A 45,350-nucleotide genomic window follows, 5' to 3' on the forward strand; every position below is an offset into this window, starting at 1 on the left:
TCTGCAGCGTCCGAACGCCGCGCTTCAATACGTTAAGGTTAGCGGCGAGCCCGGTCAGCGCAGACTTGCCTGTCACTGCAAGCTCTTGCCCCGCGCTTCCGGCGGCCAATTCATTCGCAGCTTTGGCGATTCGATTGAAATACGCGACTTTGTTAACGAGCAGCAGAACGATGGGAAGGCCTATAACGACAAAAACGATGATATAGATCGTCGTGGATAACGGCTCTAATTCATACAACGTAAGGCTGCCCGCTGCGCCAAGGGCAAAAACAACCAGCAACAGAGTGACAAGCCGCGTGCCTGTGCTCTTAATAAGAAAGGCATCACTCAAACTGCTAATGGCATGAACGAAGTACGCCTTAATGCGTCTCCCCGCCTTAATCGATAACCCTTGTCGCCATTCTCGCTTGAAGTTCTCCCAATTAAGCCTCTCCGCGGCCAGCAACTGCCCTTGCACAACCGTAACGGACCAGCAAGCGGCAGCGATAACCGTTATGATCAACTGCTTCATCCCGTAGCTCCAGGGCCGGTCGAATACAGCATGGAATTGGTACGAGACAGAAAGCATCAGACCTACGGAGCTGAGGCCTGTTGCCAAGAGCAACAGCCCTTTGACATCAATAGGCAGCTTGTTGTAATAAAGCGTCCAGTTTCCTTGCTCTACTGGCAAAGCTCTAACTTTTTTGTACCGGTAGAAGCATACGAGGAGCGCGGCAATGCTAGCCATTGCATAGACTAACCATACAATCTGCTCCTGCCTATACCGATCAGCTTTGAGAACGACGGGACTGGTATTTGACACTGCGATAAGCCCATCATAAGGATCCAAAGATGGATTGATAAGGTCATGGCCCTGAATCCAGTAATGAACGGAATGGTCGGCAGGTATCGTATAGCTGGCCGTGAACACCTTGTTTTCAGCGTTCATCTCGCGGCTGGCCGATCGCTCTTGCAATACGCCAAGGCTCGTAAAGACTTTGCCGTTCACACTGTTCTTAAAGTAATATTCGAACTGCTTCTTGTAGTTGAGATATTCGCCTCGGTAATTTTCCCGCTCCTCGTAATAGCCTTCGATTCTTTGCACCTTGTTCTCCATAATCAAGGTTTTGGCATACTCTTCGTCTTTGAACACCTTGGTCGTTTCCTCTATCCGTTGATCCCGCTCCGCCGTGTAGAATTCCATAGCTTCCTGGTTGTCGGCAGCTACCGCCTCTTCTATACGTTGCTCGTATTCGAACTTAAGATTAGCCATCGTATCGGTCAACGTACCAAGTCCGTTGCGATACTCATTGATCTCATCCTCACTTACCGCAATAGAAGCCTTCGCATCTTCCGGCGAGATCGCATTCAACTCGAAAAGGTTCAAATAATTCGCGAATTGCTCTAACTGGACTCGGAACTCGGGCGTGTGGTAGTAATCGCGATGCAAATAATTGCTGCCCATGGCGATCATCGTCACCGGTCCGCTTAGGCCGAAAACGAACAATAGCGCGAAGACAAATACGATTAGTCTATTTCTCCATCTTGTATCCAATTCCCCACACCACCTTCAAATATCTCGGATTTTTGGGATCGATCTCGATCTTTTCGCGGATTTTGCGTATATGGACGGCAACGGTATTTTCAGCGTTGTAGCCCTGCTCTTTCCATACACGCTCGTATATTTCGTTAATGGAGAACACCCGCCCGGCATTCGTCATTAGCAGGTCCACAATCTTATATTCAATGGGCGTAAGCTTGACCGGCTCTCCATTGACCGTCACTTCCTTAGCCGACTTGTCCAGGCCAAGCCCGTTCAAGTCTATCGCTTTACGCAGGCCCTCGTAAGAACCTAAATTCACATACCTTCGCAACAGCGACTTTACGCGGGCTACAAGCTCCATCGGATTAAACGGCTTTGTGACGTAGTCGTCCGCCCCGACGTGAAGACCAAGTATTTTGTCGACGTCCTCGCTCTTGGCGCTTAAGATGAGAATCGGAATGTTCTTTTTCTCGCGAATTTTGTATGTAGCGGCTATACCGTCAAGCCTGGGCATCATCACATCCAGAATGATGAGATGGATGGGCTGGCTATTAACGATGTCCAGCGCTTCCAATCCGTCCTTTGCCTTCAGCACCGCCACGCCTTCGTTCTTCAAATATATTTCGATCGCATCGCGTATTTCCTGATCATCGTCCACGACTAACACAACGTACTGTTCCATGCTTTCCCCCGCTTTCACCGCAGCTATTCCTTTTCCCATATTTTAATAGTAAACGACAATTCTTAATATCCTTTCACGATAATTATGAAGAACTTCTTAATTTATCGGCGATGTCCCCTTGACCATGCGAAGCATAAAAAAACCGCCTCAATAGGAGACGGTTTTCTTCTCTTTCGCTTTGCCGGGAGCGGAGGCCGCACCGGCTAATGCGAGCGAAGCATGCACGGTCAGTCTTTTGACACTTGTTCGCAGTTCTTCCGTCGGCTCCTTCAGCAGAAGGCAACCCCGGCTTAACTCGATTAACGCCGTTTTCGCCGCTTCTTCCGCAAGCCGTTGATTTTGCAATATATAATAAGCAATTTGATAGGCGTACAGCTCCTGCTCTCTTAACAGGTCAATCTTCTGACGGACCGCAATCGCCAATTTCTTCACACATCCTCGCCTTGCCGTGTCGGCACTTCAGCTTTCTCACCCTTTCGTTATTGTAAATGGAAAATCTTAATTTTTCTTAAACATTTTGTTTAAGATCTCCTTAATAAAGCAAAAAGACGCCAATCGAATGACTCGTTTCGATGGACGCCTTCATCTATTGGAACTCGCTATTCCGTCTGCGCCGCATGTTCGCCTTTCTGCCTGAACTCCGATGGCGTCTCCCCGTATTTCTTGCGGAATAGCTGGGAGAAGTGACGAATGTCCTGATAACCGATGCGCTCCGCCACGTCGGCCAGCTTCAGCTTGGGATTAAGCAGCATCTGCTTCGCTTGCTCCATGCGCAATCCGATCACGTATTCCTTGAAACCGAGACCCGTCTTCTGCTTGAACAGCTGGCTGAAGTACACGGGATTGAGATAGACGATGGAGGCTACCTTCTCCAGCGACAGATCGGCATGGTAATGAGTGCGAATATATTGCTGAGCTACCTCGATGGCTTGATCGCCCCCGCTGGCATAATGCTCGTATACCTGCGTCGAGGAAGCCTGCCTCATCCGATGCACCTCGGCCGGAATCGCGTTCACATCCGCGATTAATTCCGTATGCATGATCTGGAACGGAACTCTTAAGTACTTGATCAGATGCGAGCGCAAGTCTTCAAGCAGGGCGGCAAGCGATTGCCCCTCTCTGAGCGTAATAAGCCCAAGCAAGCTTTTGTTGTCATGAATGGTAACGAAACCCGTACCATGGCGGCCAATCAGCTCGCCAAGCACGTTCTCGATAATGAAATGCTCTAGATGGACAACCTTCTCGCTATCCATCTTCACCATAATGAGATGGAAGCGAGGATGGCTCTCCATGAACGGGCCTACATCGATCCGTCCAATATCGAGCCCCGATGCCCAGCGCTGGAATACGGCCTCGCGCAAATATTTACGGTTCGCCTTCAGAAGCTCGGCCTCTTGGGATAGTTCCTGCTCGCGCGTAATTTCCTCGCCCAGCTTCTCGATCATCTCGATCACGATTTCTTTGCCGATCGGCTTGAGCAAATAGTTCTTAGCGCCGAGCTGGACCGCTTCCTGCGCATAAGCGAATTCCGAATGGGCCGAGATGACGACCCACTTCATATGCGAATAACTGTCCGCCGTCAGCTTCATCAGCTCCAGCCCCGACATGCCCGGCATCAAAATATCGGTCAGCACAATATCGATCCGGTCGCTGCGCAGCCGCATTACCGCTTCTTCCGGATTGCTTGCCAGAAATATGCGGTAGTCGGAAAAATGGTTCTCAAGCGTCCGCTTGATCCCCTCCCGTATTACCTTCTCATCGTCAACGATTAGTATGTTCATGTATGCATCCTCCTTCCTGAAAGACCGGAAGCGGCATGACGATTACGACCGTCGTCCCTTCCCCCTGTACGCTCTCGATGCGCAATCCGTAACTCTCGCCAAACATAATGACGAGTCTATGATGGACGTTCGGCAGTCCGATTCCTCGTCTTGCCGGTGCCGTTCCCGGTTCACTCTGCGCGTTTCTTCCGAACACCGGCTCTTTAATTAACCGTCTTATATGTTCAAGCGTCTCCTCGCTCATTCCTATTCCGTTGTCGGCTACGACGATGCGCAGCTCTCTCGCCTCCTCGTCCGCCTCCGCGTATACCCGCAGAATGCCCGGACGATCCAAATCCATCGGTTCAAGACCGCTCTTCACCGCATTCTCGATAATCGGCTGCAGCGTCATCTTCGGCATCGGCGCGTCGAGCCACCGATCCTCGACATCGATCCCCGTCGTCACTCTACCCTCGAGCCGATTCTCGATAATCGTCATATAATGACGCATCTGGTCAAGCTCCTGCCGAAGCGTCGTCTTCGACGCTTCCTCCCAGTGGCTGCTGTAGCGGAACATCTGGGACAGAGACAGGATAACGCGTCCCAGACGGTCGTTCTCCCGTTCATCCAACATCCAATAAATCATATCCAGCGTGTTATATAGAAAATGCGGATTCACCTGCGATTGCAGCGCCTGCAGCTCCGCATTCTTCTCGCTAATGGACGAAAGCGTAATACGGTCGATCAATTCGTCCATTCGCAGCACCATCCGATTAAAGGACGATACGAGACTGTTAATCTCCTCGTACGAATTGACGTTGACCGCGCCGCGGAAATTACCCATCTCCACCTGCTTCATCTCGCGAATGAGCAGCTTGAGCGGCTTTGCGATATTGCGCGAGATCAGGCTTGCCAGCACGGTGGAAAGCACGATGACGGCGGCAATGACGATCAGCAAATATAGCCTAGTCTGCGCAAGCTCCGCGCTAATATCCGCCTTCGGAGTCAGTCCGAATACGGTCCAGTTAGCCATCGCCGCATTCGCCGATACAATAAGCTGATCGGTCCGATTGTCGACGATAATCTCGTTTCCGCTCGGCCTAGGAAGCCCTTCAAAGGACGGATACTCCTTCTCCATATTGTGGGCTGTGGGAATGCCGGGATCGGTCGTCGCAATGACGCGATTATCGGGATCCACGATATAGACTCTACTGTTCGGACTGATCGTGACGTTCGACAAGGCCGACAGAATCGGCTTCGGGTCGGTCTCGATCAGAACGACGCCAATCGGCTTGTAATTGTTGAAATCGTAAAGCTGGCGTCCGAATACAAATACGGTATCCTGCTGCAAAATACTGTTGATTAAAGATCCTTCCGACAGCCCTAGCCATACCATCCTCCCGTTCGATTCGACGAGCTTCCGGTACCATTCGGCCGAGCTGTAGTTGCGATCGACGATGCCGGCAAAGCGCCGCTCATAGCTGTATACCTTGCCTCTTGTCGATATAATATGAATGCCGATAATATCATCCCGCGAGTAATACGTTGCTCCGAGAAGGTTCGTAATCGCCCGCTCGCTTATGAAGCCGACCTCTCCATCAACCTCTTCGCGATCCTTCTCCATCACAAGCCGCAGCAGCTCGGAGTTGCTGCTCAGCGACTTCGTGACACTATCGTAGCCCTCCAGCAGCAGATCGAAGAGCCCCGCCGTCTGGGAAATGTTTTTTTCGGCGAGGTCGCTGATTTTGGAATGTATGATTTGAGTTGTCTTCTGATAATAGAGCACGCACACGAGAATGAGGAGCGTCATCGTCGAAATCAGAAATAACAGAAACAGCCGGCTTCGAATCGAATGCCGGTTCCACCTTCGCAACACGTCCGCTCCCCCTTCACCCTAATTTATGTCCACCGTATTGTAGCACAAAAGCCGCACAGCTTGTGCAGCTTAGGCGCCTGTTCGTAAACGGCAAAAAAACGGCAAAGGGAATTAACCCTTCACCGCGCCCGCCACCATGCCCTTCGTGATTTTGTCGGCAAGGAGGAAGTAGATAATAATAACCGGCAACGCGCCCAGTACGAGGAACGCTCCGATTGCACCGTAATTGACGGAGTACTGGCTGACGAAGCTGTTTACGCCGAACGGCAGCGTCTTGAGCGCTTCGGACGAGATGAAGGTCGATGCCAAGATGTACTCGTTCCAGATGTTGATGAACGTAAGAATACATACCGTCATCATCGGCGGGACCGATACCGGCAGGATGATATTCCAGAAGATACGGAACACGCCCGCTCCGTCCACGACGGCCGATTCCTCGATCTCATGAGGGATTGTTCTCATGAAGCCGCTTAGGATGAACACCGCAATCGGCGTCTGGAATGCGATGTACGGCAGAATAATAGACGCATGCGTATTCAGAATGTTGATGTTTTTGAAAATCAACATCAGCGGAAGCAGCGTCGCCTGCATCGGAATCATCATCCCGATCAGGAAGACCAGCATAACGGCCGGCCCGTACTTCCAGCGGAAGCGGCTGATCGCGAACGATACGAGCGAGGCTAACAGCAATACCCCCACCATCGTAATCGTCGTGACGAACAAGCTGTTGTACAAATATTTGAAGTAATTGCCCGACTCGACCGCGTTGGTGAAGTTCACCCACTGCGGCGATGCCGGAAGGGCGAAGAACCTGCCCGCTAATATTTCTTCATTGCTTTTAAGCGAATATATGGCTAGCCAGAGGAGCGGATACAGCTGGGTTACGAGCAGAACGCCGAACAAAATATACGATGCTATTTTGCCGATTCCCCATCGCCCTTTCCCTCTCACTCTCGCCTGCGGCTTAATTGCGCCGGCCCCGATTGACTGACTCATGGTTGTTCCCCCCTTGCGTTACGTGTATTTCCGTTCTACGCGGCCAAAAATGAAGTTGATAATGAACGTTGCGACCAAGCAGACAAGCACCAGGAATGCTGCAATAGCGCTTCCGTAACCGTACTTCATCGACAAGAACGACATATTGTACATATGCGTCGAGATCAGGTCGGTCGCATGTGCAGGACCGCCGCCCGTCATAACCATCGTCAAGTCGAACGCTTGTAGGGAACCTATAAATGCAAGAACGATCGATATCTTAAAGATCGGAATATTCATTGGGAAGGTGATGTACCAGTCGGCCTTAAGCCCGTCGGCGCCATCGATCTTAGCCGCCTCGTACACATCGGCAGGAATGTTCTGAATACCGGTGAACTGGATGAGCAAGTGGTAGCCGAAATATTGCCACAGCGCTACGAAGTACAAGCTGTACATGGCGATGCTTGGATCGGTAAGCCACGCTTGCGTCCAAGAGCCGAGTCCAATCGCTTCAAGAACCTGATTGAGCATGCCGCCCATTGAAGCCGGGTTATAGATGGTTTTCCATAGTTGTCCGATAATGACGACCGACAAAATAATCGGCAAAAAATAACTCGATACAAGGAAGTTCGGTTTTTTCACATAACGATTGAGCAGAATTGCGATAAACAGCACGACAGGGATTTCCGCCATGGAGAACACGGCGAACATCAAGGTGCGCCGAACAGAAGGCCAGAACACCGCATCGTCAAAAAACATCGTTTTAAAGTTGGCCAAGCCAACGAATGTCGACTCCCCGATCCCGTTCCATTCCAGCAAGCCGCTGTACATCGAAACGATTATAGGTACGAAGACCAGCAGAACGTAAAGCAGCAAACATGGCAATACGAACAGCGCTATTGTAAATTTAGATACCTTTAGTACGTTCATCTCGCGCTCCTCCTTATGAAAGAATTGCAGTAAAACAATCAACAGTTATGGTTCGCTCACTGGCGAAATGTCTATACACGATAACGGAGGGGGTCTTAAGCAAGAACCCCTCCGCTCCGCGTTATCTTTATTTATTCGTTGCTTCTAATTTCTAACTTCTTACTTATTGCTGTCGTAAGCCGATTGATGCTCTTTGGATACTTTTGCGGACTCCATTTTCTGTACGAACAGGTTTTGGATGCTCGTCAAGTGACCTTGAGCCGTACCAGGGTTCATCGTGTTGTCGAACGCAAGGTCTCCGCCTTTAACGTCTTTGAACATGCCCAGCACTTCCATCGCCATATCGGAGTAGCCGGCAGCTTTGAAGTCGCCTTCTACTTTCTGCGCAAGACCTACCGCGCCTTTAACCTCGAAAGCTTCTTTCGGGAAGTTCAGCATGAAGTAGTTCAAGAAATCTTTCGTTTCTTCCAGGTGCTTGCTGTCTGCGGAAATCGCGAACGCGCTGCCCGGTGCAAGCATGAACTCGTTAACGTCGCCCTTGCCGTTTACGGTAGGGAATTTGAATACGCCCACTTTGCCGTTAACGGACGAAGTTTCGATACCGCCGGTTGCCCAGCTGCCCATGTAGTACATCGCTGCTTTGCCTGTTTTGAACAGGTTCTCGCCGGCGTTGTAGTCGAACGATGTAGCGCCCTCTTGGAATGCGCCAGCTTGGATCAAGCTTTGGAAAGCGTCAACCGCTTCCGTGAATGCCGGATCTTCGAACGTTTTCTTGCCGTCGATGACTTCTTGCAGGAAGCCAGGGCCGTTCGTGCGTAGCAATACGTTCATGAACAAGAACGAACCTGTCCACGTATCCTTTTCGCCGATTGCCATCGGTTGAATGCCTTTCGCTTTCAAGTCTTTGACCACTTGAACCATTTCTTCGAACGTCGTCGGCACTTTCACGCCGGCTTGGTCGAACAATTCTTTATTGTAGTACACGAGCCCGATGTTGTTGCCGTCCGGCAAAGCGTACAGATTGTCGTCGAACGAGTAGAAATCAAGAATACCTTCTTGGAACGTGTCTTTCAGACCGTTCTCTGCAACCATATCGTTCAGCGGGGCGAACAGCTTCGCGTCTACGAAAGGTTTCATTTGTGCAGCTGGGTTAACGATCGTGATGTCCGGAACCTCACGCGAAGCGGCTTGCGTTTTCAGCTTCACTTTTTGTTGGTCCGTATTCAGCGAGTCGAGCTCGATCTTCACGCCCGGATGATCTTTTTCGTATTGGGCTACGATTTTTTTAATCATGCCGTTTTTCGGATCCGTCGGGTCCGGATAAATGTTTTGGAACGTGATCGTAATGTCTTCTTTTTTGCCGCCGCCGTTGTCCGTGCCAGCGTTCGTGCCAGTGTTCGTGCCTTCGTTGTTGCCGTTGTTAGCTCCGCATGCCGCAAGGCTTAGCGCCAGCGTACCTGCCATAACAACCTTCAATATGCCATTCATTTTGTTCATTTGTGTATCCCCCTTATTTGTGGATGTGTTCATTATGCTCCGATTTGCAACCCCTTACAATGCGCGAACTTAGGATAAGAGGTGTGTTTTCTTTAGGTAGTCTCCGTTCTCCCGCGATTCGTCCGTAGTATTTGTTGTTAAGCTCATGCCGTATGCGGAAAAAAGGACGGACGTCCGAATGGAGTTCGGACGTCCGTCTTGTTCGCCTATATAGGTTTGTTCCATTATGACTGCCGCTGATCGTTTGGGTTGTCCGAAGACGCAGGCCGCGCAGACTTCAATCTGCCCGCCTTGCCCAGCGCCTCGCGCAGCAGAAACTCAATATGGCCGTTCACGCTGCGGAATTCGTCCGCAGCCCATAGCTCGAGCGCGCGATGGAGTTCGGGATCTAATCGAAGCGCGAATGCTTTCTTTTCTTTTCCCATAGGATTAGCCCGTTAGCTGTAGAGCGAGCCCGTATTAATTACCGGGGTAGCCGAACGATCCGATACGATCACTACCATCAGATTGTTGACCATTGCCGCGCGCCGCTCCGTATCAAGCTCGATTCCGTTCTCCTCCAGCTGCTTAAGGGCCATGTCCACCATGCCGACCGCACCTTCGACGATCTTCTGCCTCGCCGATACAATAGCCATTGCCTGCTGCCGCTGCAGCATGGCGCTTGCAATCTCTGGGGCATAGGCGAGATGCGTAAGCCTCGTCTCCAGCACTTGTACGCCTGCAACGACTAGTCTCGTTTGTAGCTCCTTGAGCAGCTCGGCCGCTACTTCATCCGCATTGCCGCGGAGCGACAGGATGTCATCCGTGCCGAATGTGTCATACGGATATTGCGCCGCAATATGCCGTACGGCCGTCTCGCTCTGAATCTCGACGAAACGCTCGTAATTATCGACATCGAACGTCGCGCTAGCCGTATCCTGTACTTTGAAGACGACGACCGCGCCGATCTCCACCGGATTGCCCTCGGCATCGTTTACCTTGAGCGTCTGGCTATTGAAGTTTCGCACCTTGAGCGATACGTTTCTCTTGTTCGTGAGCGGTGCCACCATCCATAATCCGCTCTCCGCGACCGTTCCCATATACGTTCCGAAGAAAGTAACGACCTTAGCCTCGTTCGGCTGCACGATCATTAAAGATGTCAAACAAATTATCGCAAGAAGAATAAGAAATATCCCGATGCCGATCCATATTGGTGACTGTTCGCTGCCCGATGCTTCATTGGCGATGAGTATAACACCGCCAACCATAGCAATAATCGAAACCAACAATGCCATATACCCGCTTACGTGCCACGCCTTTTTCTCTTTCATCAGCGACACTCCTTGTTTTCATATTGTTTTGATATTTATATGATATCACTTTTTACAAAAAGATACAATGATATTTGTAAGCTTCCGTACTCCAAAGTTGCTTAAGCCTTGAAATCCCGCTTATTACTCACCTATCCGTCACCTTGTAAGCATATAGGATGATTTCCACCACTTAACTTGGCGCCACCTTCCCCGTACGACGCTCAACTTGCCAACTTTGCCTCTTATAAGCGGTGAAATCCAACTTATAGCTATCTCAATGGCTGCGTACCCAGCTTATTAGATGGATTTCACCACTCACCTAAATCGTTCTCAGCCTTGCTTCGGATTATCGCCACCAAACCAAACAAGCCTACGTATCTAGCCTTATTTGCCTTGCAGCTTCCTCATACGCGAATCACAAATATAATAAGTTGTATTATTAGCCAAAAAAACGGTTGACCCTGACACCAATGTCAGCGTTTATACTTACAGTAAGCCGATCCAAGCGAGTGTCCAACTCGGGCATGAGCTATGGAACTTCATAACCCCGGGGGCTTTTGATGATGAAAATTGGTCAACTATCGCGAGAGACGGGAGTCAGCATCCGTTCCTTGCGCTACTACGAGCAAAAAGGGCTGATTACGCCCATCCGCCAAACAAACGGATATCGCGAATACTCGCCGCTTACGGTGCAGACCGTCGAGACGATCAAGCTTTATTTGAATATGGGCTTATCGACGGAGCAAATCGCCAGCTTCCTAACATGCGTCCTTCAGAACAAGGAGGCATTCTGCTCGCAGGTGATGCCGATCTACCGGCGGAAGCTGGAGGAGATCGAGCGGCAAATCGTAGAACTTAATCAAATGAAAACGAATCTGATCGATCGCATCGGTTCGCTGCAAGAAGAAATAACATCATAACGTTCTTCTAATGAAAGGAAAGTGAAACAATGACGCTAATGAATGCCGAGAACGAAAGCGCTTTTCGCGCAACCATTAATGAAGGAATCTCCCTCGTTGACTACGCTGCGCCTTGGTGCCCGCCCTGCAAACCTTTACTTCCTATACTGGAGGAGTTGGGCGAGGCTTATGTCGATTCCATTCGCGTTATTAAAGTCAATTGCGATGATCTTCCCGGCGCCGCTTCGGAAGCAGGGGTAATGAGCTTGCCGACCGTTATCCTTTACAAAGACGGCGTACCGATGGAGAAGCTGATCGGACTGCGTCCGAAGTCAGCCTATCAAGCGATCATCGACAAGCATCTATAAGAAAACATTCAAATATAGCGGCGAATTAACGCCGAACAGGCAAGCACTCCCTTGAGGGAATGCTTGCCTGCAACATTTTTCGGGCCGGTCAATCGACATCGACGTTCATCCATTTGTCGCCCTCATGTATCAACACATAGATCATGGGATTAGGCTCACCTTCTTTTCCCCATTTGCGGCGATCAGCTTGAATTCGTACCCCAGTACCATATCCCCTATACGGTCAAATATTTGCGAACCACTTCATCATTCAGCGCATCCAGCCCGCCCTCCCAAGCGATAGCGCCCTTCTCCAAAATATAGAAGTAATCGCCGATGCTCTTCACGAACTCCAGGCTTTGCTCGACGAGCAGCACCGCCGTCTTGCCGTCCGACTTGATCGATCGGATGACATCCCTGATGTCATCGACAATCGACGGCTGGATGCCCTCGCATGGCTCATCCAGCAGCAGCACTTCCGGCTTCGAAGCCAGCGCCCTTGCGAACGCAAGTTGCTGCTGCTGCCCGCCGCTTAGATCGCCGCCGCGGCGCGTGTACATTTCTGGCAACACGGGAAACTTCGCAATGGCCTCCTCCGGAATCGAGGTCGCCTTCGTCTTCGATGCTTCCAGCCCAAGCAGCAAGTTCTCGTACACCGACAGCTGCCCGAAAATTTCACGTCCCTGCGGGACGTAGCCAATACCGCTCTTCGCCCGCTGTCCCGGCGCACGCTTCGTCAGATCCGTGCCGTTATAGGCAACGGAGCCGCCCCGCGCTTTCAATAGCCCCATAATGCTCTTCATTAACGTCGTCTTGCCGACGCCGTTGCGACCGAGCAGGCAGACGACCTGCCCCGGCTTCACCGTAAGCGTCACATTGCGCAAAATAATGCTTTCGCCATAACCCGCTTCAAGCTGTTGAACGGCTAACATCGGCATCCCGCCTTTTCCCCAGATACACTTCCGCTACGCGGTCGTCGCCCTGTACCTCATCCATCGAGCCTTCCTTAAGCAGCTTGCCCTCGTGCATAACCGTCACCCTGCTGGCGAAGTTGCGGACAAACTCCATGTCATGCTCCACGACCACGATAGACCGCAATTGCGCAATCTCGTGCAGCAGCTCGCCGGTCTTATCCGTTTCCTTGTCCGTCATTCCGGCAACCGGCTCGTCGAGCAGCAATATTTCCGGTTCTTGAAGGAGCATCATGCCGATCTCCAGCCACTGCTTCTCGCCATGCGACAAGCCTCCGGCGCGCCATGACGCCTTGCTCCGCAGCCCGATCATCCCCAATTGATAATCGATTCTAGACCGCTCGTCGTCGCCCAGCTTGGCGAACATCGTCGCGAACACCGTGCGCTTCTGTCGCATCGCGATCTCCAGATTCTCATGCACCGTCATCGAAGGGAAGATAGACGGGGCTTGAAACTTGCGCCCGATGCCGAGCTCGGCGATCTGATGCTCCTTCTTCCTCGTAATGTCGACCTTGCCATCGAACGTCACCTTGCCGCTAGACGGGCGAACTTTGCCGCAGATGACATCCAGCATCGTCGTCTTGCCGGCGCCATTGGGCCCGATCAAGAAACGAAGCTCGCCCTTCTCCAGCTTTAAGTTCATCCCTTGAATTGCCTTGAAGCCGTCAAACTCCACCGTCACGTCGTCACACTGCAGGATTACGGATTCCTTCATGGTCCTCCTCCTTTCTTTTCTTGCGAAATTTAATTTGACCGATTAAGCCGGCGATGCCCTTCGGCATGAAAACGACGACGATAACGAACAATCCGCCCATGAAGAACAGCCAGCCTTCCGGATATGCCGTACTGAACTCGCTCTTCGCCCAGTTCATCGCGATCGCGCCGAGCGCAGCCCCGATCAACGTACCGCGGCCGCCGATTGCGACCCATAGCACCATTTCAATCGACGGGACAATGCCCAGCATCGAAGGAGAAATAATACCGACATGAAGCACGAACAACATCCCCGCAATACCCGCAATGGCTGCCGATATCGTGAAAATAACCATCTGATAGATCGCCGGATTATAGCCGATGAACCGCACGCGGTTCTCGCCGTCCCGAATCGCGCGCAGCACCTTGCCGAAGCGGCTCCCGACAATGTAACGGCATAGAATGAATACGGCGATCAGCACCGCCGCCGTAATCCAATACAGCACGCGTTTCGTATCGGCCGAGCCAAGCGAAGCGCCAAGAATCGTCGAATAGCCGGTAATGCCGTTCGTACCGCCCGTGAAAGCTTGTTGCCCAACGAGCAGCGTCGTTGTAATAATAACGAGCGCTTGCGTTAGAATCGTGAAGTATACGCCCTTAATCCGGTTGCGGAACGTCACGTAGCCAAGCACCAGCGCGAGCACCGAAGGGATGAGTATGCCCATCGCGACCGCGAAGCCGAAGTTCTCGAACGGCTTCCAGAAGTAAGGCAGCTCCTTCAGGCCGCTCCAGCCCATGAAATCGGGCGGCATGCCTCCGCTGGCCTCAAGCTTCAAGTACATTGCCATCGCATAAGCGCCTAAGCCGAAAAAAATACCGTGACCAAGACTTAAGATGCCCGTATAGCCCCATATGAGATCAAGGCCAAGCGCCACAATCGCAAAGGCCAGAAATTTCGCCAGTAAGTTAAGTCGAAAATCGCTTGCGAACATCGGAGCAGAGAACAATGCCGCTGCCGCTGCCGCATATCCGACCAATAACCAAATGCGCTGAGGTGTCCATTTTTGCTGCAGCATATGGTTTCCGCCTTTCTATCACTTTTTAATCGAGCGAGCGCGAGCGCATAGCGACGAACCCCATCGGCTTCCATTGCAAGAAGGCTACGATGCAGACGAACACGAGCACCTTGCCAAGCGATGCGTTGGTCCAATATTCGAACAACGTATTGAACATCCCGATCCCCATTGCGCCGAGCACCGTGCCGACCAGCTTGCCGACGCCGCCAAGAACGACGACCATAAAAGCATCGACGATATAATACGTGCCAAGAGAAGGGCCAATCGAACCCATGAGCGTAAGCGCGCAGCCAGCAATGCCGGCGATGCCCGAGCCGATCGCGAATGTCATTGCATCAACGCGGCGGGTCGATACGCCAAGGCAAGCGGCCATATCGCGGTTCTGCATGACCGCCCGCATTCTTCTTCCTTCATGGCTGCGGTAGATGTAAAAGTACATCGCGACGAGGCAGGCAATAACGAGCGCAATAATGAACAGCCTCTTATACGGCAGCAGCGTGCCGTCCATTATCATCAAACCGCCATCGAGCCAGGATGGACTCGTCACGGCGACATTCGGCGCGCCGAAGATCGAGCGAGCGAGCTGCTGCAATACGAGGCCCACGCCCCATGTAGCAAGCAAGCTGTCGAGCGGTCTGCCGTATAGGAAGCGGATAAGCGACATTTCGAGAATAAGTCCGACTACAAACGCGATCGCGAAGCTTGCCGGAATGGCAAGAACAAAGTACCAATCAAACATCGAAGCCGGCAAATACGCTTTGAATATGTTTTGAGTCAAATACGTGGAATAAGCGCCGATCATAATAAGCTCGCCATGCGCCATATTAATGACCTTCATAAGACCGAACGTAATCGCGAGCCCGAGAGCGACCAGCAGCAGAATCGAGCTAATGCTTAGCCCATTGAATAACTGCAGAAGATACACATCCATAATACCGCCCCTTGGTTGTCATCTGGATAAGAAAAAACAGTAGGGAAGCATTCGAAGCTTCCGAATACTCCCCCATGTATTGCTGCGTCTAAGCGTCGGCTTTACTTATTTCCTATTCGGTAGGTTGAATGCTGGCGGCCCAATCGTAGCCCTTCAGATAAGGATCCGGTTTGACCGCTTCTCCCGAGTTCCATAGCTCCTTGAACTGCCCGTCGGACTGAACCTCGCCTATCCGCACCGTTTTGTAAATATGCTGCGTTTCTCCGTCGATCTTCACTTTGCCCTCCGGAGCATCCCACTCGAGATCCTTCGCTGCTTCCTTTACTTTCGCTACGTCCGTCGAGCCGGCTTTCTCTACGGCTGCCGCCCATAGGTATACGGCCGTGTAGCCCGCTTCGATCGGATCCGCCGTAACGCGCTCGTCGCCGTATTTCTTTTTGTAGTTTTCAACGAACGTTTTGTTCGTTGGCGTATCCGTCGTTTGGTAGTAGTTCCACGCGGCCAGATGGCCTTCCAGCACATCGACGCCGATCCCGCGGATTTCTTCCTCCGCAACCGATACGGACAACGTTGTAATGTCCTTCGACGTAATGCCGGCATCCTTAAGCTGCTTGAAGAATGCTACGTTGCTGTCGCCGTTAAGCGTGTTATACACGACGTCCGGCTTCGCTTCCTTAATCTTGCTGATGATCGTTGCGTAATCCGTGTGGCCGAGCGGCGTGTATTCTTCGCCGACAAGCTCTCCGCCCTCCGCCTTCAATTGCTCTTTAATAATGAGGTTCGCCGTGCGGGGAAATACGTAGTCCGAGCCGAGCAAGTAGAACTTCTTGCCGCGGTTCTCAAGCAGCCACGTTACCGAAGGCACGATCTGCTGGTTTGTCGTAGCCCCCGTATAGAAGATGTTCGGGGAAGCCTCGAGACCTTCGTACTGGACCGGATACCATAGCAGCCCGTTCAGTTCCTCGAATACCGGCTTCATCGCCTTTCGGCTTGCCGATGTCCAGCCGCCGAATACCGTTGCTACTTTATCTTCCGAGATAAGCTTGCGGGCTTTCTCCGCGAAAGTCGGCCAATCCGATGCGCCGTCCTCAAGTACGGGGATGATTTTTTTCCCAAGTACCCCGCCTGCCGCATTGATTTCATCGATTGCCATCATTTCCGCATCGATAACCGAAACTTCGCTTATTGCCATCGTGCCGCTCTGGGAGTGAAGAATACCAACTTTAATGCCGTCCTCTGCCGGTGCGTCAGTCACCTTCGATGCCTCTCCATTCGTTGAAGCAGGCTCATTGTTATTGCCGCCGCATCCTGCCAGCACCAATGCGAATGCCACCAACAGCAAGCCTAATTGATAAAACAACCTCTTTTTCATCTCTCCACTCCCCAGTTCTCTTTAATTTTTCTCTATTTTCCGAACGTTCCTATGGATTTGTTTACCATCGTTCGCATCCTTATCATAATATGGCTTTTACTTTGATGTCAATATAGTTAACATCGATTTTTTTAAACAAGACCAAAACGCTTGAAAAGAGTGTGCTTCACCGCTATTCAATCGATTTCATGTAGTCTTAAATAACATATATATGACACAAGTTTGGTTCATATGTCCTATTTCCGAACGATCGTCTAATGGACAAGAACTTGCTCCTATATAGCGGCAGTACATATAGGTACCAGTTCCACACCTGTATTAATAAAATGAATTTCTATCGTTAATTTCTGCGATTACGTCCATCAGAGAAAAATAACAGGAATTGCTCCCGCTAATTTCTCGTTTCTTACTGAATCGTCTCATCCAGCGTGAAATAAAAGGAGTTTTTCCCGTTAATGCTCTGGTAAATAAACCGACGCAGCAAGCAAAGACGGCTATCATCCCCTTCTGCCGGTAATAGCTGAAGTCAAAAAAAAGCTGCCCCATGAAATCATGGGACAGCCCTGTTTGGCTTTGCTTATTCCGTTATTCCGCTGCTGGAGCTTCCGTTGCTGCAGGAGCATCCGTAGCTGCAGGGGCGTCTGTACCCGCCGGAGCATCGGTTCCCGCAGGCGGTTCAGGAAGCGTAACCTTCACTTCGTAACCGGGCAATTCATCCGTCATGAACTTGTCCATATGCGTATATGCGACAGCGTTCTTCACGGTTTCCTTCGTTGCTCCGTCCAGTTGGTCGAATGTTTTCACTTCGCGCTTCTCCACTTGAATCAGATGGTAGCCGTATTCAACCTCAATCGGCTCTCCAAGCACGCCAATCTCTTGCTTGAACGCCGCTTGCTTGAATTCTTCGACCCATTTGCCGGCAACCTCGTTCTCATACAGGCCGCCCTTCTGGTTAGAGCCCGGATCGTCGGAATATTCCTTCGCTAGCGCCGTCCAATCTCCGCCGGCTTTCAGCTTTTCCTTCACTTCATTGATCCGTTTAAGCGCTTCTTCCTTCGTGCGAAGCTCTTTCTCCTCGCCCGTCGTCTGATCCTGCGTCGTCGTAGAAACGAGGATATGACGAGCGCTGATCGTCGTGTAATTAGCCGTATTTTTCTCATACTCGGCTTTCGTCTCTTCATCGGTCACTTTGGAATTCATATGTGAGACAACGGTAGCCGTCAACATAACGTACGTGGACATATCGTCGTCGGATACTTTTTGCTCATCTACAGCGGTTTTCAGGTCTGGGTTGTCTTTCAAGGCCGTCTCATAATCCTTCATTTGAGTAGCCACATCTTCGCGAGCCTTCGTCAATGTGTCCTCGGTAGCTTGCGCGGCAATGATCTTGTACGATACGAATTGCTCAAGCAGCTGCTGCTTGAACGGTTGGTATGCATCGATAATCTGCGCGTAAGTAGGCTGCATAATCTTGAACACGGACAAGTAATTATCGAACTCTTCCGCAGTAACCTTGCCGCCATCCTTATAGGTTGCGACGACGTCACCTTTGCCTGCTCCGGCAAATTCCAAGGAATAATCGTCGTTTTTCTTGCCGCACGCCGCCATGACCGTCGTAGCAAGCACCACTGAAATAACGAGCAGCGCGCTTCTGCGCCATGCCGATTTGCGTGAACTTTGCAACATGTTGAATCCCCTTTCAAATTATGAACTTGATTGTATTGTATCAGAAAAAGAACTCAGAAAGCGAATCGCAGTCTATGGCGTCACGTTCTGCAGCTGTCCCTGCTGGTGAAGCGCATCCTTGTACGCCTGCAAATATTGTTCCAATAAATGAAGCTTCTGCTCCATCGATAAGCCTTTGCCTCGCAGCAGCACGGTCGGGTTCGCATCCTGCTCGCTACCCTGCTTGAACCGGTTCTCGAACTTATGGCAGAGCTTGTCGACTTTCGTCCGGTCGATACGCGGCTTCTCGCTCGAAGCGAACCGAAGCGTCAGGTCGTCGCCCTTCTGGCTAATTTGCTCGATGCCGTATAATCCGCCATACACCTTCAGCCTGGCGACGGCCAACAAGTTCTGAACGGCCTGCGGCAAGTCGCCGAAGCGGTCTACAAGCTCCGCATCGAGATCATCCGATTCCTCGAAGGAACGAAGGGTCGCCACTTTCTTGTAGATCTCGATCTTCTGAATGCTGTCGTATATATAATCCGAAGGCAAGTAAGCGTCGATGCTGACGTCGATCAACGTGCTGACCTGCTTCTCTTCTACGATCTCTACGCCTTCCATCTCCGCCTTCCGCTTGGCGATCTCATCGGCCAACATCTGCGAATACATATCGAAGCCGACCGAAGCGATGAAGCCATGCTGCTCCGCGCCGAGCAGATTGCCCGCACCGCGGATCGACAGGTCGCGCATCGCGATCTTGAACCCCGAACCGAGCTCGGTGAACTCCTTGATGGACTGCAGGCGCTTCTCCGCCACCTCCGTCAGCACCTTGTCGCGCTGATACGTAAAGTAAGCGTAAGCGATCCGGTTGGACCGGCCTACGCGTCCGCGCAGTTGGTAGAGCTGCGACAGACCCATTTTATCAGCATCGTGCACAATAAGCGTATTAACGTTCGGAATGTCAACGCCCGTCTCGATAATGCTCGTACTCACGAGAACGTCGGACTCGCCGTCGAGGAAGTCGAGAATCGTCTTCTCCAGCTCCTGCTCGGACATCTGACCGTGACCGACGGCCACTCTAGCATCCGGTACAAGCGCGTTGATCTGCTCGGCCATCTGATAGATGCCTTGCACGCGGTTATATAGATAATAGACTTGGCCGCCGCGCGCAAGCTCGCGTTCGATTGACTCCCGCACGAGGGCGGGGCTGTATTCGACGACATACGTCTGTACCGGGAATCGGTTCTCGGGCGGCGTCTCGATAACCGACAGGTCGCGCACGCCAAGCATGGACATATGCAGCGTTCTCGGTATCGGCGTCGCCGTCAGCGTCAGCACGTCAACATTCGTCTTAAGCTTCTTCAGCTTCTCCTTATGGGACACGCCGAACCGCTGCTCCTCGTCGACGATAAGCAAGCCTAGCGACTTGAAGATGACATCCTGCGACAGCAGGCGATGCGTGCCGATGACGACATCGACCCGTCCGTCCTTCAGCCCTTTCATCGTGTCGTTCTGCTCCTTGCGGGACCGGAAGCGGCTCAAAACCTGCACATTGATCGGATACCCGGAGAAGCGCTCCTTGAACGTTTCGTAGTGCTGCTGGGCCAAGATGGTCGTAGGAACGAGTACGGCGACTTGCTTGCTGTCCATCGCCGCCTTGAAGGCCGCGCGAATCGCAACCTCCGTCTTGCCATAGCCCACGTCGCCGCAGAGGAGCCGGTCCATCGGCTGGGTTTTCTCCATATCCTTCTTGATCTCTTCGATAGCCCTGAGCTGGTCCCGTGTCTCATCGTAGGGGAACATCGCCTCGAATTCCTGCTGATAGGATGTGTCTTGTCCGAAGGAATAACCCGGCGCTGCCTGACGCTGCGCATATAGCTTGATCAGATCATCGGCAATATCCTGTACCGACGCCCTAGCCTTATTCTTCGCGCGCGTCCACTCGCTGCCGCCTAGCTTATTAACCTTCGGTTCCCGCTCCTCCGAGCCGACATACTTCTGGATCATGTCCACTTGCTCGATCGGAACGGACAGCTTGTCGCCCCCGGCATACAGAATATGGAGGTAGTCCTTATGAATGCCGGCGATCTCAAGCGTGCCGATGCCTACGTACTTGCCGATGCCATGGTTATGATGGACCACGTAATCGCCGACTTTAAGCTCCGTATAGCTCTTGATCCGCTCGGCGTTGTCGACCTTCTTGTCGATGCGTCGCGCCTTGCGCTGCTTCTGCGAGAACATCTCGCCTTCGGTAATGACGACCAGATGAGAGGAAGGCAGCTCGAAGCCCGATTGCAGGTTGCCCTCGATCAGCGTAGGCGGCTCAATGTTGTAGTCCTGCAGCACGCGGCGCATGCGATCCATGCGCTCGGCGCCTCCGGCAAGCATAATAACGTTGGCGCCCGTCTTCATCCAGCGATCCATCTCCGCCTTCAGCACGTTCATCTGGCCATGGAAGTTCTGCATCGAGCGGCTGGTCATGTTCAGAATGTTCTGCGGCTGCGTATGCGGAATTTGGCGCAGGAACAGCGATAAGAACAACGTCGGGAACGGTCGGGTATGCAGAATCTCCTCCGTCGCCCGCGCAAGCTCGAGGCCCGGCAGCGATTTGCCGTTCTGCAGCAGATGCAGCGACCATTCCGCTTCATCCCGCTCCAGCTGCTTCGCCGTCTCTATCAACCGCGTCGGCTCGTCTAGCAAAAGCACTGTGTCGCTTGGCATATAGTCAAGAATCGTCTGGCGTTCCGGGTACAATAGCGATATATATTTATAAATTTCAGGGAAATACACATGCTCGCGCAGTCGCTCCAGCTCTCCGCCAATCTCCGCACGAAGACGTTCTTTCGCCATGCGGTCGGTCATCTTGGCAAGCTGCTGCTCCAGCAGCTCTTGCGCGTGGCGCTCCGCGGCTTCCATTCGCTTATCGTCCGCCAATATTTCCTGGCATGGCGGTACGATGAACGCTTGCAGCCGGTCCTGCGAGCGCTGGTCGGCGGGGTCGAACGTACGGATCGAATCAATATCGTCGCCGAACCATTCGATCCGGTATGCCTGCGCGGTCGTCAGCGGATAGAAGTCCACAATACCGCCGCGTACGCTCATCTCGCCGCGCGACTCCACGCGGTCGGCCCGCGCATAACCTAAAGACGTCATCTGACGCAGGAATGCTTCGAGCAGGAGCGAATCTCCCACCTTCACCTCTATTTGGGCCTCTGCCATTACGTTGCTGATCGGCAGGTAGCGACGAACGCCGGAGAACGGCACGACAACAATCCCGCGATAGCCTTTGGACAGCTTGATCAGCACATCCATGCGCTGCGCCAGCGTCTCGGGACTCGAGATCGCCGCTTCGGCAGCCATTAGCTCATTCGCGGGATATAACAATACTTGTTCTTGCGAGAGACATTCTTGCAAGTCCTCCGCGATTTTCTGAGCGGAGAACATATTATGCGTCACGACGAGCATCGGACGGCCCACATCTTCCTGCAGCGCTGCAATGAGCACCTGACGGGAAGATCCGGCCAGCCCCGAAATCATCTGCTCGCGCATGCCTTTGCGAATACCGGAAATAATCGACTGTACATCCGAATCCGCGGCAAAAGCTTTAATCAGCGCTTTCAACGTTTGCGGCACCCCGTTTCTATACACGATCGGCTGGCAATGAACAGACGAATGAACGAAATCTCGCTCGTCTGACTCCTGATTGCCTCCGATTGCATCAACACAAGCAGTCTTGCATGGAATGAGAGCTTATTTATAGTAGACGGCTGTTATTCATCCCAGCAGCAATCTCCACAAACGCTCAACATTCGTTCAACCCTAAATGACCTCGCCGTCGTATAGGCGGCGAAGTGATTGTTGTGAATATTCAACAGCTAACGTTAAGCCGAGAAATATAGGCTAAGTATAGGAGCAAGTCCCTTATACCTCCTTATATTTCAAAAAAGCCTTAACCGCTGTCAAGGCTCTTGTCTAACTCACTGCATCAAAACCTAAAAGCAACCGTACATCCGCTATTGCAGCGGACTCGATACAAGAGCAAGCTCGGGATTAGCGTCAAGCGCTTCGCGACAGTAATCGCATACGACCTTAACCGTTACATCCCCGCTTGGGTCATACGCTATTATATCGCTGCGCTCCTCGGGGGTCAAGAAATGGAAACCAAGCTGATGCTCCGTTATTTCCTCTGTCGTTATGGAGCCGATGGACGTTTTGCAATGCCGGCAAATGTAGTTTACAGCCATATGTATGCCTCCTGAAGAGTCGTTATTACCCTTCAGTATGCCCAGCGGCTGCAGATTCTAACAGGCTAGCGGTTAAACTTTGCCATCGTTTCCTCGAAAGGGGCTTTAAGCCCGAACTCTACAGCGTCGCAAGTCTGCTCGATCATCGCCGTCAGCTTGTCCTGGTCGCTCTTCGGGAAGTTCGACAGCACATAGTCGGCAATGTTCATGCCCGGCTGCGGACGAGATACGCCCATCCGGATGCGGTTGAACGATTGCGTGCCCAAGTGCTGAATGAGCGACTTGATGCCATTATGGCCGCCTGCGCTTCCTTGATAGCGAAGCCGGATCTTGCCGATCTCCGTATCGAGGTCATCATATAGAATCAACCCTTCAGCCCGATCAGCCTTGAAATAGTCGAGGAACGCCCGTACCGACTCCCCTGACAGATTCATATAGGTCATCGGTTTAATAAGCACGACCTTCGTGCCCTGTACATTGCCTTCTCCGATTAGCGCCCTGCATTTGTTCGTCGTGACCGAGATTCCCCAGCGTCTGGCAAGTTCATCGATCGCCATGAAACCGACGTTATGGCGCGTCCCTTGATACTGCGTGCCGGGATTGCCTAATCCTACGATCCACTTCATCGTTAGCTGTACTCCTTTATCCATAACCATAATAGCTGCAAAAGTAGATGCTGCTCTTTTAAACGAATCATAAGTTTATTTTCGAGTTTACGCAAGCTAAAAAACTGCCCTGAGCATCAATCTCAGGACAGCTTCCGGAAACTCTATATACTTAGATCGTCTTCAAATCCTCCAGCTGCGCTTCCTTCGATCTTGATTCCGCTTCGGCCAGCTCGACCGCCGCATCCTCTCTCTCTTCCTCGCTCAGCTCTTTCTGCGGCGCGAGAACCGTCACAACGACCATCTCCGGCTCCGTCTTCGCCTCGACGCCTTGCGGCAGCTGCAGATCGCGGACGAGCAAGCTCTCCCCTACGCCAAGCGTCGCAATATCGACCGTGATCGACTCAGGGATATCACCCGGCAAGCATTGCACCTCAAGCTCATGGAGAATCACTTGCAAAATGCCGCCTTCGCGAACGCCTTCCGAATCGCCGCCCGCTTCGATTCGCACATTAGCTCTTACATTCTCATTCATATTGACCTGATGGAAGTCAACGTGAAGCAATTGACGACTCAGCGAATCTCTCTGCACGTCCGAAATCATAACGGAATGCTTGCCCTGCGTCCCGATCTCGATCTCCAGCACCGCGTTCGGGTGAGATCGAAGCAAGCCTTGCAGCTCCTTCTCATCGATTGCAACAAGCGCTGAAGCGTTCAACAGCTTGCCGTACACGATGCCGGGAACTTTGCCTTGCTGCCGAAGTTCACGCAATTCGCCCTTCGTCGAAACGTTCCTTTGGTCCGCTTTCATTGCTATCGCCATATGGGTATCCTCCTAAAATGGATATTCCATATAGCTTTACCCAATCAGGCAACATCTTAATCATGAATCTCTCATTCATTTAGCAATCTCTTTATGGCGCTTCTACTTCTGCGAACGTTCCTTCTTCGCTTTCGCGCGCGAGCGGATCTTCTCCGCATATCCCGGTTTGTTCACCTGGCGCTCCCTGGCGATAGACAAATCGCCCGCGGGGACGTCATGCGTAATAGTCGAGCCGGCGACGACATAAGCGCCCTCGCCAATCTTCACGGGTGCGATCAGGTTCACGTTGCTGCCGACGAACGCATTGTCGCCGATTTCCGTGATCGCCTTGTTGAAGCCGTCATAGTTGACCGTAATCGCGCCGCAGCCGATATTGACGTCCTTGCCGACCTTCGCGTCGCCGACGTAGCTAAGATGCGATACTTTGCTTCCATCGTCCAGCGTTGCGTTCTTAAGCTCGACGAAATCGCCGATCTTGCAGCCGCGTCCAAGCTTGGAACCGGGACGCAAGTTCGCGTAAGGACCAACCGTGCTCTCCTCGCCTACAACGGAATCGGCGACAACCGAATATTTTACCGCTGCCCCGCGTCCGAGCTCGCTATCCGTAATGTCCGCTTGCGGCCCAATGACGCAGTCCTCGCCGATGACGGTATTGCCGCGCAGCACCGTTCCCGGATATAGAACCGTATCCGCCCCGATCTGGACACCCGCTTCGATATACGTCGAAGCCGGATCGATAATCGTTACGCCGCCGATCAGATGGCCGCGGTTAATTCGGGCCCGCATATAGCCCTCCGCCTCGGCAAGAGCCACGCGATCGTTCACGCCGATTGCCTCCGCCAAGTCGGACGTGCAATAGCCCTGCACCGATTGTCCCGCATCGCGGAAGATGCCGATCACATCGGTTAAGTAATATTCGCCCTGCGCGTTGTTGCTCGTCACTTTGGCAAGCGCATCGAACAGCTTGCGGTTATCGAAGCAATACGTCCCCGTATTGATTTCCTTTACCGCCGCCTCTGCCGGAGAGCAGTCCTTCTGCTCCACGATTCGCTGCACGCCTCCGTCTTCCCCGCGAATAATACGTCCGTAGCCTGCCGGTTCGCCGAAGGAAGCCGTCAGCACCGTAGCCGCTGCGCCTGACGACGTATGCAGCTCCAGCATTGATGTAATCGTTGACGCCTTCACGAGCGGCGTATCGCCGCAAATGACGATCGTCGTCCCTTCCTCGCCGCCAAGCAGCGCTTCAGCCTGACGGACCGCATGTCCCGTGCCCAGCTGCTGCTCCTGCAGTACGTATTCCGCCGCATCGCCCAGATACGACTTCACGCTCTCCGCGCCATGACCGACAATAACGACCGTACGCTCGCTGGAAGCTTCCTTTACCACATCCACGACATGCCCTACCATCGGCTTGCCGCATACCGGATGGAGCACCTTATATAATTTCGATTTCATACGTTTGCCCTGACCAGCAGCAAGCACAATCGCCATAATCTTCAACTGAATAACCTCCCAAGCCTCATTAAACAAACTTCTTTTATGACTATATCCCATTATACGGACATCGACAACTATGGTTAAGCCAAAAAAGAGAAGAGAGCCCTATGGCCCTCTTCTCTAAACCATCTTATTAATCGTGAAGCCCTTGGTTAAGCGCCTTCTTCAATTTCAATAACAACTTCCTCTGCTGCGCGCTCGTATTCGGCCAAAACAGCAGCTTGGATTTTCTCCCGGGTGGTTGAAGAGATCGGATGAGCGATATCCCGAAACTCTCCGTCCGGAGTACGTTTGCTAGGCATTGCGACGAACATACCATTGTTGCCGTCAATCACGCGGATATCGTGAACGACGAATTCATTGTCAATGGTAATGGAAGCGATTGCCTTCATACGCCCTTCGGAATTTACACGGCGGAGTCTGACATCAGTAATTTGCACTTGTGTTCACCACCTTTGCCTATCAGAGACTTGGGTGTATATTTCCACGTTTTTGTGCAAAATCCTTCTAGTTTTTTGGTAAAATCATGCTATTTTTAAAATATTTTTTTGCGAACGCATGTTTTTCGTTGTCATTCGACATATGTCGATGCAATGACCTCGATTTCGACAAGAACATCCTTCGGAAGCCGCGCCACTTCTACGGTCGAGCGCGCTGGCTTATGGTCGCCGAAGTACGATCCGTAGATGCCGTTAACCGATGCGAAGTCGTTCATGTCCTTCATGAAAACGGTCGCTTTCACTACGTCGTTGAAAGTGGATCCGGCAGCCGCGAGCACCGCTTCGAGATTGCGGAAAACTTGGTGCGCCTGTTCCTCAATGCCGCCCTCGATCAATTGACCGGATGCATCCAGCGGGATTTGTCCGGAAGTAAATAATAGTCCCCCCAATTTAATCGCTTGCGAATAAGGTCCAATCGCCGCAGGAGCTTTGTCTGTAGCTACCACTTGCGGTACTTGTTTGGCAGTCACGCTTGTCACAGCCTTTCCGATATCGATATCGTCCGTTATTTGAAATAGTTGCCGGGAAGAACAGTCGTCTGCTTCGTCTTCATATCCACAGCCGTCAGCTTCGCCAGGGACACGTAATCCTCCAGCAGCCGCTCCTCCAGCTCCACCTCGCCCGATTCAACGAATACGCCTACCCCGGCTACCGTTGCCTTGAACTCGTAGAGCAGGTCCATCATGCCTTGGATCGTGCCTCCGGCCTTCATGAAGTCGTCAATGATAAGCACGCGCGATTGCTCCTTCAGAGCCCTGCGGGCAAGGGACATCGTCTGTATGCGCTTCGTCGAACCCGATACATAGTTGATGCTGACCGCAGAGCCTTCCGTTACCTTATTATCGCGCCTAACGATGACGACTGGGATATTGAGGCACGAAGCTGTCGCGTAAGCGAGCGGAATGCCCTTCGTCTCAACGGTCATAATGACATCGATCCGGCGGTCCGCGAAAGCCGTAGCGAACATTCTGCCGACGTCTGCGAGCATCTCCGGTTGTCCGAGCATGTCGGTCATATACAAATAGCCGCCGGGCAATACCCTCTCGGGCTGTTCCAACTGACGGCATATACCATTCATAATCGATAACGCTGTATCTTGATTCATTTTCGGCGTATACTTCACGCCTCCTGCCGCCCCGGCATGCGTATGAAGCTCGCCGAAACCTTCCTCTTCGAATACCTCTTTAATAATGGCTAAGTCTTCACTGATCGATGACTTCGCAGACTGATAACGATCGGCGAACGCTGTCAACGAAATTAACGTGTGGGGACGACTTAGCAGGTATTGGGTCATTTCTACCAATCTTGCGCTACGTTTCAACTTCTTCAAAGGCATCTCCCCCCACTAAATCCGAATAATATAATGTCAATATAACATTTTTATACGGATTTAATCAAGAAGAACGTCAACCCTATGTAAGCATTCTTACCACATAGACTTCTTTGCAAAATCCGCGCAAGCCGTTATAGATACGAGGAAGCTTGGCCTCCTTCGATACAAGTCCGAACACGGTCGGTCCGCTTCCCGACATCAGCACGCCGTCCGCACCCAGACGGATCATGCTTTCTTTAATTTGCTGCACCTCCGGATGGACTTCAAGCGTCACATCCTCCAAGACGTTGCCAAGCCCTTCGCAGATGTCGTTGAACGAACCCCTTGCAAGCGCATCCCTCATATTCGGTATCGATGGATGATGCTTCAGCTCGTTCGCTCTCAGCCTGCCGTAGACATCGGCCGTCGAGACGTTAATCGGCGGCTTAGCCAGTACGACCCAGCATTGCGGCGGATTATCGATATGCTCCAACAGTTCGCCTCGTCCGCGGGCGATCGCCGTTCCGCCTGTGACGCAGTAAGGCACGTCCGAGCCAAGCTCCGCCCCTAACACGCGAAGCTCCTCCTCCGGTATGCCGAGCTTCCAGAGCCTGTTCAGCCCCCTCAGCGCAGCCGCTGCATCGCTGCTGCCGCCGGCTAGCCCTGCGGCAACCGGTATTTTCTTATCCAAATGGATGTAGACGCCCTTACGTACGTCATACCGGTCTTTAATCAATCTTGCCGCCTGGAAAGCGAGGTTCTTCTCGTCAAGCGGAATATAGCCAACCTGGCTCGAGATGATGATCGTATCGCGCGGCAGCTCTTCCATTTCCAAACGATCGGCAAGGTCGACCATCGTCATAATCATCTCGACCTCATGGAAGCCGTCTTCGCGCTTGCGGAGCACGTCGAGGACTAAGTTAATTTTGGCAGAAGCCTTCTCGTATATTTTCATAAGGGTACGTTCTCCGTTCGTTCGTAAGCTTATCCCTCATTATAGCAAACGAACGCAATAAAAGCTAAGCGCTCTGAGCAGACTGCAGGCAGGCCGCAAGAGGCTTAGCTTTATTCTATCGAAACACGGTAAACCGAGTCGCTCTAAGGACGATTCGACTTGGCAGCCGCCTGCTCGGCAAGCTGAATGGCACGCTTGACCATATTGCCCGCATCCTTGGCCCGGATGCCGCCCCAGCCTTCCTGCTGAACCGTATCGTAAAAGCCCAAATCCTTGGCCAACTCGTATTTCAATTCCTCCGACATGACGCTTCGTCTTCTTCGGCTCATCGTTATCCCTCCAAGGTGTAAGGTATAAACTGCAATAACGTCCCGCGTTACGACAGTAGTATGCTTCAAAGAGGCGAAGCTCATTCGGCAGGCCGCTCAGCCGCCAAGTCGGAGAGCAAAAAAAAGACGCAGATGGTATCTGCGTCAACTAGCCGGTTAAGGCATATATAAATCTATTGTTGAAGATAAGCGATTCGGACTTGACCTAGGCCTTCATCATTGCATACGGTCACTTCAACCGACTCGGTCAGAATATCCGCATAACTGTATGAGACACGCTTGAACGCGTGTTGCTCTTCATCCAGCTTCACAATGAAAACAGAAGGGTAGATTTCTTCCAACGTACCGGTTCGTTCGATGGTCTTTCGTCGGCCACCGTTAGCTCGAAGACGGATTTTGGAGCCAACATGAGCTTCCAAACTGCGTTTTATATCCAATAGCGCATTTTTTGCCATTGTCCACTACCACCTCTTTCCTTGTCCATTATAAACAAAAAAGGAGGGTTTGTCAAACAAAGCAAAATATTATATCAGCCACATTATTTACTTGTCAACGGTGTTTTCACCCATTTTTTAAAAATCCATGCATAATTTATTTGGTTTCATCCATATTAAGAAGTTGTCGTAAAATTTGCACCGCAAAAATGCATCAAAAAATGGAGCTACGACTTCAGCGTCGCGCCTACGGAAGTAATTTTGGGTTTAGGCAAGCCCACGCGAAACCGCCCTAATGTTTCAATGCCGCCAACCCCGTCTATGCCGCTAATCGTGCCGTGTATGACATCGGACAAATTAACGGTATCGCGAATCGACGTATAGCTTGCTTTGATCGCGATATAGACCGGATCAAGCGCATGGATCAATATGCGGCCTGGCGAGCTTGCGAAGTTCGAGCCTGCCTGCAGCAACGCCTCGAAATGCGATTGGCATGCGCCTGCAATCACGATGAGGCCATCGCGGTTTTTCTCATATTCCCGCGCAACACGGACGGCATTTACGAAGTTTTGCGAGTTTTTATAACTGCCCAGGCTATATAGATCCTCTTGCAATCGATTCTTAAGCACGCCGTCATGGCCGGTTATAACGACGATATCCGGCTTCACTTGGGGAAGCAGCTGGTACAAGACGTCGGCCATCTGCGATTCATGGACATGCAGGCCATGCGACGGCACATGCATCGTATTGTAGAGCTGCATGCTTTTCTTCAAGTAATTGTTGTCCCCATCCAGGTGCAGCACCTTTCCGGGCACCTCGAAGAAAGGCTGGTTCTCCTGCGTTGCAAGCCGGATATGATCCACGGTCTCGACCGCTTGGCGCTCTCTCTGATTGTGCATGCGCTGCAGCGAATCGTTTACTTTAATGCGAACTTGCTGAACCGCTCTTGTCGATTCCGGGTCGCGAACGACCGAGAGATCGGGAATAGGCGCATCCGCAAGCAATCGGTAGTCCGTGCCTTTCAGAACGGCATGATGTGTACGAACAGCTTCAACACAGAACAGCACGTCACCGCCATACGATTTGCGGACGACCAGGTCCCCTTGCTTCATGGGTAAATCACCTCTTCGTCTATCCTATGGGCAGATAGGGCGAATGGTGAGTATTTTATGTTCGAACGGCCGCACTGAAGCTGATGCTTAGCCTCTCCATCCCGCTTCCAGCATCGCACGGCTGACGCTCGCGAATTCCTCAAGCGACAGCGTCTCGCCGCGACGTGCCGGGTCGATCCCGATGCCCGTGAGCAGCGCCGTCAGCGCCTCGCGGTTTTCCTTGCCGACGAAAGCGGTCAAGTTATTGAATAGCGTCTTGCGGCGTTGTGCGAAGCTTGCTTGTACGACGCGGAAGTAGTGATCCTCGTCCGGTACGTCAACGGCCGGCTTATCGCGCAGTGATAGCTTGATGACCGCAGAATCGACGTTCGGCTGCGGAATGAACACCGTATGCGGAACGATGCAGACGACCTGCGGCACGCAGTAGTATTGCACGGCGACGCTAAGGCTGCCGTATTCCTTGCCACCCGGCTTCGCAGCCATCCGATCGGCGACCTCCTTCTGGATCATCACGACGATATGCTCCAGCGGCAATCGCTCCTCCAGGAGCTTCATAAGGATCGGCGTCGTCACGTAGTAAGGCAAGTTGGCAACGACACTAACGCCGCTCATATCGCTGAAGCGATCCTCGAATACTTGCTTCAAGTCCAGCTTGAGCACGTCGCCGTGAATGACCTCCGTATTCGTGTCCTCCGACAATACGTCGCGCAGAATCGGAATAAGACGGTTGTCGATCTCCACCGCCGTTACTTTGCCCGCCGATGCGGCAAGACGCTGCGTAAGCGCACCGATGCCCGGACCGATCTCCAGCGCGCCCTTCGTTTCGTCGAGCTCGGCAGCCTCGACGATCTTGTTCAATATGTTTTGATCGATCAGAAAGTTCTGACCTAAGCTCTTCTTGAACGAGAAGCCGTACTTCGCTATAATTTCCTTCGTTCGCTTCGGCGTTGCCACCTCTATAGAGGCTCTGCCTGTTGCCGCCGTACCCTCATGTCCGTTCATATGTTATCCCTCCAATTGCTGTTCCATCTCGCGCATTGCAGCATCGAACTCTGCCTTCGAGATGCGAAAGCTTGTACAACGCTTATAAAATTGCTTGCCGTTCGCGTAGCCTATGCCGAGCAGCTTGCCGACGAGCAACCTGCGGTTCGACGCATCGGGGTGCACGATCAGCCCCGCATCCATTAAGTGTTCCCAAGTTACTTCTCCTGCGATATCCGCCGTTTCCGTACGAAGCTCGGAGAGAGCTTGGCGAATAGCCTCGGGGCTCGCATTCTCGATCCCAATGTCGCCCTTATAGAGAGCCTTCTCCTGCGGCAGGAACGCATGTTTGCAGCCCGGAGCATGTCGTGCCACGATCTTGCGGATTCGCTCCCCCGCATGGTCGGGATCCGTAAATATAATAACGCCGCGACGCTCGTTCGCAAGCGCAATGCGACGCAGTACCTCTTCGCCGATCGCCGAGCCGTTCGTCTCGATCGTATCGGCCTCTACTGCACGCTTAACGGCAACCGTGTCATCCTTGCCCTCAACGACAATGATCTCCTTAATCACTAAGATCATTCCCTTCCTATTTTGCTGAACTAAACCCTGCAACATTCTATTGTCTTCATACGTCAATAAAATCGCAAAAAGAAGAGGCAACGCCTCTTCTTATGATGGCATATTTAATTAAACATTACGATAAGATGATGATAAACGGTTATCCGCCAGCACGGCCGTTAGGTAGATGACGGTTTGTTCGGTCCAATGACGTACACGGTGTACCCCTTCTTGCGTCCGAACTTCTCCGCAGTCTTCTGACTGCTGAAGTACACGTCAATCTTATTGCCCTTTATCGCGCTTCCCGTATCCTCGGCCCGGCGGAATCCGATACCTTCAATGAATACCCACCAACCGATCGGGATCACCTTCGGATCAACCGCGATCGTTCTTCCTTCCGACACTGTCGTTCCGGACGCCGTAATGCCGTATTGCGGGTGATTTTCGTCCTTGCCCGTAGATTCCACGCCCGCGGAATACGCCGTCAACGTGACGTTCTTCAGCACGCTCTTCGCCTTAAGCGTTACGCCGCTTTTCGTTAACGTCTCCACGGTTGGACTGTTGCTCGATAGCACCGTTACCTTAGGCTCCGGCTTCTTCGTACCGACTGCCACGACTTGATCGACAGCGGCGGTTTCGATCATTTTGCTGACCAATTGTTTTGAAACAAGCACGCCATCCTCGTACTGCTTCTGGATATGCTCAACGATAAGGCCTTCCTTGCCGGTCTGGATCAGCTTCTCCTTGCCAACCTCCAGCGTCGGATCTTCCTTCTTCACGATAGAGAACGGCATAGCCCGCTCGCTCTCCGATACTTTCGTATCGACGCGCACAACGGTTACCGACATATCCTCTTCAACAGACGATTGAAGCGACGGTACTACTTTATCTTGACTACGAACAGAAATATTTAATTGCTCGATCGCCGCCTGCACGGTTTCTTCTGTCGTGTACACCGTTGATGTCTTGCCATCCGCCGTTACATTAACCGCAACCGCATGATTGATTTCAACGCGATCGCCATCCTTGATGGCTGCATTCAGAGGCACCGAAACCTCGTCATGCGGGCCGATTGTAATAGCTTGTTCATCCAGTAGGCGTTGCAGGACCCATTGCTTTGTTTCTACAACGGTTTCTTGTCCATTCACTACTACGGAGACGCTTTTGACAGCCGTTCCGTACAACAACACCAGTAACATGAAAGTCATAGCGATTGAGATAATAGCACTCAAAAGTATCAAACGCAAATTTTCATGCTTCCATCGCATTGCGAAAGACATGCTGGATGATCGTTTCCCATGGGTTTCCTTTACCTGGATTATGCCCACTTCATCGGTCCTCCTTCATAGCCCCGCCGCCAAGTGTTACGCATGATTACAACTGACGCGACTATAGTATATTGGCGTGCAAGCACGCAATCCAGTAATTCTATATCAATTCTCGATCCTCTCACCTCCATGATCTAACCCTATGACGACGATTTCCCGATTATTCGAAAATAAAAAGAAGCCGTCGACAGAGGATCTGTATCGTGGCTTCTCGGGTGTCTACACGAGATATCTAAAAATGGGTGCACGAGGTTGATCGCTCTCTATGAACGCTTACGAGGTTAGCTGACGGATTCGGGCAAGAGAGCTGCCCTATTCGAAAGCGCAATGCTCATGGCAATGGCTTCGAAATTCACCCCTGAAAAGATCAAAGCGCGGTCCTTCATTTACCCGCACCCTGGGTCCCCCGTTCTCCTTCCGGAGATTAAGCGCAAACTGGAAATCCAATACAAAAACGAATAACTCTGAAATGAATCATACCTTCACGGGCGGTCAGTTGTAAAGAAGCGATAAAAGACGATTTAAGCGAAAAAGCTGGTTAAAGACGGAATAGTTTAGAGTTTTCCTGCACAAAATCCAGTTTTATCGCTCAAAAGGTCATTCAATCTCTTGTTTCCTATCGTTTTTAAACAATACCAAAACATTTTTTACCGTTTTCGGTCGTAATTTCGGCTATTTCTTCCACGGATTTGCCCAATAGCTCGGCCACGGACTGGGCGACAAGCGCGACATAAGCGGACTCATTTCGCTTCCCTCGAAGCGGATGCGGGGTCAAATACGGAGCATCCGTTTCGATCAATAATCGGTCCAGCGGAACCTGCTTCAGAACCTCTTTTGGCACGCGCGCATTTTGGAACGTAACCGGTCCTCCGAACGAAATATAGAAGTCCATATCGAGGCATGCTTTGGCCGTCTCCCAGCTTCCTGAATAGCAGTGCATGACGCCTCCAACCTCTGCCGCATTCTCCTCTCGCAGTATGCGAACGATATCCTCATGGGCATCGCGATTATGGATGACAATCGGCTTGTTTACCTTCTTCGCCAACCTGATCTGCTCTCGAAATACGCGCTGCTGCACATCCTTCGGCGAGGTATCCCAGTGGTAGTCGAGTCCTATTTCGCCGATTGCGACAACTTTCGGATGCCCACATAGCCGCTCGATCCATTCTAAGTCGTTTGGCGTCATATCGATGCTGTCGACGGGATGCCAGCCGACGGCGGCGTAAATGAACTCGTATGCCTCCGCAAGCGCAATCGTGGTCGGGATCGTCTCGCGGTTGAAGCCGATATTAAGCAACAGGTCGACGCCCGCTTCCCTTGCACGTTCGATCACCTGCGTACGGTCCTCGTTAAACTTATCCGAGTCGAGATGGGTATGCGTGTCAAATAAATAGGTCATGTTGATGTTATACTCCTTCGTTCAGTTGGAATAGTTGCTGCATTTGTAGGCTCATTTGCGAAATATTATCGCGCAGCGGCTCCTCCGGGAAATACAAATGGTACTGTCCCTGATGCATTCCGGTGATCGATCTGACGATGTCGGATTTAGCCGATATTTCACTAATTTCGTCCTGATGATCCAGCAACAAAATCGGCGCTTTTTCTTTCTTTTCTCCCTCTTGCCGGTCGGGACGATAGACGTCATAAGGCAGGTCGAACGGGAAGTCCAGCTCCATATGGTACTCCGGATTCATGCCGACGGAAAGAAACAGCAAACGTATTTCTTCTAATAAATAAGGTTCCGGTTCATCGATCGTTATGTACTTGTATAGACGACGATTCAGGAAGCGGTCGCATAGGTCGGCCAGCAGCGAATCATCCTCCTCCGCCCATTGCATGAACGCCGTCTGCGCAAGCGCTTCATCCAGCTTCAAATAATCGCTCACGGACATCGTGTTATCGAGCAGTCGCTTCACCGATTCAGGCATCCATAGGAACGAATAACCTTTCTCATACAGTTCTTTCGCCCTGCGGAATATTTGCCTCAAAATAATCTCCGAGCTCCTTGTCACCGGATGGAAATAAATCTGCCAGTACATTTGGTAACGGGACATTAGATAATGCTCCACCGCGTGCATGCCGCTTTCCTTAACCACAATTTGCCCTTTGTAAGGACGCATCACTCGCAATATGCGCTCCAAATCGAAATTTCCGTAGTTTACGCCAGTGAAATAAGCGTCCCGGAGCAAATAATCCATGCGATCCGCATCCATTTGGCTTGAAATCAAGCTGACGACGATCGGCTTCGGATACTTCTTCTGAATGACGGAAGCTACGTGACCCGGAAAATCTTCAGACACTGCTCTAAGCACACGGTTGATTTCCGTATCCTCCAAAATGATTTTGCATGTCCATTCCTCATGATCGGTATCGAACACCTCTTCAAGCGAGTGGGAGAACGGGCCGTGACCGACATCATGAAGCAGCGCCGCGCATAACGATACGAGCCGCTCCTCCTTCGGCCAATCATGAAAGCTATTGCGCTCGAACTGCGAAATAATTTTTCTCGTAATTTCATAAACGCCGAGCGAATGGGAAAAACGGCTATGCTCGGCGCCATGGAACGTCAAGTAAGACGTGCCCAATTGGCGGATCCGACGCAAACGTTGAAATTCTTTTGTGTTAATAAGGTCCCAAATCGTCTGGTCCTGTACGTATATATAATGGTGTACGGGGTCTTTGAATACCTTCTCTTCCTGAAGCGGCTCTCTCACTTTTGTGTTCATCTCCCTCGTTCATAATTTCGACACATGATGTCGATTTAATGTCGAATATTGTCGTATAATAGTTTCCAAAATGTCGAAGCTGTTGTATTCTATTACAGAGTAGTATGCCCCCGTTACATAGTCAAATGCCTGTAAATACGGATATTTATAGTAAAATTATAGGTTGACTATTTTGGGAATCGTTGGTATTATAATAGACATAAAACTAAGAAACATGTCGAACGATGACGAACAATTTATTTGAGAGAGGGATTGATAGATCATGATGAAATCAACAGGTATTGTCCGTAAAGTTGACGAATTGGGACGTGTTGTTATTCCGATTGAATTGCGCCGTACGCTAGGAATCGGAGAGAAGGATGCGCTGGAGATTTACGTGGACGGAGAGCGCATCATGTTGAAGAAATACGAGCCTGCTTGTATCTTCTGCGGCAACGCAGAGAACGTATCTTACTTCAAAGGAAAAATAGTTTGCCATATTTGTTTATCTGAAATGCCTTCTCCTGTGACAAAATAAAAAAAATAGGTTATAATCATTTTATCCACTTGTTAATTCTAACCTTTTAATACTCCTTGACGCCTTCCTGCGCTTGAACCCGGCCAGGAAGGTCTTTTTTTAATTCTAAGAGTTTATAAGATTGCTCCTTATAAACCGCTTAGAATTGCCAGCGAAACGTCAGCTTTTGCCGTCAGAGGACGGATGGCAGCCGTTTACGCTTTCGTTAACAGCTCCGGCTCTAGCGATTGACCTCGTTATACACATCCCGCTTAGACAAGCCGCGATCGACGGCCGCTTTCTTGATCGCTTCCTTACGATCCATCTCTCTCTCGTAATGCGCAACATGTTCGGCAATATCGAGCTCCGACCACCATGCGGCATTCGCTTCCAGCTCACTCGCCTCAGCCTCGCTCACGCCAGCTACTACGATAACGAATTCGCCGAGCGGCGGATGCTCCTTGAACCAAGCAATGCATTCGCTCACCGTTCCGCGCACCGCTTCTTCATGACGCTTCGTCAATTCGCGGACAAGCGCAATCCGGCGATCGCCAAGGCTCGCAAGTAAGACGTCCAGCGTCTTCGTAACGCGATGCGGCGATTCATAGAGCAGCAGCGTGTCACGCTGTCCGCCTCGCTCCTGCAGCCACTTCGTTAGCGACTTGCGATCGCGCGGAGGAAATCCGGCGAAGGTGAAGCTGTCCGTCGGCAGACCGGACATAATAAGCGCCGAGAGCGCCGCATTAGCCCCTGGAATCGGAATAACCGCTATACCGTTATCGATCGCATCTCGCACGAGATCAGCCCCCGGATCCGAAATCGCAGGAAGCCCGGCATCGCTGACTAAAGCAATGGACTGCCCGCTCTGCAGCAACCGGATCAGCTCCGGCCCGCTCGCGTTTTTGTTATGCTCATGATAACTGACCGTGCGCGTGCTTATTTCGAAATGCGTCAACAGCTTGCGCGTCTGTCTCGTGTCCTCCGCCGCTATAAGCTGTACTTCCTTGAGTGTCCGGATCGCGCGATAGGTCATATCCTCCAAGTTGCCGATAGGCGTGCCTACGAGATATAGACTTCCACACTCCTGATTGGAAGTCTCTCCACCGAAGCTTTTTTGTACGTTCATACGATTTGCACCCCGTTCTCATACACCATAATCGGCGGCAGAAGCTTAATATCAGGCTTCCCATCACGCATGGCTTCTATTAATATCATGTTCGCCTCCGCATTTGCATGAGGATGAACGAATTGCACCCGCTTCGGTTCCAGCTTCCACTTCCGCATCGTCTCCACAATATCGAGCAGCCTTGATGGACGATGGACCATCGCAACCTTGCCTCCCGGACGCACTAGCCTCGCGCTCGCTTGCATCACATCGTTTAACGTGCAATGAATCTCATGCCTGGCGATCGCATAATGCTCATTCTCATTCTGATCGCCTGCCGTAACAGGCATGTACGGCGGATTAACCGTAACCGCATCATAGACGCCATTGCCAGCTTCCTTCGCGTAGAGACGCAAGTCTTGCTCGATGATCCTGATCTGATTCTGCAGCCCGTTCATCTCGATGCTCCGCCTAGCCATGTCGGCCAGACGCGGCTGAATTTCGACCGCATCGATATGGGCCTTCGTCCGTGTGCTGAGCAGCATCGGAATAACGCCGTTTCCTGTGCACAGGTCGATCATTTTGCCTCGCTTCGGAATATTGGCGAAGCGCGACAGCAGCACTGCGTCAAGCGAGAAGCTGAATACCTCCCTGCTCTGAATAATTTTCAACCCATTTTCCGTCATTAAATCATCCAGACGCTCATTAGACGCCAAGATTACAGATTCAGACACGTCATTGCCTCTCCTTTACTTTCATAAAATTTGAGAAAAACTCCAATCGAAGTACTTCGAGATGAGCGACCTACAAGTTTGCGCAGCAAACTCACTTCGGAAGCAAAGAGGTTTTTATCGCCAATCGGAATGATTGCTTTTATGCTTTATTAATATAAAGTACTATAACATTCAGATGTGGTAATAAAAATGCCGCCCTTTGCGGTAAGGACGGCTTGTCAATACGGATTGCATTATTTATTTAGAAAGGACAGACAAAACAAGCAATCTCCCTCGGTCCGCAAATGCCCGTAATACACATTGCAAATATGGAACCCTTCATGATAAAGCCGCGTTAAATTGTCATGGCCTTCTCCAACGGCGTTTCCTGCCGCTAGTAAGACATCCTCATGAGCCCGCTGCGAATCGAAGAGAGCAGGTTCACGTTCGGCGCCTACAGGCTTCAACAGTGCTTCACGCGCTGGAGCTGTTTCACGCTTGAACACCTTACGAAGCTGGTGGTTTTCCATGCTTAACCGTTTATTCTCCTCCAGCAGCTCTTTCATCTTCTGCTTCAGATCAGTCAGCTCCGCATGAAACTTGCCGAACCTCGTATCCAACTCATCGATTTGTACGAATATATCTTTCTTCTCCAAGTTCCCACACCCCAGAGCTTCCAGCATGAGCGACTCTTGGGGCTCCGCCCCAACAATCGCGATATGCCTTCTATTTAATAACGACATCGTCAAACGGCAGTTCCTTAGGTTTGCCCGGTGTATCGAACAAACTTACGAATACACTCTTCGCTTGCGCGTTTATGCCTGTTACTTTACCTTCTCCATAAGAGGTTATGACCACTTTCCCAATCGCTGGCAGCTCCTCGCGCACGCTCTCGTAATTGTCATGCTCATATTTCAAGCAGCACATAAGGCGACCGCATAATCCGGATATTTTCGTAGGGTTGAGCGACAGGTTCTGGTCTTTAGCCATCTTGATGGATACGGGCTCGAAGTCGCCAAGCCAAGAGGAGCAGCATAGAACTCGTCCACACGGACCGATGCCGCCAAGCATCTTCGCTTCGTCGCGGACGCCGATTTGTCTAAGCTCGATTCGCGTGCGAAACACGCTTGCGAGGTCCTTGACAAGTTCGCGGAAGTCCACTCTTCCTTCTGCCGTAAAGTAGAAAATGATCTTATTGCGATCGAAAGTAAACTCTACGTCAACCAGCTTCATTCGGAGCTGATGGCCTTTAATCTTATCCAGGCATGTAGCGAATGCATTCTTAGCCGCTGTACGATTCTCGTCGACGACTTTGGCATCGACCTCGTTAGCGACACGAATGACTTTCTTAAGAGGAAGGACGACATCCGATTCACCGACTTGCTTCTGTCCCACCACCACTTTACCATATTCGATCCCCCGCGCTGTTTCAACAATAACATGCTGGTCCTTGTTCACGGGATGCTCGACCGGATCAAAGTAATAGATCTTGCCCGCCTTCTTGAAGCGGACACCGACGACATTATACAAGGATTAGCCCTCCTGTAGGTTTACCAATAGTTGCTCAAATGCGAGCTGAGGCGTAACGTTCGCTCGCATACGCTTGCTCGCTTCAAGCGTATGCTCAATGCAGGACACCCAGCCTGCAAATGATCGATCAAAAGCATGCTTGCCTATCCAATCCAACTGATCTATAAAAACGATATTCCCTTGCCTTCCGGCTTGGAACTGTATCAAATCTTTAAACCATATTACAAACATCGACAGCAGCAATTGCGTATGTTCTGCCAGTTCTGTCTTAAATAATTGCTGCTGGGCAGTGATCATCGCCGCGGTGAATCGGGTCGAACTCTCCTTGCCTAATTGTATCACTAGATTTCTTATTTCTGCAAACTGATTCTGCTGGAGAAATTGCCTAGCTCCGTCCAATCCGGAGCTCATCTGAACGGCCGTCCTCGCTAGAAGAGCAGACGCGCCTTCCGCAACGAGCGCTTCCAGCATCGATTCCGGCGACATCGGGAGAAAAGGCACCCATTGCGTCCTCGAACGGATGGTAGGCAATACAGCTTGTCCATTGTCGGTTATCAAAATAGCGACAACGGGTGACACGGGCTCCTCCAGAAATTTAAGCAAGCTGTTAGCCGCTGCTTGCGTCATCTTGTCAGCCTGCTCGACCATATAGATCTTCCACTTCGTACCGCTGTTCCGATACGACATATCGCGCTGAAGCTCTCGAATCTGGTCGATCTTGATCGATTGCCCATCAGGCGCGACCGTAATCAAGTCCGTCTGATTGCCATGCTCGAACTTACGGCATTCCAGGCATACGCCGCATGCATCGTCTCCGCCTGCCGTGCAGAACAGCGCTTTGGCGAAGGCTCGAGCCATTGCCAAACGTCCCGTGCCGGACGGCCCGTGGAATAAGTACGCATGCGATATTTTGCCGCTCCCTAAGGCATGCTTTAGAATACGCAGCGCTTTCCATTGGTCGCTCAATTGTTCAAGACTCATAACCATTCCTTACCTTTCTATCAGAACAACAGGTTAATCAGCATGCCGCGAATCTCGCCGATCTTGCTCAGTAGATCAATTCGTCCCTGCTCGCTGTCGAGCAGCTCCTCCGCCATCGCGATGAGCGTATCATCGATCTCGTCGAGAAGCTTATAGCGCTTCACGCGTCCTCTGCGATCAAACCCCTTAATCTCTTTCAACACAACGCCGCGTCTGACCGTATCCTCCAAAAACTGCTTCACCATCTGGCGGTACAGCTTCAACTCGCGCACCGTCATCAGCTTAGCGAGACGCTCGCCTTGGCGATGAATGTCCTGCAGCTTCTGCTGCAACTGCTCCTGCGTGCGCTGGTCGTCCTGCTGCACCATCACATCGGCGAAGCTCTTAGACTGCGCCGGCTTGGAAGCCTGATCGCCATTCGTACGATTCTGTCCGACTGGCCGGAATCCATGATCTATCTTCATCGTTTACCACGCCCAATCAGAAATGTTCGAACCGCTCGACCGGGATCACGAATACGGCAGCGCCGCCAACCTGCACCTCAACAGGGAATGGGATATAAGAATCCGTTGAGCCGCCCATAGGCGATACCGGCGTAACCAACTGGTCGCGCACCTTGCAGTTCGAGCTAATGACCTGAAGCACCTCATGCACGCGCTCGTCTTCTATCCCGATCATGAACGTCGTATTGCCCGCTCTCAAGAATCCGCCCGTACTTGCCAGCTTTGTCGCTCTAAAGCCTTCACGTACAAGAGCATTAGACAATCGGTTACTGTCCTTATCCTGAATAACCGCAATCACTAATTTCATCCTTATTCCCCCTTGATTACTATTAGATTACGTTATTTCATTCCTGCCCAATATTCTTAATGTTTGACATCGGTTGCAAAAAATCCTTCAAAACGACGATCAACGACATCCAAAACGTCGATAAATACAGCTTCCGGCGATTGATCGGCATTCACTCGCACGATCCGTTCCGGATACTTCCGCAACAGCTGCAAGTATCCTTCGCGTACGCGTTCATGGAAGGCCTGCTTCTCGAGATCGAGCCGGTTCACTTCCCTCTCGGCCGACTGCGCAATGCGCGCTAGACCTACCTCCGGCGAAATATCCATGAATACCGTCAATTGCGGCATGAGCTCTTGAATCGCGAAGCGGTTAATGTCCCATACCTCATCCATGCCCAGCCCCCGTGCATAACCCTGATAAGCGAGACTGCTGTCAACGAAACGGTCGCAAATGACGGCCTTTCCTGCTTCAAGCGCTGGCAGTACCTTCTCCACCAAATGCTGACGACGGGATGCCGCGTAGAGCAGCGCCTCCGTTCTTGCGTCCATAGCCGTATTATTCCGGTCCAAAATAACGGTACGAATCTGCTCGGCAATCGGAATGCCGCCGGGCTCGCGCGTAATGACGACTTCCTTCCCTCTTTGGAGCATGGTATGCGCCAGTTGCTCAATCAGTGTCGTTTTGCCGGCGCCTTCGCCGCCTTCTATTGTAATGAATACACCTTGTTTCAATCTAAGGCTTCTCCTAACCATTAAGTAATATCGTCTGTATAGCTAGCGGCAGCATCGTCCGCTTCCTTCCATTCTAACAAAGCGTACCAGCCAGTACAATGAACTTTTACTTATATACCTCTATTGTATGCATACCCGGGTCAATCGCCCCTTGAAACTTGGCTCCCGTTGCCGCCAATCGAGCAATTTGTTCAATAATGCGGCTTGTCAGTTTCTCACCCGGATACACGACTGGAATGCCTGGAGGATACGGAATCACCATCTCTGCAGCCGTACAGTTCTCCGCTTCGCTTAGCGGAACACGTGATTGCTGTTGATTCTTTAATAATGTCTTTGCAAAAGAAATCGGTAACGAAATCCGCTCATCCACTCCAGATGACAGCTCCATGCCGGCGGGCTGACGCTTGTACGACCTCGCTATGGCCGTACCGGCGACATTAGCCTCGAGTGCTTTACACTGCTTAGAGATGGCTGCTATAGCCTCTTTGAGCCTGTTCGTATGATCCCCGGATATGTGAATGCCGAAAATAAGCACGACATGCCTCGGATCGGCCATCTCTGCCCAGCATCCATGCTGCTCCAACTGCTTTTGCAGCTCATAGCCTGACAAGGTGCCGCTGCGATCATACAGGACGATTCTAAGCGGATCTACGTAGCTAAGATGAACATTGTCCAGCTGCGCTTCCAACACGCTGATTGGAGCGCCGTGCTCGTTGAACCAGCGGCGGAACGATGCAGCTTGATCCAGCGCCCCATCGAATAAGGATGTGCCGAAACGATCAATCATTGCTCGGGAAATATCGAGCGACGATAAAATCGGAAACGATGGGCTGGAGCTCTGAATCATCGCCAGCGACTGCCTTAATGCTTGTCTTGGCATATGTTCTCCTTGCACATGAAGCATTGCCCCCATTGTAAAGGCGGGGAGCGTCTTATGCGTGGATTGTACAACGGCATCAGCGCCTGCAGCGATTGCCGAGGAAGGCAGATCTGGATGCAGCCCATAATGCGCTCCATGGGCCTCATCTACCAGTAACAGTTTATCGTAGCGATGTATGATGTCTGCATAAGTCCTCAAATCCACACCCATGCCGTAATAGTTCGGATTGGTGAGAAACACGGCCTTGGCTTCAGGGTACTGTTGCAGCGCCTGTTCAATATCGTTGAGCGAAGGTATGACCGCTAATGCGGAATGTCGCTCATATAGCGGCGTCAGGAAGATAGCCGACGCTCCGGCAAGCTTCAGCCCGTTAATAACCGACTTATGTACATTGCGCTGGACAATGATTTGATCACCGGGATCGCAAATGGCAAGCAGCAGCGCTATATTGCCCGATGTGCTTCCGCCTACGAGGAAGAAAGTTTCTTCAGAGCCGAAGCAACTTGCCGCCAACTGCTGCGCTTCTTTAATTGAGCCCTCGGGATGATGCAGATCATCGGTAGAGGCTAGCTCCGTCACATCCAGCTTCATTATCTGATGAAAATAGGACATGTATGATTGATCAGTCTCGGCCATTTGGCCCAGTGCAGCTATGGCATGACCGCCTCGATGACCCGGCACATGAAGACTAACCGGGTCTGTATTCGCATGCTTGATTAGCGTTTCAAATAATGGCGCAAAAAAAGGCTTCATTATAATAAGACAATCCTTTCCTACCAACTATACGGAGCAAGCTTGCTCTGTAAGCTCTATTGTAACTTAACGGGACGCAAAAAAAAGAGCAACTCTCTATAGCAAGAGGCTGCTCAAGCATTTTTCTCAATGAAAATTTGCTTCATCTGATGGATGAAGAAGGGATACTTCGCATCCTTCACATCCGTTCTTACCATTTCGTTCTCGCAATCGGTGCAAATAAATTCAGATACGATTCGGATGCCTTCGCCCTCGGCCTTATGTTGACCGCAAATAATGCAATGAAGCTCGCGATTATCGTTCATTTTAATCCCCGCTTTCTGATGCCTGCCTATATAGCTATTATTATGCCATTTAATCTATCTTTTTATACTTGTTTCATAGCCCATTTCAAATATTTATATATCGTATGCGCCCACTCCGCAGATGGTTCCGCCATAACACCCAAAAAATTGTTTATTGGCTCCTCTCCATATACGGGTGCAATTAACCGATATACATAACGAGAATGTATGATTCGCATCGAAAGGACGTTCGTATATGCGCCAATCGCTAATCGATCAACAGAACGCTACGATTTATCAGTATATGCTCATTAAACGTCAGGTAATACGACCCGAGCTCATTATGAGCCACCTTCTTATTTCCGGTATTTTGCTCGCTTTCCAAATGCTCATGTACCAAATGGACGGTCTGTTCTCTTGGCTGTTCGGCTTTGCAGTCGTTCAACTCCTGCACATCCTTATTATGCTGCTTACGTTCATCAAAGTAGAGGAGGCTGCCGATCGCAAATGGATATGGAGAATCAATCCGCCATGGATTGGATTTAAACCTGCAAGCGATATTTCGCTGCTAGTTTATAGGCGAGTTCATCGTCAAATGTTCTGGCTCGGCCTCTGCATCATCGGCCTCCTATATCCATGGATTACAGAGTCCCTCATGATTAGCATCGTGTGCTGGCATTTATGGCTGCTTATACCAAGACTTTTGATATCCTTCAGTCTCCGCAAGCAACGAAAGGACGGCGTCGTAAGAATCGAGTCCAAGGAAGCATCGTATTACCACCGTTAGCTTCTGTTGAGGGACACCGTTTCCCTCTCTCCCTCATCCCCATTTGGCGGCACCTTCATAACGTTCGTTAGATGCTCAGAACAACAAAAAACCTACCGCATCTACATGCGGTAGGTTCCTCGTGCTTGGCGACGTCCTACTCTCCCAGGACCCTGCGGTCCAAGTACCATTGGCGCTGGAGGGCTTAACGGTCGTGTTCGGTATGGGAACGCGTGGTTCCCCTCCGCCATCGCCACCAAACGGCTCAAAGCGTTTGCGCCTTGAAAACTGGATACGAAAGATTGTCTTGCCGAACTTTAGCTGTTGCTTACAGGTTGTATGGACCGTATAAGCGTTTTAGGATAAGCCCTCGACCGATTAGTATTCGTCAGCTACACACATTGCTGTGCTTCCACCCCGAACC

Annotated in this window: 47 protein-coding genes, 1 rRNA gene and 1 riboswitch (1 of these 49 only partly in view); of the genes, 4 read left to right on the plus strand and 44 right to left on the minus strand. The window is 51.3% G+C overall.

The features are described 5' to 3' along the window. The 10 genes from J2T14_RS28695 to J2T14_RS28740 all read right to left on the minus strand — a co-directional run. Positions 1 to 1,534, minus strand: partial view of a sensor histidine kinase gene (locus tag J2T14_RS28695; protein WP_307476492.1) — the 5' portion only. 692 nt of this gene lie to the left of the window's left edge; 1,534 of the gene's 2,226 nt are visible here — the first part of the coding sequence; the start codon lies at positions 1,532 to 1,534; its stop codon lies off the left edge, out of view. Beyond that, complete coding sequence (locus J2T14_RS28700) at positions 1,512 to 2,204, minus strand: response regulator transcription factor (protein WP_307476495.1); 693 nt, start codon at positions 2,202 to 2,204, stop codon at positions 1,512 to 1,514. Before J2T14_RS28700 ends, J2T14_RS28695 begins: the two co-directional genes overlap by 23 nt. A 147-nt stretch (positions 2,205 to 2,351) precedes the next feature. Beyond that, positions 2,352 to 2,636, minus strand: coding sequence for a hypothetical protein (locus J2T14_RS28705; RefSeq protein ID WP_307207985.1), 285 nt, complete (start codon positions 2,634 to 2,636; stop codon positions 2,352 to 2,354). A 167-nt stretch (positions 2,637 to 2,803) separates the two neighbouring features. Beyond that, entirely contained in the window at positions 2,804 to 3,985 is a 1,182-nt protein-coding gene (locus tag J2T14_RS28710; protein WP_307476497.1) for a response regulator, read from the minus strand. Further along, positions 3,966 to 5,840, minus strand: a complete 1,875-nt coding sequence (locus tag J2T14_RS28715; RefSeq protein ID WP_307476500.1) for a cache domain-containing sensor histidine kinase — start codon at positions 5,838 to 5,840, stop codon at positions 3,966 to 3,968. Before J2T14_RS28715 ends, J2T14_RS28710 begins: the two co-directional genes overlap by 20 nt. Positions 5,841 to 5,951: 111 nt before the next feature. Further along, complete coding sequence (locus J2T14_RS28720; RefSeq protein WP_307476502.1) at positions 5,952 to 6,836, minus strand: carbohydrate ABC transporter permease; 885 nt, start codon at positions 6,834 to 6,836, stop codon at positions 5,952 to 5,954. An 18-nt stretch (positions 6,837 to 6,854) separates the two neighbouring features. After that, entirely contained in the window at positions 6,855 to 7,745 is an 891-nt protein-coding gene (locus J2T14_RS28725; protein WP_307476504.1) for a carbohydrate ABC transporter permease, read from the minus strand. Positions 7,746 to 7,904: 159 nt separating this feature from the next. Then, positions 7,905 to 9,242: an extracellular solute-binding protein gene (locus tag J2T14_RS28730; protein WP_307476506.1), complete on the minus strand. Its 1,338-nt coding sequence runs from the start codon at positions 9,240 to 9,242 to the stop codon at positions 7,905 to 7,907. A 224-nt stretch (positions 9,243 to 9,466) separates the two neighbouring features. Next, positions 9,467 to 9,667 (minus strand): toxin-antitoxin system HicB family antitoxin, encoded by a 201-nt coding sequence (locus J2T14_RS28735; protein WP_307207993.1) that lies wholly within the window; start codon positions 9,665 to 9,667, stop codon positions 9,467 to 9,469. A gap of 12 nt (positions 9,668 to 9,679) precedes the next feature. After that, positions 9,680 to 10,552, minus strand: coding sequence for an SPFH domain-containing protein (locus J2T14_RS28740; protein WP_307476508.1), 873 nt, complete (start codon positions 10,550 to 10,552; stop codon positions 9,680 to 9,682). Between the two features lie 545 nt (positions 10,553 to 11,097). Between J2T14_RS28740 and J2T14_RS28745 the strand changes: the two genes are divergently transcribed. Both J2T14_RS28745 and J2T14_RS28750 read left to right on the plus strand, forming a co-directional pair. Further along, entirely contained in the window at positions 11,098 to 11,454 is a 357-nt protein-coding gene (locus J2T14_RS28745) for a MerR family transcriptional regulator (protein WP_307476556.1), read from the plus strand. Between the two features lie 29 nt (positions 11,455 to 11,483). Continuing rightward, entirely contained in the window at positions 11,484 to 11,801 is a 318-nt protein-coding gene (locus J2T14_RS28750) for a thioredoxin family protein (protein ID WP_307476511.1), read from the plus strand. Positions 11,802 to 12,016: 215 nt separating this feature from the next. Here J2T14_RS28750 and urtE read toward each other — a convergent pair whose 3' ends face one another. The 23 genes from urtE to J2T14_RS28865 form a co-directional block, all read right to left on the minus strand. Then, positions 12,017 to 12,712, minus strand: coding sequence for an urea ABC transporter ATP-binding subunit UrtE (urtE, locus tag J2T14_RS28755; RefSeq protein ID WP_307207997.1), 696 nt, complete (start codon positions 12,710 to 12,712; stop codon positions 12,017 to 12,019). Further along, on the minus strand, positions 12,690 to 13,466 hold the full coding sequence (gene urtD, locus J2T14_RS28760) for an urea ABC transporter ATP-binding protein UrtD (protein ID WP_307476513.1): 777 nt from the start codon (positions 13,464 to 13,466) through the stop codon (positions 12,690 to 12,692). The genes urtE and urtD overlap by 23 nt, the downstream gene beginning before the upstream one ends. Next, positions 13,438 to 14,520 (minus strand): urea ABC transporter permease subunit UrtC, encoded by a 1,083-nt coding sequence (urtC, locus tag J2T14_RS28765; RefSeq protein WP_307476515.1) that lies wholly within the window; start codon positions 14,518 to 14,520, stop codon positions 13,438 to 13,440. The genes urtD and urtC overlap by 29 nt, the downstream gene beginning before the upstream one ends. Before the next feature lie 25 nt (positions 14,521 to 14,545). Then, positions 14,546 to 15,451, minus strand: a complete 906-nt coding sequence (urtB, locus tag J2T14_RS28770; RefSeq protein WP_307476517.1) for an urea ABC transporter permease subunit UrtB — start codon at positions 15,449 to 15,451, stop codon at positions 14,546 to 14,548. Between the two features lie 112 nt (positions 15,452 to 15,563). Then, positions 15,564 to 16,823 carry an urea ABC transporter substrate-binding protein gene (gene urtA / locus J2T14_RS28775; RefSeq protein ID WP_307476519.1) on the minus strand — a complete coding sequence of 420 codons (1,260 nt, stop codon included), beginning with the start codon at positions 16,821 to 16,823 and terminating at the stop codon, positions 15,564 to 15,566. Positions 16,824 to 17,408: 585 nt separating this feature from the next. Further along, positions 17,409 to 18,509, minus strand: a complete 1,101-nt coding sequence (locus tag J2T14_RS28780; protein WP_307476522.1) for a peptidylprolyl isomerase — start codon at positions 18,507 to 18,509, stop codon at positions 17,409 to 17,411. Positions 18,510 to 18,581: 72 nt separating this feature from the next. Beyond that, positions 18,582 to 22,109 carry a transcription-repair coupling factor gene (gene mfd, locus J2T14_RS28785; protein WP_307476524.1) on the minus strand — a complete coding sequence of 1,176 codons (3,528 nt, stop codon included), beginning with the start codon at positions 22,107 to 22,109 and terminating at the stop codon, positions 18,582 to 18,584. A 392-nt stretch (positions 22,110 to 22,501) separates the two neighbouring features. Next, the gene (locus J2T14_RS28790) at positions 22,502 to 22,732 is read right to left on the minus strand and encodes an anti-sigma-F factor Fin family protein (RefSeq protein WP_307208006.1); all 231 of its coding nucleotides are present in this window, start codon (positions 22,730 to 22,732) and stop codon (positions 22,502 to 22,504) included. Between the two features lie 65 nt (positions 22,733 to 22,797). Then, positions 22,798 to 23,358 (minus strand): aminoacyl-tRNA hydrolase, encoded by a 561-nt coding sequence (gene pth, locus J2T14_RS28795; RefSeq protein WP_307208039.1) that lies wholly within the window; start codon positions 23,356 to 23,358, stop codon positions 22,798 to 22,800. A gap of 151 nt (positions 23,359 to 23,509) precedes the next feature. Next, a complete protein-coding gene (locus tag J2T14_RS28800) occupies positions 23,510 to 24,160 on the minus strand; it encodes a 50S ribosomal protein L25/general stress protein Ctc (protein WP_307208007.1) in 651 nt (216 codons plus the stop codon). Positions 24,161 to 24,262: 102 nt separating this feature from the next. Continuing rightward, positions 24,263 to 25,660, minus strand: a complete 1,398-nt coding sequence (glmU, locus tag J2T14_RS28805; RefSeq protein WP_307476526.1) for a bifunctional UDP-N-acetylglucosamine diphosphorylase/glucosamine-1-phosphate N-acetyltransferase GlmU — start codon at positions 25,658 to 25,660, stop codon at positions 24,263 to 24,265. Positions 25,661 to 25,809: 149 nt separating this feature from the next. Further along, the gene (spoVG, locus tag J2T14_RS28810) at positions 25,810 to 26,097 is read right to left on the minus strand and encodes a septation regulator SpoVG (RefSeq protein ID WP_307208009.1); all 288 of its coding nucleotides are present in this window, start codon (positions 26,095 to 26,097) and stop codon (positions 25,810 to 25,812) included. A gap of 131 nt (positions 26,098 to 26,228) precedes the next feature. Continuing rightward, positions 26,229 to 26,627 carry a RidA family protein gene (locus J2T14_RS28815; protein WP_307208011.1) on the minus strand — a complete coding sequence of 133 codons (399 nt, stop codon included), beginning with the start codon at positions 26,625 to 26,627 and terminating at the stop codon, positions 26,229 to 26,231. Between the two features lie 35 nt (positions 26,628 to 26,662). Then, positions 26,663 to 27,487 carry a pur operon repressor gene (purR, locus tag J2T14_RS28820; protein WP_307208012.1) on the minus strand — a complete coding sequence of 275 codons (825 nt, stop codon included), beginning with the start codon at positions 27,485 to 27,487 and terminating at the stop codon, positions 26,663 to 26,665. A gap of 82 nt (positions 27,488 to 27,569) precedes the next feature. After that, the gene (gene ispE / locus J2T14_RS28825) at positions 27,570 to 28,424 is read right to left on the minus strand and encodes a 4-(cytidine 5'-diphospho)-2-C-methyl-D-erythritol kinase (protein ID WP_307208013.1); all 855 of its coding nucleotides are present in this window, start codon (positions 28,422 to 28,424) and stop codon (positions 27,570 to 27,572) included. A 143-nt stretch (positions 28,425 to 28,567) separates the two neighbouring features. Continuing rightward, positions 28,568 to 28,753 carry a small, acid-soluble spore protein, alpha/beta type gene (locus tag J2T14_RS28830; RefSeq protein WP_307476528.1) on the minus strand — a complete coding sequence of 62 codons (186 nt, stop codon included), beginning with the start codon at positions 28,751 to 28,753 and terminating at the stop codon, positions 28,568 to 28,570. 173 nt (positions 28,754 to 28,926) lie between these two features. Further along, positions 28,927 to 29,208 (minus strand): biofilm formation stimulator Veg, encoded by a 282-nt coding sequence (gene veg, locus J2T14_RS28835; RefSeq protein ID WP_307208015.1) that lies wholly within the window; start codon positions 29,206 to 29,208, stop codon positions 28,927 to 28,929. 206 nt (positions 29,209 to 29,414) lie between these two features. Next, the gene (gene yabG, locus J2T14_RS28840; protein WP_307476530.1) at positions 29,415 to 30,299 is read right to left on the minus strand and encodes a sporulation peptidase YabG; all 885 of its coding nucleotides are present in this window, start codon (positions 30,297 to 30,299) and stop codon (positions 29,415 to 29,417) included. 87 nt (positions 30,300 to 30,386) lie between these two features. Next, positions 30,387 to 31,301 (minus strand): 16S rRNA (adenine(1518)-N(6)/adenine(1519)-N(6))-dimethyltransferase RsmA, encoded by a 915-nt coding sequence (gene rsmA, locus J2T14_RS28845; RefSeq protein WP_307476532.1) that lies wholly within the window; start codon positions 31,299 to 31,301, stop codon positions 30,387 to 30,389. A gap of 3 nt (positions 31,302 to 31,304) precedes the next feature. Continuing rightward, a complete protein-coding gene (gene rnmV / locus J2T14_RS28850) occupies positions 31,305 to 31,853 on the minus strand; it encodes a ribonuclease M5 (RefSeq protein WP_307208040.1) in 549 nt (182 codons plus the stop codon). A 167-nt stretch (positions 31,854 to 32,020) separates the two neighbouring features. Next, a complete protein-coding gene (locus J2T14_RS28855; protein WP_307476534.1) occupies positions 32,021 to 33,169 on the minus strand; it encodes a 3D domain-containing protein in 1,149 nt (382 codons plus the stop codon). A gap of 254 nt (positions 33,170 to 33,423) precedes the next feature. Then, a riboswitch (cyclic di-AMP (ydaO/yuaA leader) is annotated at positions 33,424 to 33,610 on the minus strand. A gap of 184 nt (positions 33,611 to 33,794) precedes the next feature. Further along, positions 33,795 to 34,568: a TatD family hydrolase gene (locus J2T14_RS28860; protein WP_307476536.1), complete on the minus strand. Its 774-nt coding sequence runs from the start codon at positions 34,566 to 34,568 to the stop codon at positions 33,795 to 33,797. 7 nt (positions 34,569 to 34,575) lie between these two features. Then, on the minus strand, positions 34,576 to 35,895 hold the full coding sequence (locus tag J2T14_RS28865) for an HD domain-containing protein (RefSeq protein ID WP_307476539.1): 1,320 nt from the start codon (positions 35,893 to 35,895) through the stop codon (positions 34,576 to 34,578). A 262-nt stretch (positions 35,896 to 36,157) separates the two neighbouring features. Here J2T14_RS28865 and J2T14_RS28870 point away from each other — a divergent pair, with 262 nt between their 5' ends. Continuing rightward, the gene (locus J2T14_RS28870; protein WP_012772023.1) at positions 36,158 to 36,412 is read left to right on the plus strand and encodes an AbrB/MazE/SpoVT family DNA-binding domain-containing protein; all 255 of its coding nucleotides are present in this window, start codon (positions 36,158 to 36,160) and stop codon (positions 36,410 to 36,412) included. A gap of 220 nt (positions 36,413 to 36,632) precedes the next feature. Here the strand turns inward: J2T14_RS28870 and rsmI are convergent, their stop codons facing one another. The 10 genes from rsmI to J2T14_RS28920 form a co-directional block, all read right to left on the minus strand. Next, positions 36,633 to 37,517 (minus strand): 16S rRNA (cytidine(1402)-2'-O)-methyltransferase, encoded by an 885-nt coding sequence (rsmI, locus tag J2T14_RS28875; protein ID WP_307476540.1) that lies wholly within the window; start codon positions 37,515 to 37,517, stop codon positions 36,633 to 36,635. After that, a complete protein-coding gene (locus J2T14_RS28880) occupies positions 37,514 to 38,182 on the minus strand; it encodes a tRNA1(Val) (adenine(37)-N6)-methyltransferase (protein ID WP_307208041.1) in 669 nt (222 codons plus the stop codon). Before J2T14_RS28880 ends, rsmI begins: the two co-directional genes overlap by 4 nt. 281 nt (positions 38,183 to 38,463) lie before the next feature. Beyond that, positions 38,464 to 38,865 (minus strand): initiation-control protein YabA, encoded by a 402-nt coding sequence (locus tag J2T14_RS28885; RefSeq protein WP_307208043.1) that lies wholly within the window; start codon positions 38,863 to 38,865, stop codon positions 38,464 to 38,466. Positions 38,866 to 38,935: 70 nt separating this feature from the next. Next, positions 38,936 to 39,739, minus strand: a complete 804-nt coding sequence (locus tag J2T14_RS28890) for a PSP1 domain-containing protein (protein WP_307208025.1) — start codon at positions 39,737 to 39,739, stop codon at positions 38,936 to 38,938. Between the two features lie 3 nt (positions 39,740 to 39,742). Then, positions 39,743 to 40,720: a DNA polymerase III subunit delta' gene (holB, locus tag J2T14_RS28895; RefSeq protein WP_307476542.1), complete on the minus strand. Its 978-nt coding sequence runs from the start codon at positions 40,718 to 40,720 to the stop codon at positions 39,743 to 39,745. Positions 40,721 to 40,740: 20 nt separating this feature from the next. Beyond that, positions 40,741 to 41,184 carry a YaaR family protein gene (locus tag J2T14_RS28900; protein WP_307208027.1) on the minus strand — a complete coding sequence of 148 codons (444 nt, stop codon included), beginning with the start codon at positions 41,182 to 41,184 and terminating at the stop codon, positions 40,741 to 40,743. 16 nt (positions 41,185 to 41,200) lie between these two features. Then, the gene (locus J2T14_RS28905) at positions 41,201 to 41,530 is read right to left on the minus strand and encodes a cyclic-di-AMP receptor (RefSeq protein WP_307208028.1); all 330 of its coding nucleotides are present in this window, start codon (positions 41,528 to 41,530) and stop codon (positions 41,201 to 41,203) included. A gap of 56 nt (positions 41,531 to 41,586) precedes the next feature. Beyond that, positions 41,587 to 42,243, minus strand: a complete 657-nt coding sequence (gene tmk, locus J2T14_RS28910; RefSeq protein ID WP_307476544.1) for a dTMP kinase — start codon at positions 42,241 to 42,243, stop codon at positions 41,587 to 41,589. A 106-nt stretch (positions 42,244 to 42,349) separates the two neighbouring features. After that, the gene (locus J2T14_RS28915) at positions 42,350 to 43,876 is read right to left on the minus strand and encodes an aminotransferase class I/II-fold pyridoxal phosphate-dependent enzyme (protein ID WP_307476546.1); all 1,527 of its coding nucleotides are present in this window, start codon (positions 43,874 to 43,876) and stop codon (positions 42,350 to 42,352) included. 113 nt (positions 43,877 to 43,989) lie between these two features. Then, a complete protein-coding gene (locus tag J2T14_RS28920; RefSeq protein WP_307208031.1) occupies positions 43,990 to 44,181 on the minus strand; it encodes a sigma factor G inhibitor Gin in 192 nt (63 codons plus the stop codon). Positions 44,182 to 44,416: 235 nt separating this feature from the next. Here J2T14_RS28920 and J2T14_RS28925 point away from each other — a divergent pair, with 235 nt between their 5' ends. Beyond that, the gene (locus J2T14_RS28925; protein WP_307476548.1) at positions 44,417 to 44,947 is read left to right on the plus strand and encodes a transposase; all 531 of its coding nucleotides are present in this window, start codon (positions 44,417 to 44,419) and stop codon (positions 44,945 to 44,947) included. 123 nt (positions 44,948 to 45,070) lie between these two features. Here J2T14_RS28925 and rrf read toward each other — a convergent pair. Further along, positions 45,071 to 45,187 (minus strand): 5S ribosomal RNA (rrf, locus tag J2T14_RS28930). Positions 45,188 to 45,350: the final 163 nt, after the last annotated feature.

Source organism: Paenibacillus harenae, assembly GCF_030812415.1.
GTDB lineage: Bacteria > Bacillota > Bacilli > Paenibacillales > Paenibacillaceae > Pristimantibacillus > Pristimantibacillus harenae_A.

What these genes read in the sequence shown, in the direction of transcription:
- urtB (WP_307476517.1), bottom strand. Translation starts at nt 15,451, where the DNA reads ATGGATGTGTATCTTCTGCAGTTATTCAATGGGCTAAGCATTAGCTCG.
- J2T14_RS28905 (WP_307208028.1), bottom strand. Translation starts at nt 41,530, where the DNA reads ATGAAATTAGTGATTGCGGTTATTCAGGATAAGGACAGTAACCGATTG.
- J2T14_RS28790 (WP_307208006.1), bottom strand. Translation starts at nt 22,732, where the DNA reads ATGGCTGTAAACTACATTTGCCGGCATTGCAAAACGTCCATCGGCTCC.
- J2T14_RS28860 (WP_307476536.1), bottom strand. Translation starts at nt 34,568, where the DNA reads ATGACCTATTTATTTGACACGCATACCCATCTCGACTCGGATAAGTTT.
- urtD (WP_307476513.1), bottom strand. Translation starts at nt 13,466, where the DNA reads ATGAAGGAATCCGTAATCCTGCAGTGTGACGACGTGACGGTGGAGTTT.
- J2T14_RS28720 (WP_307476502.1), bottom strand. Translation starts at nt 6,836, where the DNA reads ATGAGTCAGTCAATCGGGGCCGGCGCAATTAAGCCGCAGGCGAGAGTG.
- urtE (WP_307207997.1), bottom strand. Translation starts at nt 12,712, where the DNA reads ATGTTAGCCGTTCAACAGCTTGAAGCGGGTTATGGCGAAAGCATTATT.
- J2T14_RS28800 (WP_307208007.1), bottom strand. Translation starts at nt 24,160, where the DNA reads ATGGCGATAGCAATGAAAGCGGACCAAAGGAACGTTTCGACGAAGGGC.
- pth (WP_307208039.1), bottom strand. Translation starts at nt 23,358, where the DNA reads ATGAAGTGGATCGTAGGATTAGGCAATCCCGGCACGCAGTATCAAGGG.
- J2T14_RS28745 (WP_307476556.1), top strand. Translation starts at nt 11,098, where the DNA reads ATGAAAATTGGTCAACTATCGCGAGAGACGGGAGTCAGCATCCGTTCC.
- J2T14_RS28830 (WP_307476528.1), bottom strand. Translation starts at nt 28,753, where the DNA reads ATGAGCCGAAGAAGACGAAGCGTCATGTCGGAGGAATTGAAATACGAG.
- J2T14_RS28925 (WP_307476548.1), top strand. Translation starts at nt 44,417, where the DNA reads ATGCGCCAATCGCTAATCGATCAACAGAACGCTACGATTTATCAGTAT.
- rsmA (WP_307476532.1), bottom strand. Translation starts at nt 31,301, where the DNA reads ATGAACGGACATGAGGGTACGGCGGCAACAGGCAGAGCCTCTATAGAG.
- ispE (WP_307208013.1), bottom strand. Translation starts at nt 28,424, where the DNA reads ATGAAAATATACGAGAAGGCTTCTGCCAAAATTAACTTAGTCCTCGAC.
- veg (WP_307208015.1), bottom strand. Translation starts at nt 29,208, where the DNA reads ATGGCAAAAAATGCGCTATTGGATATAAAACGCAGTTTGGAAGCTCAT.
- rsmI (WP_307476540.1), bottom strand. Translation starts at nt 37,517, where the DNA reads ATGAACGTACAAAAAAGCTTCGGTGGAGAGACTTCCAATCAGGAGTGT.
- J2T14_RS28900 (WP_307208027.1), bottom strand. Translation starts at nt 41,184, where the DNA reads ATGAAGATAGATCATGGATTCCGGCCAGTCGGACAGAATCGTACGAAT.
- J2T14_RS28915 (WP_307476546.1), bottom strand. Translation starts at nt 43,876, where the DNA reads ATGAAGCCTTTTTTTGCGCCATTATTTGAAACGCTAATCAAGCATGCG.
- J2T14_RS28880 (WP_307208041.1), bottom strand. Translation starts at nt 38,182, where the DNA reads ATGACGGAAAATGGGTTGAAAATTATTCAGAGCAGGGAGGTATTCAGC.
- yabG (WP_307476530.1), bottom strand. Translation starts at nt 30,299, where the DNA reads ATGAAGCAAGGGGACCTGGTCGTCCGCAAATCGTATGGCGGTGACGTG.
- J2T14_RS28750 (WP_307476511.1), top strand. Translation starts at nt 11,484, where the DNA reads ATGACGCTAATGAATGCCGAGAACGAAAGCGCTTTTCGCGCAACCATT.
- J2T14_RS28700 (WP_307476495.1), bottom strand. Translation starts at nt 2,204, where the DNA reads ATGGAACAGTACGTTGTGTTAGTCGTGGACGATGATCAGGAAATACGC.
- holB (WP_307476542.1), bottom strand. Translation starts at nt 40,720, where the DNA reads ATGAGTCTTGAACAATTGAGCGACCAATGGAAAGCGCTGCGTATTCTA.
- J2T14_RS28730 (WP_307476506.1), bottom strand. Translation starts at nt 9,242, where the DNA reads ATGAACAAAATGAATGGCATATTGAAGGTTGTTATGGCAGGTACGCTG.
- J2T14_RS28920 (WP_307208031.1), bottom strand. Translation starts at nt 44,181, where the DNA reads ATGAACGATAATCGCGAGCTTCATTGCATTATTTGCGGTCAACATAAG.
- J2T14_RS28740 (WP_307476508.1), bottom strand. Translation starts at nt 10,552, where the DNA reads ATGAAAGAGAAAAAGGCGTGGCACGTAAGCGGGTATATGGCATTGTTG.
- J2T14_RS28725 (WP_307476504.1), bottom strand. Translation starts at nt 7,745, where the DNA reads ATGAACGTACTAAAGGTATCTAAATTTACAATAGCGCTGTTCGTATTG.
- J2T14_RS28865 (WP_307476539.1), bottom strand. Translation starts at nt 35,895, where the DNA reads ATGAACACAAAAGTGAGAGAGCCGCTTCAGGAAGAGAAGGTATTCAAA.
- urtC (WP_307476515.1), bottom strand. Translation starts at nt 14,520, where the DNA reads ATGCTGCAGCAAAAATGGACACCTCAGCGCATTTGGTTATTGGTCGGA.
- J2T14_RS28735 (WP_307207993.1), bottom strand. Translation starts at nt 9,667, where the DNA reads ATGGGAAAAGAAAAGAAAGCATTCGCGCTTCGATTAGATCCCGAACTC.
- J2T14_RS28870 (WP_012772023.1), top strand. Translation starts at nt 36,158, where the DNA reads ATGATGAAATCAACAGGTATTGTCCGTAAAGTTGACGAATTGGGACGT.
- J2T14_RS28780 (WP_307476522.1), bottom strand. Translation starts at nt 18,509, where the DNA reads ATGTTGCAAAGTTCACGCAAATCGGCATGGCGCAGAAGCGCGCTGCTC.
- urtA (WP_307476519.1), bottom strand. Translation starts at nt 16,823, where the DNA reads ATGAAAAAGAGGTTGTTTTATCAATTAGGCTTGCTGTTGGTGGCATTC.
- J2T14_RS28710 (WP_307476497.1), bottom strand. Translation starts at nt 3,985, where the DNA reads ATGAACATACTAATCGTTGACGATGAGAAGGTAATACGGGAGGGGATC.